52 protein-coding genes, 3 tRNA genes and 1 riboswitch (2 of these 56 only partly in view) are annotated in these 55,267 nt (G+C 61.1%); of the genes, 31 read left to right on the forward strand and 24 right to left on the reverse strand.

What is annotated here, in order from left to right; all coding sequences use genetic code 11:
* The 5 genes from ACQY1P_RS07120 to ACQY1P_RS07140 all read left to right on the forward strand — a co-directional run.
* Positions 1 to 55: the final stretch of a methyl-accepting chemotaxis protein gene (locus ACQY1P_RS07120; protein ID WP_430255845.1), read on the forward strand. The gene continues 1,982 nt to the left of window position 1, outside the view; the window shows 55 of its 2,037 coding nt (coding positions 1,983-2,037); its start codon lies off the left edge, out of view; its stop codon occupies positions 53 to 55.
* 206 nt (positions 56 to 261) lie between these two features.
* On the forward strand, positions 262 to 1,782 hold the full coding sequence (locus ACQY1P_RS07125) for an ATP-binding protein (RefSeq protein WP_430255847.1): 1,521 nt from the start codon (positions 262 to 264) through the stop codon (positions 1,780 to 1,782).
* Positions 1,783 to 1,918: 136 nt separating this feature from the next.
* Positions 1,919 to 1,995: transfer RNA gene (locus tag ACQY1P_RS07130), tRNA-Arg, on the forward strand.
* A gap of 113 nt (positions 1,996 to 2,108) precedes the next feature.
* A complete protein-coding gene (locus ACQY1P_RS07135; RefSeq protein WP_430255849.1) occupies positions 2,109 to 3,638 on the forward strand; it encodes a glycosyltransferase family 39 protein in 1,530 nt (509 codons plus the stop codon).
* Between the two features lie 66 nt (positions 3,639 to 3,704).
* On the forward strand, positions 3,705 to 4,742 hold the full coding sequence (locus tag ACQY1P_RS07140) for a 4-hydroxyproline epimerase (RefSeq protein ID WP_430255851.1): 1,038 nt from the start codon (positions 3,705 to 3,707) through the stop codon (positions 4,740 to 4,742).
* 39 nt (positions 4,743 to 4,781) lie between these two features.
* On the opposite strand, the gene ACQY1P_RS07145 is transcribed toward ACQY1P_RS07140, so the two are convergent.
* On the reverse strand, positions 4,782 to 5,708 hold the full coding sequence (locus tag ACQY1P_RS07145) for a tetratricopeptide repeat protein (protein ID WP_082471820.1): 927 nt from the start codon (positions 5,706 to 5,708) through the stop codon (positions 4,782 to 4,784).
* A gap of 253 nt (positions 5,709 to 5,961) precedes the next feature.
* On the opposite strand from ACQY1P_RS07145, the gene pyrC reads away from it, so the two are divergent.
* From pyrC to ACQY1P_RS07165, 4 genes are all read left to right on the forward strand, one after another.
* A complete protein-coding gene (pyrC, locus tag ACQY1P_RS07150; RefSeq protein ID WP_430255853.1) occupies positions 5,962 to 7,005 on the forward strand; it encodes a dihydroorotase in 1,044 nt (347 codons plus the stop codon).
* A gap of 113 nt (positions 7,006 to 7,118) precedes the next feature.
* On the forward strand, positions 7,119 to 8,294 hold the full coding sequence (locus ACQY1P_RS07155) for a diguanylate cyclase (protein WP_430255855.1): 1,176 nt from the start codon (positions 7,119 to 7,121) through the stop codon (positions 8,292 to 8,294).
* 160 nt (positions 8,295 to 8,454) lie between these two features.
* Positions 8,455 to 9,150, forward strand: coding sequence for an orotate phosphoribosyltransferase (locus tag ACQY1P_RS07160; protein ID WP_062453965.1), 696 nt, complete (start codon positions 8,455 to 8,457; stop codon positions 9,148 to 9,150).
* A gap of 91 nt (positions 9,151 to 9,241) precedes the next feature.
* A complete protein-coding gene (locus ACQY1P_RS07165; protein WP_430255857.1) occupies positions 9,242 to 10,168 on the forward strand; it encodes a carbohydrate kinase family protein in 927 nt (308 codons plus the stop codon).
* Positions 10,169 to 10,231: 63 nt separating this feature from the next.
* On the opposite strand, the gene ACQY1P_RS07170 is transcribed toward ACQY1P_RS07165, so the two are convergent.
* From ACQY1P_RS07170 to ACQY1P_RS07185, 4 genes are all read right to left on the reverse strand, one after another.
* Positions 10,232 to 10,396 carry a DUF3096 domain-containing protein gene (locus ACQY1P_RS07170; RefSeq protein WP_082471821.1) on the reverse strand — a complete coding sequence of 55 codons (165 nt, stop codon included), beginning with the start codon at positions 10,394 to 10,396 and terminating at the stop codon, positions 10,232 to 10,234.
* Between the two features lie 176 nt (positions 10,397 to 10,572).
* Positions 10,573 to 12,189, reverse strand: a complete 1,617-nt coding sequence (pgi, locus tag ACQY1P_RS07175) for a glucose-6-phosphate isomerase (protein ID WP_430255859.1) — start codon at positions 12,187 to 12,189, stop codon at positions 10,573 to 10,575.
* Positions 12,190 to 12,290: 101 nt separating this feature from the next.
* Positions 12,291 to 13,544 (reverse strand): alpha/beta hydrolase, encoded by a 1,254-nt coding sequence (locus ACQY1P_RS07180; RefSeq protein WP_430255861.1) that lies wholly within the window; start codon positions 13,542 to 13,544, stop codon positions 12,291 to 12,293.
* Positions 13,545 to 13,680: 136 nt separating this feature from the next.
* Entirely contained in the window at positions 13,681 to 15,378 is a 1,698-nt protein-coding gene (locus tag ACQY1P_RS07185; RefSeq protein ID WP_062453962.1) for a long-chain-fatty-acid--CoA ligase, read from the reverse strand.
* A 262-nt stretch (positions 15,379 to 15,640) separates the two neighbouring features.
* Between ACQY1P_RS07185 and ACQY1P_RS07190 the strand changes: the two genes are divergently transcribed.
* Positions 15,641 to 16,033, forward strand: a complete 393-nt coding sequence (locus ACQY1P_RS07190; RefSeq protein ID WP_062453961.1) for a PRC-barrel domain-containing protein — start codon at positions 15,641 to 15,643, stop codon at positions 16,031 to 16,033.
* Positions 16,034 to 16,097: 64 nt separating this feature from the next.
* On the opposite strand, the gene ACQY1P_RS07195 is transcribed toward ACQY1P_RS07190, so the two are convergent.
* Both ACQY1P_RS07195 and ACQY1P_RS07200 read right to left on the reverse strand, forming a co-directional pair.
* Positions 16,098 to 16,943, reverse strand: coding sequence for a GNAT family N-acetyltransferase (locus ACQY1P_RS07195; RefSeq protein ID WP_430255863.1), 846 nt, complete (start codon positions 16,941 to 16,943; stop codon positions 16,098 to 16,100).
* Positions 16,944 to 16,972: 29 nt separating this feature from the next.
* The gene (locus ACQY1P_RS07200; RefSeq protein ID WP_249407645.1) at positions 16,973 to 17,923 is read right to left on the reverse strand and encodes a D-2-hydroxyacid dehydrogenase; all 951 of its coding nucleotides are present in this window, start codon (positions 17,921 to 17,923) and stop codon (positions 16,973 to 16,975) included.
* 85 nt (positions 17,924 to 18,008) lie between these two features.
* On the opposite strand from ACQY1P_RS07200, the gene ACQY1P_RS07205 reads away from it, so the two are divergent.
* Together ACQY1P_RS07205 and ACQY1P_RS07210 are read left to right on the forward strand one after the other, a co-directional pair.
* On the forward strand, positions 18,009 to 19,121 hold the full coding sequence (locus ACQY1P_RS07205; protein ID WP_430255865.1) for an NAD(P)/FAD-dependent oxidoreductase: 1,113 nt from the start codon (positions 18,009 to 18,011) through the stop codon (positions 19,119 to 19,121).
* 115 nt (positions 19,122 to 19,236) lie between these two features.
* Positions 19,237 to 19,491, forward strand: coding sequence for a DUF6074 family protein (locus ACQY1P_RS07210; RefSeq protein ID WP_062453958.1), 255 nt, complete (start codon positions 19,237 to 19,239; stop codon positions 19,489 to 19,491).
* A gap of 172 nt (positions 19,492 to 19,663) precedes the next feature.
* Here the strand turns inward: ACQY1P_RS07210 and ACQY1P_RS07215 are convergent, their stop codons facing one another.
* The 5 genes from ACQY1P_RS07215 to ACQY1P_RS07235 all read right to left on the reverse strand — a co-directional run bounded on the left by ACQY1P_RS07215 (position 19,664) and on the right by ACQY1P_RS07235 (position 25,077).
* On the reverse strand, positions 19,664 to 20,581 hold the full coding sequence (locus ACQY1P_RS07215; RefSeq protein ID WP_430255867.1) for an SMP-30/gluconolactonase/LRE family protein: 918 nt from the start codon (positions 20,579 to 20,581) through the stop codon (positions 19,664 to 19,666).
* Between the two features lie 40 nt (positions 20,582 to 20,621).
* A complete protein-coding gene (locus ACQY1P_RS07220; protein ID WP_062453956.1) occupies positions 20,622 to 21,569 on the reverse strand; it encodes an ABC transporter permease in 948 nt (315 codons plus the stop codon).
* Complete coding sequence (locus ACQY1P_RS07225; protein ID WP_062578936.1) at positions 21,566 to 22,507, reverse strand: ABC transporter permease; 942 nt, start codon at positions 22,505 to 22,507, stop codon at positions 21,566 to 21,568. Before ACQY1P_RS07225 ends, ACQY1P_RS07220 begins: the two co-directional genes overlap by 4 nt.
* Positions 22,504 to 23,982, reverse strand: a complete 1,479-nt coding sequence (locus ACQY1P_RS07230; protein WP_113167384.1) for a sugar ABC transporter ATP-binding protein — start codon at positions 23,980 to 23,982, stop codon at positions 22,504 to 22,506. The genes ACQY1P_RS07225 and ACQY1P_RS07230 overlap by 4 nt, the downstream gene beginning before the upstream one ends.
* Positions 23,983 to 24,069: 87 nt before the next feature.
* A complete protein-coding gene (locus ACQY1P_RS07235) occupies positions 24,070 to 25,077 on the reverse strand; it encodes a substrate-binding domain-containing protein (RefSeq protein WP_062453953.1) in 1,008 nt (335 codons plus the stop codon).
* A gap of 239 nt (positions 25,078 to 25,316) precedes the next feature.
* On the opposite strand from ACQY1P_RS07235, the gene ACQY1P_RS07240 reads away from it, so the two are divergent.
* Together ACQY1P_RS07240 and ACQY1P_RS07245 are read left to right on the forward strand one after the other, a co-directional pair.
* A complete protein-coding gene (locus tag ACQY1P_RS07240) occupies positions 25,317 to 26,549 on the forward strand; it encodes a GAF domain-containing sensor histidine kinase (protein ID WP_430241077.1) in 1,233 nt (410 codons plus the stop codon).
* Between the two features lie 2 nt (positions 26,550 to 26,551).
* Positions 26,552 to 27,277: a response regulator transcription factor gene (locus tag ACQY1P_RS07245; RefSeq protein ID WP_062580135.1), complete on the forward strand. Its 726-nt coding sequence runs from the start codon at positions 26,552 to 26,554 to the stop codon at positions 27,275 to 27,277.
* A 32-nt stretch (positions 27,278 to 27,309) separates the two neighbouring features.
* Here the strand turns inward: ACQY1P_RS07245 and ACQY1P_RS07250 are convergent.
* Both ACQY1P_RS07250 and ACQY1P_RS07255 read right to left on the reverse strand, forming a co-directional pair.
* Positions 27,310 to 27,385 (reverse strand) — tRNA-Thr (locus ACQY1P_RS07250).
* A 116-nt stretch (positions 27,386 to 27,501) separates the two neighbouring features.
* Positions 27,502 to 28,458 carry an NAD(P)H-dependent flavin oxidoreductase gene (locus tag ACQY1P_RS07255; RefSeq protein WP_430255869.1) on the reverse strand — a complete coding sequence of 319 codons (957 nt, stop codon included), beginning with the start codon at positions 28,456 to 28,458 and terminating at the stop codon, positions 27,502 to 27,504.
* A gap of 295 nt (positions 28,459 to 28,753) precedes the next feature.
* Here ACQY1P_RS07255 and ACQY1P_RS07260 point away from each other — a divergent pair, with 295 nt between their 5' ends.
* Positions 28,754 to 30,025, forward strand: coding sequence for a hypothetical protein (locus ACQY1P_RS07260; RefSeq protein ID WP_430255871.1), 1,272 nt, complete (start codon positions 28,754 to 28,756; stop codon positions 30,023 to 30,025).
* A gap of 50 nt (positions 30,026 to 30,075) precedes the next feature.
* On the opposite strand, the gene ppk2 is transcribed toward ACQY1P_RS07260, so the two are convergent.
* Positions 30,076 to 30,954 (reverse strand): polyphosphate kinase 2, encoded by an 879-nt coding sequence (gene ppk2 / locus ACQY1P_RS07265; protein ID WP_062453936.1) that lies wholly within the window; start codon positions 30,952 to 30,954, stop codon positions 30,076 to 30,078.
* Positions 30,955 to 31,051: 97 nt separating this feature from the next.
* Between ppk2 and phoR the strand changes: the two genes are divergently transcribed.
* The 7 genes from phoR (at position 31,052) to phoB (ending at position 38,988) form a co-directional block, all read left to right on the forward strand.
* Positions 31,052 to 32,368, forward strand: coding sequence for a phosphate regulon sensor histidine kinase PhoR (phoR, locus tag ACQY1P_RS07270; protein ID WP_082471822.1), 1,317 nt, complete (start codon positions 31,052 to 31,054; stop codon positions 32,366 to 32,368).
* 195 nt (positions 32,369 to 32,563) lie between these two features.
* On the forward strand, positions 32,564 to 33,598 hold the full coding sequence (locus ACQY1P_RS07275; RefSeq protein WP_062453935.1) for a substrate-binding domain-containing protein: 1,035 nt from the start codon (positions 32,564 to 32,566) through the stop codon (positions 33,596 to 33,598).
* A 187-nt stretch (positions 33,599 to 33,785) separates the two neighbouring features.
* Positions 33,786 to 35,270: a phosphate ABC transporter permease subunit PstC gene (pstC, locus tag ACQY1P_RS07280; RefSeq protein ID WP_062453934.1), complete on the forward strand. Its 1,485-nt coding sequence runs from the start codon at positions 33,786 to 33,788 to the stop codon at positions 35,268 to 35,270.
* The gene (pstA, locus tag ACQY1P_RS07285; RefSeq protein WP_113109437.1) at positions 35,267 to 36,583 is read left to right on the forward strand and encodes a phosphate ABC transporter permease PstA; all 1,317 of its coding nucleotides are present in this window, start codon (positions 35,267 to 35,269) and stop codon (positions 36,581 to 36,583) included. Before pstC ends, pstA begins: the two co-directional genes overlap by 4 nt.
* Positions 36,584 to 36,598: 15 nt before the next feature.
* Positions 36,599 to 37,414 carry a phosphate ABC transporter ATP-binding protein PstB gene (pstB, locus tag ACQY1P_RS07290; protein ID WP_430255874.1) on the forward strand — a complete coding sequence of 272 codons (816 nt, stop codon included), beginning with the start codon at positions 36,599 to 36,601 and terminating at the stop codon, positions 37,412 to 37,414.
* A 51-nt stretch (positions 37,415 to 37,465) separates the two neighbouring features.
* Entirely contained in the window at positions 37,466 to 38,179 is a 714-nt protein-coding gene (gene phoU / locus ACQY1P_RS07295; RefSeq protein ID WP_062453931.1) for a phosphate signaling complex protein PhoU, read from the forward strand.
* A 125-nt stretch (positions 38,180 to 38,304) separates the two neighbouring features.
* Entirely contained in the window at positions 38,305 to 38,988 is a 684-nt protein-coding gene (gene phoB / locus ACQY1P_RS07300) for a phosphate regulon transcriptional regulator PhoB (protein WP_062453930.1), read from the forward strand.
* Here phoB and ACQY1P_RS07305 read toward each other — a convergent pair.
* Positions 38,970 to 39,884 carry a DMT family transporter gene (locus ACQY1P_RS07305; RefSeq protein WP_430255876.1) on the reverse strand — a complete coding sequence of 305 codons (915 nt, stop codon included), beginning with the start codon at positions 39,882 to 39,884 and terminating at the stop codon, positions 38,970 to 38,972. The genes phoB and ACQY1P_RS07305 overlap by 19 nt on opposite strands.
* Positions 39,885 to 40,009: 125 nt before the next feature.
* Here ACQY1P_RS07305 and ACQY1P_RS07310 point away from each other — a divergent pair, with 125 nt between their 5' ends.
* Positions 40,010 to 40,798, forward strand: a complete 789-nt coding sequence (locus ACQY1P_RS07310; protein ID WP_430255878.1) for an ArsR/SmtB family transcription factor — start codon at positions 40,010 to 40,012, stop codon at positions 40,796 to 40,798.
* Here the strand turns inward: ACQY1P_RS07310 and ACQY1P_RS07315 are convergent.
* Both ACQY1P_RS07315 and ACQY1P_RS07320 read right to left on the reverse strand, forming a co-directional pair.
* Complete coding sequence (locus ACQY1P_RS07315; RefSeq protein WP_062453928.1) at positions 40,737 to 41,171, reverse strand: PACE efflux transporter; 435 nt, start codon at positions 41,169 to 41,171, stop codon at positions 40,737 to 40,739. The two genes, ACQY1P_RS07310 and ACQY1P_RS07315, sit on opposite strands and share 62 nt — an antisense overlap.
* A gap of 196 nt (positions 41,172 to 41,367) precedes the next feature.
* A complete protein-coding gene (locus ACQY1P_RS07320; protein WP_062453927.1) occupies positions 41,368 to 41,907 on the reverse strand; it encodes a GcrA family cell cycle regulator in 540 nt (179 codons plus the stop codon).
* A gap of 451 nt (positions 41,908 to 42,358) precedes the next feature.
* Here ACQY1P_RS07320 and ACQY1P_RS07325 point away from each other — a divergent pair, with 451 nt between their 5' ends.
* The 3 genes from ACQY1P_RS07325 (at position 42,359) to ACQY1P_RS07335 (ending at position 45,711) form a co-directional block, all read left to right on the forward strand.
* Positions 42,359 to 43,555 carry an aspartate aminotransferase family protein gene (locus ACQY1P_RS07325; RefSeq protein WP_113109440.1) on the forward strand — a complete coding sequence of 399 codons (1,197 nt, stop codon included), beginning with the start codon at positions 42,359 to 42,361 and terminating at the stop codon, positions 43,553 to 43,555.
* A 49-nt stretch (positions 43,556 to 43,604) separates the two neighbouring features.
* Positions 43,605 to 44,522: an ornithine carbamoyltransferase gene (gene argF, locus ACQY1P_RS07330; RefSeq protein ID WP_062453925.1), complete on the forward strand. Its 918-nt coding sequence runs from the start codon at positions 43,605 to 43,607 to the stop codon at positions 44,520 to 44,522.
* Between the two features lie 199 nt (positions 44,523 to 44,721).
* Positions 44,722 to 45,711: an Hsp33 family molecular chaperone gene (locus ACQY1P_RS07335; RefSeq protein ID WP_092663650.1), complete on the forward strand. Its 990-nt coding sequence runs from the start codon at positions 44,722 to 44,724 to the stop codon at positions 45,709 to 45,711.
* A gap of 13 nt (positions 45,712 to 45,724) precedes the next feature.
* On the opposite strand, the gene apaG is transcribed toward ACQY1P_RS07335, so the two are convergent.
* Positions 45,725 to 46,117 (reverse strand): Co2+/Mg2+ efflux protein ApaG, encoded by a 393-nt coding sequence (gene apaG, locus ACQY1P_RS07340; RefSeq protein WP_062453923.1) that lies wholly within the window; start codon positions 46,115 to 46,117, stop codon positions 45,725 to 45,727.
* 166 nt (positions 46,118 to 46,283) lie between these two features.
* Positions 46,284 to 47,474, reverse strand: a complete 1,191-nt coding sequence (locus tag ACQY1P_RS07345) for an O-succinylhomoserine sulfhydrylase (protein WP_062578956.1) — start codon at positions 47,472 to 47,474, stop codon at positions 46,284 to 46,286.
* A gap of 46 nt (positions 47,475 to 47,520) precedes the next feature.
* Positions 47,521 to 47,598, reverse strand: a riboswitch (SAM riboswitch).
* A gap of 73 nt (positions 47,599 to 47,671) precedes the next feature.
* Between ACQY1P_RS07345 and ACQY1P_RS07350 the strand changes: the two genes are divergently transcribed.
* Positions 47,672 to 48,766, forward strand: coding sequence for a 2'-deoxycytidine 5'-triphosphate deaminase (locus ACQY1P_RS07350; protein WP_325264025.1), 1,095 nt, complete (start codon positions 47,672 to 47,674; stop codon positions 48,764 to 48,766).
* A gap of 70 nt (positions 48,767 to 48,836) precedes the next feature.
* Positions 48,837 to 48,910, forward strand: a tRNA-Gly gene (locus ACQY1P_RS07355).
* Positions 48,911 to 48,923: 13 nt separating this feature from the next.
* On the opposite strand, the gene ACQY1P_RS07360 is transcribed toward ACQY1P_RS07355, so the two are convergent.
* The gene (locus ACQY1P_RS07360) at positions 48,924 to 50,846 is read right to left on the reverse strand and encodes a glycosyltransferase family 2 protein (RefSeq protein WP_430255881.1); all 1,923 of its coding nucleotides are present in this window, start codon (positions 50,844 to 50,846) and stop codon (positions 48,924 to 48,926) included.
* A gap of 103 nt (positions 50,847 to 50,949) precedes the next feature.
* Here ACQY1P_RS07360 and ACQY1P_RS07365 point away from each other — a divergent pair, with 103 nt between their 5' ends.
* The gene (locus ACQY1P_RS07365; protein ID WP_430255883.1) at positions 50,950 to 51,804 is read left to right on the forward strand and encodes a transporter substrate-binding domain-containing protein; all 855 of its coding nucleotides are present in this window, start codon (positions 50,950 to 50,952) and stop codon (positions 51,802 to 51,804) included.
* Positions 51,805 to 51,847: 43 nt separating this feature from the next.
* Here the strand turns inward: ACQY1P_RS07365 and ACQY1P_RS07370 are convergent, their stop codons facing one another.
* From ACQY1P_RS07370 to ACQY1P_RS07380, 3 genes are all read right to left on the reverse strand, one after another.
* Positions 51,848 to 52,513: a S24 family peptidase gene (locus ACQY1P_RS07370; protein WP_062453904.1), complete on the reverse strand. Its 666-nt coding sequence runs from the start codon at positions 52,511 to 52,513 to the stop codon at positions 51,848 to 51,850.
* A gap of 211 nt (positions 52,514 to 52,724) precedes the next feature.
* Positions 52,725 to 53,372, reverse strand: a complete 648-nt coding sequence (locus ACQY1P_RS07375; RefSeq protein ID WP_430255885.1) for a response regulator — start codon at positions 53,370 to 53,372, stop codon at positions 52,725 to 52,727.
* A gap of 98 nt (positions 53,373 to 53,470) precedes the next feature.
* Positions 53,471 to 53,875: a hypothetical protein gene (locus ACQY1P_RS07380; protein WP_430255887.1), complete on the reverse strand. Its 405-nt coding sequence runs from the start codon at positions 53,873 to 53,875 to the stop codon at positions 53,471 to 53,473.
* A gap of 92 nt (positions 53,876 to 53,967) precedes the next feature.
* On the opposite strand from ACQY1P_RS07380, the gene ACQY1P_RS07385 reads away from it, so the two are divergent.
* On the forward strand, positions 53,968 to 54,315 hold the full coding sequence (locus tag ACQY1P_RS07385) for a DUF952 domain-containing protein (RefSeq protein ID WP_062453901.1): 348 nt from the start codon (positions 53,968 to 53,970) through the stop codon (positions 54,313 to 54,315).
* A gap of 8 nt (positions 54,316 to 54,323) precedes the next feature.
* Positions 54,324 to 55,267, forward strand: the 5' portion of a protein-coding gene (locus ACQY1P_RS07390; protein ID WP_425503200.1) for a quinone-dependent dihydroorotate dehydrogenase. 148 nt of this gene lie beyond the right edge of the window; 944 of the gene's 1,092 nt are visible here — the first part of the coding sequence; its start codon is at positions 54,324 to 54,326; its stop codon lies off the right edge, out of view.

A 55,267-nucleotide genomic window follows, 5' to 3' on the forward strand; every position in this document is an offset into this window, starting at 1 on the left:
ATCCGCCGCTGCGGCAGCGGCGCCGTCGGCAAGCGCGGACTGGGAAGAGTTCTGAGCCGAACCAACCGTGCAAGCGAACAGGGGCCCAGGTGGTATCGTCCATCCGGGCCCTTTGTTTTTGTCGGTTCTGTCGTGCTTCAATCTAGCCCAGGAAACGCTTTAAGGCCGACTTCCGGTTGGGGGGTGGAAAAAATGCGCCAGAAAGCTAGAATATGCAGATGATTGCAGCCACCACCGAACGGCTGGACAGGCGAGATAACGATGACGAGCCACATGGATGATGCGGCCGAAACTCCAAAGCAGGAGCAATCGGCGCAGACCGGAGCAGCCTCCAGGGCGTCTGCCGAGCAGATGCCGCAGCTTTTCCGTGGGCTCTCCGGTCGTCTTCTCTGGCTGACGATCGTCTTCGTGATGCTGGCCGAAATCCTGATCTTCATGCCGTCTGTTGCCGGCATGCGGATGAATTGGCTGCGTGACCGGCTGGATACTGCCGCTGCGGCCGGAATCGTCATCGACGGACTTCAACCGGCGGAACTGCCCCGCGCCGTGCAGGACGACACGCTTCTTGCCACAGGAACCAAGGTGATTGCGCTGCGCAAGGACGGGACCTCGCGCCTGCTGGCAGCAGTCGATGTGCCGCCGCAGATCGACGAGCAGTATGACCTGACCGATACGCCGCTTCTGGTGACGATGCGCGACGCGCTGGACACGCTGTTTTTGGGCGGCGGACGCGTCATGCGCATCTACGGCCCGATCGGAGAAAGTGACATGATCATCGAACTGGTCATGACCGACGATGCTCTGCGCAAGGATATGCTCAAATACGCGAAGATGATGTTTCTCCTGTCGCTGCTGATTTCGATCATCACGGCAGTTCTTATCTTCCTCGCCATCAACCGCATGATGATCCTGCCGATCCGGCGCCTGACGAAAAGCATGCAGAAATTTTCCGAGCAGCCGGAAGATCCTGCGCGTGTGTTTACTGCCGACCGGTCTCGTGGCGAGCTCGCCGTCGCCGGCCGGCATTTGTCGGCCATGCAGACTGAGCTGCAGCGGACGCTGAAACAACAGCGCAACCTGGCCGATCTCGGTCTCGCCGTCTCCAAGATCAACCACGACATGCGCAACATCCTTGCGTCAGCGCAGCTGATGTCGGACCGCCTGACCGATGTCGAAGATCCGATGGTGCGCAGCTTCGCACCAAAACTGTTGCGCACGATCGACCGCGCAGTCGGCTACACGACCGAAGTGCTGGCTTACGGGCAGGCCTCGGAAGCCGCGCCGAAGCGACGCAGGATTCTTCTCGCCGAACTTTTCCAGGAAGTCCGCGACATCCTGGCCATCGATCCTGATGCCGGCATCGAATTTCACGATCAGATCGCCGTCGATCTCGAGGTCGATTGCGACAGCGAACAGATCTTCCGGGTGATCCACAACCTCTGCCGCAACGCGCTGCAGGCGCTGGTGACGTTCGAGCCGGACGACAAGTCGATTGCGCGCCGCATCACGGTGTCAGCCCACAGGGTCGGCAGCGTCGTCAGCATCATGATTGACGACACCGGACCCGGCATGCCCCGCAAGGCCCGCGAGAACCTGTTCTCGGCCTTCCGCGGTTCGGCCCGGTCCGGCGGCACCGGTCTTGGCTTGGTGATCGCACGCGAGCTTGTCCTTGCCCATGGCGGCACGATTGCGCTGGTGGAAAAGCCGACCGAGGGTACTCAGTTCCGCATCGAAATTCCCGACCGTCCCGTATCGCTGGACGACTACCGCGCCCGCGCCTGATCGCAAAATCACGCAAATTCAGGGGCTTGCGAACTATTTGACATGAAAATGACAGTCGCTGACCGAAAATCGCTTGCAATCCTTTGCCGCAGCATTTAGAGGATCGCCACGCAAGCAAAATACACTGCTTGCAGACGCACCCGTAGCTCAGCTGGATAGAGCACCAGACTACGAATCTGGGGGTCAGGAGTTCGAATCTCTTCGGGTGCGCCATTCTCTTCTTCCCAAAAATGTTCTCTCAACTCTCGGTCCGCCGGCAATCATTTTTGTTGATTTGTCGATAGGGGATATGCGACCTGCTGTTCCGTCAATTCGGAGCGAGAACCATGCAGAAGGCAAACATGCTGTCATCGAGAGACGGTGGCTCCGGCGCTAGTGGGGGCATCTCCGGCTTTCTTTCCGGCGGTGTGAAGCCGGTCGCGGTGTTGTTCGGCATCTACTTCATGCTCAGCATCGCCATTCGCGTGTCGCTTCCCAATTCGTTGACGCTCGACGAGGCTGAGCAGTCGCTCAACTCGCAGTTCTGGCTGCTCGGCTACGGACCGCAGCCGCCTTTCTACAACTGGGTACAGAACCTGTTCGTTGGCGCGCTGGACATCTCGCTGCTGTCGCTGGCGCTGCCCCGGTTCGGAATGCTGTTCCTGGTCTATCTGTTCATGGGCCTTGCCGCGCGGGAACTGCAGGTCAGCCGCAGCTTTGCCGGCCTTGCTATGCTCAGCCTGACGCTGCTGCCGCAGGTTTCCTTCATGCCGCAGCAGGATCTTACCCACACGATCGCGCTCCTGATGGCGACCTCCCTGTTTTTCTACGGTCTTTGCCGCACGCTGGTGCGTCCTGACTGGCAGGGATATGCGATCATCGGCATTGCGATCGGGATCGGTACGATCTCGAAGTACAATTTCGTCATCCTTCCTGCCGCGACCATCGTGGCGGTTGCCCTCGATCGGGACTGGCGCGCGCGTCTTCTTGATCCGCGCATGCTGCTTGCCGCCGTCATCTGCATTGCCATCGTCCTGCCGCACGCGGTCTGGCTTCTCGGCAATCTCGATCTCGCAACGCGTGGCACGCTCGGCAAAATGGTTGAGTCGGATGCGCCGCAGGGTATTTTCCGCGTCACCAAGGCGCTCGGATCGCTCCTCGTCGCCTGCCTCGCCTTTGGCGCACTGGCTGTCGTCGTGCTGGCACTTGCATTCAAGTCGTCGGTCAAGCGGGCGGTCAGGGCAGGCGATCGCTGGACCACGCTGTTTGGCCGCATCATGCTGTTCTCGCTGGTTGGCGTGGTTGCGGTCGTCCTCGTGGCTGGAACGACACGGATCACCGAGCGCTGGCTCGACCCTTATCTGCTGGCATTGCCGCTATATCTGCTGCTGAAATTCGATCGCGCCGGGGCCGACCTTGGTTTGGGTTTCAAACGGCTGGTCCCCGTGTTTCTGGTGATCATGGTGGTCGTGCTGGTACCTGGGCCGGCAAAGGTTCTCACGGCAGGCCTGCTTGGACCTCCGGGCCGTATCAATATGCCGTTTGCTGACCTGGCAAAGCAGATCCGGACCGAGGATCGCCCGGCAACCATCCTGGCACTCGGGATGCATCTTTCCGGCAATATCCGCATGCAGTTTCCCGATGTACCGGTGTTCGACATCGACAGTGCATCGGGCAAGCGCGCGATGCGGGATCTCGCGCCGCCGGTCCTCGTGATCGAGGCGGATGGAGACGGTGCCGTTGTCGAGCCGAAACTCGATGCGGCAATGCTGGAAAGCGCGACCGGTCTTTCCGCCACCGATTTCCGGACAAGGCTCGTTCCGTATCATCGCGCGCCGGACCGAAACATGGGCTTCCGGTACCTCTGGCTTCGCTGAGGCCGGTTTCAAAGAGATCAGGCCGGTGAGATCCGGCAACAGGTTCAAGCGCGTCAGGGGCGAAACATGAGATGGAAACGTACGATCCAGTTGCTGGATGTTCATGCCGAAGGTGAGATCGGACGGGTCGCAATCGGTGGCGTCCCCAAGATCCCGGGCGATACGGTCGCAGCCCAGCTTGCCTGGTTGAATTCCGATCCCAAGGGCCACGAACTGCGCCGCTTCCTCTGCCTGGAACCGCGTGGCGCCCCGATCGGTTCCGTCAACCTGCTGCTGCCGGCGAAGCATCCAGATGCGGATGCAGCCTTTGTGATTCTCCAGCCGGATCAGGCGCATGCCAGTTCTGGGTCCAACTCCATCTGCGCCGCCACCGCGCTTCTGGAAGCTGGTATCGTTGAGATGAAGGAGCCCGAGACGGTTGTGACGCTGGAAACGGCTGCGGGCCTCGTCAGGGCCGTTGCTACCTGTCGGGACGGGCGATGCGAGAAGGTGAAGCTCACCATGGTTCCGTCCTTCGTGCATCAGCTTGATGTGACGATCAGCACGCCGCAATGGGGAGATGTCACGCTCGACCTATCATACGGCGGCATCTTCTATGCATTGGTTGATGTCGACCAGATCGGCCTGAAGATCGAGAAGGGCAATGCCGCGGAACTGGTCAAGGCCGGCATGATCCTGAAGGATCTGGTCAACCGGCAGGTCGAGGTCGTACACCCTGAAATTCCCGAAATTTCCGGCGTTGCTTATGTGATGTTTCGCGATACGGAAGCGGATGGCACGGTCAGAACCTGCACGACGATGTGGCCGGGCCGGGCAGACAGGTCGCCCTGCGGCACCGGCAACTCGGCCAATCTCGCAACGCTTCACGCGCGCGGCAGGGCAAAGGTCGGAGACAGCTTCATCTCGCGCTCCATCATCGGCACTCAGTTCGAAGTGGGATTGGCTGCCGAAACGACAGTTGCCGGCAAACCTGCGATCATTCCGACGATAGCGGGACGCGGTTTTACATTTGGTCTGCACCAGATCGCGCTTGATCCGTTCGACCCACTGGCCGATGGTTTCGCGATGACGGATGTCTGGGGTCCGTCAGCCGGAGATATCTAAGCGGAGGCCGTCGGCGAGCCTTGCGTCGTCTCGACGGTCTTAGATATCTCTGCCGTTCTTGGCAGGAGTTTCAATGTCACCCTGCTTCAGAACCAGCGTGTTCATACCCTCGTTCATGTCCTGCTTCGGCTGAGCTGGGATCATGCCGAGTTCCTGGAATTCCATGACCTTCTGTGCGCCGAACAGGTCGCCCTTCTCGGCAGCCTTGCGATAGAGGTCGACCGCCTTCTGCGCGTCGGCCGTAATGCCCTCGCCGCTTTCGTACATCAGGCCGAGGTTGATCATCGCATCGGTATTGCCGCGCTGTGCAGCCAGATCGTACCAGGCGATCGCCGTCTGATCGTCGGCCGGCAACATCGTGCCTTCGTCATAAATCGCGCCGATGTTGAACGCAGCGGTATCGTCGCCTTCAGCAGCTGCCTTTTCAAACCAGGTGAGCGCCTTGGTGACGTCGACCTGAGTTCCCAGGCCATCGCGATACGCGACGCCAAGATTGTAGGCTGCGAGCCGGTTACCGCCGTTTGCGGCTTCGGTATAGAGACGGAATTCCTGCTGCTCGTCACCCAGGCGGCCCATCAGCATGCCGAAGTTAACCTTGGCTGCAGGGTAGTTTGCTTCGGCAGCTACATTATAAGCCGTCATCGCCTGATCGGCCTGTTCGGAATTGTTGAGCGCGCGGCCCAGCTGATAGGCGAAACGCGGGTTGCCGGTCGCCTCGTAAGCGGTGCGGCACGCATCAACGGCCTTCACGTCGATGTTTGCGATATCGACCGGAGCAAATGAACCATTGCGCTGCTCGTCGAACGGGCTGCCGGCAAGCTGGTCGCACTCGGTCTGAAGCGCTACAGTCACGAGGAGGTTGGAACGCTCCTGGGCACTCAGGGAAACCGTCAATGCACAGAAAGCTGCGGCAGCGCCTGCTGCAATTGCCAATCCCCTGTTGACTTTCGAATTAAGGGATTTCATCTTCTCGCTCCGGCTGGTAGAACTGTTCGATTGGTGGACGAACGCCGGAAATGCGGACTGGTTCCTGCCGATCTTAAGCTTTCATTGATAAATGGTATCCAGCCTGTGCACATTTGCGTGTAATCGGGGCGTGTAGTGATGGGGTTCCACACTATCGTCCGCGTCAGTTTGTTGTCGCGGTGATTGTTTTGAGCGGAATGTTGATGCTAAGGGGGATGAACTCTTCCAGCGCCAACAACCGCCCAGAGGCCCCATGAATACCATCAGTATCCGCCGCCCCGACGACTGGCATCTGCATTTGCGCGACGGCGCGGTTCTCGAAGGGGTGATCGGCGATACCAGCCGGCATTTCGCGCGCGCGATCATCATGCCCAATCTGGTCCCGCCGGTGGTCACGACCGCAGACGCAAGAGCGTACCGCGAACGGATCATGGCGGCGCTGCCTGTTGGAGACCGGTTCGAACCGCTGATGACGCTGTACCTGACGGAACAGACCGATCCCAATGATCTCGAAGACGGCAAGAACAGCGGTCTGATCACCGCGGTCAAACTCTACCCCGCCGGTGCCACCACCAACTCGCATGGCGGCGTGCGCGATTTCGACAAGGCGATGCCGGCGCTCGAGCGCATGGCAAAGATCGGCCTGCCGCTTTGCGTACACGGCGAGGTCACGACGCCGGACGTCGATATCTTCGACCGCGAAGCCGTCTTCATCGAGACCGTTCTCGATCCGCTGCGCAAGCGCCTGCCGGAACTGAAGGTGACGATGGAGCATGTGACCACGGCCGACGGCATCGACTATATCAAGTCGGCCGAATCCAATCTGGCCGGAACGATCACCACCCATCACCTGATCATCAACCGCAACGCGCTTCTCGTCGGCGGTATCCGCCCGCATTATTACTGCCTGCCGGTCGCCAAGCGCGAAAACCATCGCCTGGCACTGAGAGCCGCGGCGACTTCCGGCGATGCCCGCTTCTTCCTCGGCACCGATTCGGCGCCGCATGTGGATCCGCTGAAGGAATGCGGTTGCGGTTGCGCCGGCATCTATACCTCGCTCAACACCATGAGCTGCCTTGCCCATGTGTTCGAACAGGATAACGCGCTCGACAAGCTCGAAGCCTTCACCTCGCTGAACGGCCCTGCTTGGTATGGCCTGGCGCCCAACGAAGAAAGCATCTCGATGGTTCGCCAGGCTGATCCGGTTGCTTTCCCGGACAAACGGGACACGGGGGCTGGCCTCATCACCGTGTTTGATCCGATGTTTCCGCTGCACTGGGAAGTCGTTGAAACCTAAGCGGCATTTGGCAGGAAATTTAAGCTTGACGGTTGCTTGGTAATAATTTGGAGACAAACGGGAGATAGTTTTCCGCCCGTTACCTGACTTCGATCACCGAAGAGTTTGCCGGCATGACGCTAGACTATAAATCTCTTCTGCTTGCACTCGGCGTTTCTGCCGCGTGCCTGATGGTGACCTTGTTCGGCACCTGGTTTTCAAGGCGGACCGATTCTTTCCTGCTGACGCTGGTCATCGCATTGAGCATGACGGTAACCGGCATCTTCGCCTATGGCTTCTACACGGCCGAAGCCGGTACCCTGACCGCATCCGTCGCATACGTGTTCATGATCTCCGGCCTCAGCGTTATCTACGGTGCCTCCGTCCAGTTCCGCACCGGTGCAAAGCCCTGGCGGCTTGCCGCACTTTTGGCGCTTGCGGCGATCGCCCCGGGGCTGCCGCTGATGATCGGCGGTCTCGACGGGCTGGGCTTCATCCTGATGAACATTGCAGCAGCGCTGCTTCTTGGCGGTACGGCATGGCAATACTGGCTGGCGCGCAACGAAGCGCCCGGTCCGCTGACCGGCATGGCCATCCTTTATGCGATGAGCGGATTTTCCTTCGTTCTTTGTGCATCCGTCCTCATAGCCAACCAGCAGTGGGTGCTGGGTCACGCCCCGAACAACTGGGCCGAGACGCTCAATATCGGCATCTGCATCGCCGGCATGACAGGCATCGGCGCGCTCTCGCTGGCGCTTCACCAGTGGCGCATGGCAGCGCTCCATCGGCGCGAGGCAATGACCGATGCGCTGACCGGACTGATGAACCGCCGCGCCATGTTCGAGCGCAACGGCGGTCGGATTCTGGGCACCTCCACCGCGGTCATCGTGTTCGACATCGACCGTTTCAAGACAATCAACGACCAGTACGGTCATGCGGTCGGCGATGAAGTGCTGAAGATCTTTGCCGAGGATCTGCTGGTGGAAACGCCGGGCCCCAACACCGCGCGACTGGGCGGCGAGGAATTCGCCGTCCTTCTCGACAATGTTCTGCCGGGGCGCGCCGAGCGGATCGCCAACGATATCCGCAATCGTTTCGGTGCCCGTGACATCACGGTCGGGGTTGACCGCGTGCGCTGCACGGTCAGCGCCGGAATCGCGGTGGGTTCCCAATCGGGCGTGCTTTTCGAAACTGTGCTCAGTCTCGCCGATGCGGCACTTTACGAAGCAAAGCGGGCCGGGCGTGACCGCGTCCAGGTCTCAGGCTACCTGCGGTCAGTGTCGTCGGGCGAAAATCGCACAAGCGCCTGAAAACGCCTGAATTCAGTAAATCGTACCCGCCTTGCGCTGGCGCGGTCTCCCGCTTGCTGATATTGCGGCGCGTGGTTTCTAGATGCAGTTCCGACGAGAATGTCATGCGGCCTTTCCGCAGGGACTTGCGACACGATGAATCGAGCAAAGGAGCGGGCGCATGATTCAGACCACATTTCCGGACCGTAGCGTTATGGCCGAACTCATGGCCAAGATGCTGTGGGAAATCGGTGCGGTGCATTTCAATGCCGAAAAGCACTACAAGTTTGCCTCAGGCATGATGAGCCCGGTCTATATCGATTGCCGCAAGCTGCTGTCCTACCCGCGCATCCGCTCCACCATCATGGATTTCGCCGTGTCGACGCTTCTGCGTGACGCCGGCTTTGAAAAGTTCGATTGCATCGCAGGCGGCGAGACAGCCGGTATTCCATTCGCAGCCCTCCTGGCAGATCGCCTGGCGCTGCCGATGATCTATGTGCGCAAGCAGCCCAAGGGCCATGGCCGCAACGCCCAGATCGAGGGTAACCTGCCCGAAGGTTCACGCGTCCTCGTGATCGAGGATCTGACCACGGCCGGCGGTTCGATGTTCAAGTTCATCGATGCCATCCGCGCTGCCGGCGGCGTCGTCGATCATGGCATGGCCCTGTTCTACTACGGTATCTTTGACGAGGGCGCGCTGCGGTTTGCCGATGGCAAGGTGCAGTTCCACCACATCGCCACATGGCGCAACGTGCTTTCGGTCGCCCGCGACCAGAAGCTGTTCGACGAGAACACGCTGTCGGAAGTCGAGGCATTTCTGGATGCCCCGCTGGCATGGTCGGCCCGCAACGGCGGCATCAGCGAACTGCCGCGCTAAGCATTCGCGGAACGCGAGCTTTTGCTCTGGTCAACGGACAAAAGCTCGCTTATTCCTGTCGAAAACAGGCAAATTCCTTGGGAGGAAATCCATGATCCTGTGCTGCGGCGAAGCTCTTATCGACATGCTTCCGCGTGAAACGACGCTCGGCGAAAAGGGCTTTGCGCCCTATGCCGGTGGTGCGATTTTCAATACGGCCATCGCGCTCGGGCGCCTCGGCGTGGACACAGGCTTCTTCACGGGCCTTGCCGACGACATGATGGGCGATGTCCTGCGCGACACGCTGCGCGGCAGCAATGTCGATTTCAGCTACTGCGCCATCACCGCCCGCCCGTCCACCATCGCCTTCGTGAAGCTGGTGGATGGCCACGCCACCTACGCCTTCTATGACGAGGGGACGGCCGGCCGCATGATCACCGAGGCCGACCTGCCGGCGATCGGCGACGATTGCGAAGCCCTGCATTTCGGCGCGATCAGCCTCATCCCGGAACCGTGCGGCTCGACCTACGAAGCGCTGATGGCCCGCGAACAGGGCAAGCGCGTCATCTCTCTCGATCCGAACATCCGTCCCGGCTTTATCAAGGACAAGGCCTCGCATCTCGCCCGTATCAACCGCATGGCGGCGATGTCTGATATCGTCAAGTTCTCCGACGAGGACCTCGCCTGGTTCGGATTGGAAGGCGATGAGGACACGCTTGCCCGCCACTGGCTGCATCACGGCGCAAAGCTCGTCGTTGTAACCCGCGGCGCCGATGGTGCAGTCGGCTACACCGCCAATCACAAGGTGACCGTGCCGAGCGAGAAGGTGACGGTGGTCGATACGGTCGGTGCCGGTGATACGTTCGACGCCGGTGTGCTGGCATCCTTGAAAATGCAGAACCTCCTTACCAAGCCGCAGATCGCAAGCCTGTCGGAGGATCAGATCGCGGCCCTTCTGGCACTCGGCGCCAAGGCTGCGGCAGTCACCGTCTCGCGGGCAGGGGCAAACCCGCCGTTTGCCCAAGAGATCGGGCTCTGACAAGGACCGTGTCGCCTGCGGGCTGTCCTCGTTGAAGAACGAGGCAGCGGCGGGACTTCAGGCTTAATTTGGCATCGGGATGTTTTGCATCACATTGGGCCAGAGGCCAGTAACGCCGATGAAGATCAGATAGAGCGCGACCACGTAATTCAGAATGCGCGGCATCAGAAGGATGACAATCCCCGCGATGAGCGCGACGAGCGGCTGTATGAAGACGATCGATTGCATTGTCTTGGCTCCTGGTCAGACTTTGGGCGTTTCGCCTGCAACGGCAAAAATGTCCGCGCCTTCACAAACTCGGTGAGGAGCTATTGGTTGCTCGGATCGCCAATCACGACGAGTCCGGCATGCGCTTCCGTGGTATCAAGGATGAGCCGGGCGAACCCGGCTCATCCTAAGGCGTCTCAGCCAATCAATGCCTTCACGAGACCTTGCGTCGAGCCGTCCTGGTCGTCAGCGGCGGCCTTGCCCTGCACGACGGGCAAAAGACCTGTCGCCAGTTCCTTACCAAGCTCCACGCCCCACTGGTCGAAGGAATTGATGCGGAACAGCACGCCTTCGACAAAGACCCGGTGCTCGTAGAGCGCAATCAGCCGGCCGAGCGCAAACGGCGTCAGCTTCTCGTACACGAAGGTGATCGACGGGCGGTTGCCGGTGAACACCCGATGCGGCGCGATGTGGCTGGCCTTCGCGTCGTCCATGCCGGCCTTTGCCAGCTGCGCCTTGGCCTCATCCAGTGTCCGGCCTTTCATCAGGGCCGCCGACTGCGCCAGGCAATTGGCGATCAGCAGATCGTGCTGATGGCGAAGCTCCGGCTCGAAGCCTGTCTTTGCGATCATGAACTCGGTCGGGATGACGCTCGTGCCCTGGTGGATCAGCTGGTAGAAGGCGTGCTGGCCGTTGGTGCCGGGCTCGCCCCAGACGACCGGGCCGGAATTGCCCTCAACCGGCGTGCCGTCGATCGTCACGCCCTTGCCGTTTGATTCCATGTCGAGCTGCTGCAGATAGGCCGGAAAGCGCAGGAGCCGCTGGTCATAAGGCAGGATCGCGCGGGTCGGGTAATCCAGCACGTTGCGGTGATAAAAGCCGATCAGGCCAAGCAGCATCGGCAGGTTCTGCGCAGTCGGCGCCGTGCGGAAATGGGTATCCATCGCATGGGCGCCATCGAGAAACTTGCCGAAGTTTTCAGGACCGACGGCAAGCATCAGCGGCAGGCCGATCGCCGACCAGATCGAATAGCGCCCGCCGACCCAGTCCCAGAAGCCGAACACCCGGTCCTGGTCGATGCCGAAGGCGGCAACCTTGTCGAGCGCCGTCGAGACCGCGCAGAAATGATGCTTTACCGCATCGTCGCCTAGCTTGTCGGCGATGAACTTGCGGGCCGTGGCGGCATTGGTCATCGTCTCGATCGTCGTGAAGGTTTTCGAGGCGACGATAAACAGCGTCGTTTCGGCGTCGAGATGCTTCAGCGTGTCGGCAATGTGGGCGCCATCGACATTGGAAACGAAATGCGCGCGCGGGCCATCATGGAAAGGCGCGAGCGCCAGTGTTGCCATGACCGGGCCGAGATCGGAGCCGCCGATGCCGATATTGACGACGTCGGTGATCGCCTTGCCCGTTGCGCCCTTCAGGCTGCCGGAGCGAATGCCATCTGCGAATTTGCCCATTGCCGCAAGCACGGCGTTGACGTCAGGCATCACGTCCTTGCCATCGACCATAACAGGCGTGTTGGAACGGTTGCGCAGGGCGGTGTGAAGAACGGCCCGGTCTTCCGTGAAGTTGATGGCAACGCCCGAAAACATCTCATCGCGCTTTTTCGCAACACCGGCAGCTTCCGCCAGCGTCTCGAACAGGGCAAGGATCTCTCCGTTCACCGCAGTCTTGGAATAATCCATGATGAGGTCATCGAAGCTGACGCTGAATTTCCCGAACCGGCCGGGATCAGCAGCGAATGCCGCGCGGATATCCGTGGCATTTGTCTTCTCGGCAGTGGATTTCAGCTCGTTGACGATGGTCTGCATGGACGTTCCTCGCATTCGGATGGATGCGTGGGAACCTATTCGCTTTCGCGTTCAAATCAAGCGCTGCGCGCGATGTTCGCTGCGTGCCTGGACTTCTGGCCTTACGGAACGATGGCACTTTCGGCCGTGTTGCCGATGGCGCGGCCGAAGCGATCTACCTGTTCGGCGTAGTTGCGCCGCGTGCGCGGGTCGAAGATCGAGATCGGTGTTGAGACGGCAACGCTTGCAGCACTGCCGACCGTCTGTGCCGTGCCGAGCGCCACAGCACCCAGGCGCTCACCAAGTCCGACATCGCTGTCGGTCACTTCCTGGCCGGCGATCAGCCGGTTGCCGATCAGCTTCACGACATCCGGGCTTGAGGCGAACTTGCCGTGGTTGAGCGGATCGTTCCCCTTCAGCGCCGTCAGATCGAGCACGGTAATACCGGCCTTCTCGAATTCGGTACGATAGGGTTCGACGGTCGGATCCACCTGCCCGAGCCGATCGATATTGCCCGAAATTCGTCGCGACAGATTGAGCGCACGGTCATCGCGCGAAACGAACAACGTGAATTTCGGATGCTTGGGACCAAGCGCCGAGAACTGGTTGGTGAACACGTCGACATCGAGATCCGGCGAGGCAAGGATGACGTTGGTGATCTTCGGTGCCACGCGACCGTCGCGGATCGCCATCTGGCGCAGCGCCTCGACTGTCAGCCATGAGCCCATCGAATGCGCCATGATCGTCACTTCGCTGACTTGGGAATCCTTGGAAAGCCGGCTCAGCATGTCTTCCAGTGCGTCGCGGGAATAGTTGGTGCTTTCCTTGTCGTAGTTATAGGCAAAGATGCTGCCGCGCGACGGCCATGTGAAGAGGACCGGTGCCACATCGGTGCCGCTGTCGTGGACGATCTGGGCGAACCGGTAGACGGCGTCGTCGTAGCGGTTGTTGAACCCGTGCACGAACACCATTACCCGTCGGCTTTTCGGCAGGTTGCCGCGCAGCCACTCATTGGCACGCTGCGGCGAGAGCGGCGTGACCGAAAGCGTCGCAAATTCCTTGGTCGGATCCGCCACGATCTTTTTCGGCCACTGGACCTCGCCGATCTTGCGGACGGAATCGGGTGGTATCGAGACGCTGATTTCGGTCACGCTCGGGGTCTTGTCGCGCTCTCCGGAAAACAGCACGCCCGGCGTCTCGGAGGGTCGGCGGGTGGTGGCGACGAGAACGTCTACCTTGGATATGCCCTTGGTTTCCGCAGCCCCTGCCGCGGCTGGAACGAGCACGCCTTCAGGCCGCCCGGCGCAGCCCGAAAGGGCGGCTGCCAAGAGCGCAGCAATGACGATGCAACGAAAGGGTCCAGCGCTTCTATCCAAGCGAACTCCACATGCCAAAAAGTTAATTATCCTCAACGGCTAACGGAGCAGGCGTCCAAGGTCCACCTCAAACGGGTGATCTCTCCTCGGACGGGGGGCAGTTGGGCAGCGCTTGTCGCAGCAGCGCAACGAATGGCTATTGCCGAAGCTCGCGCCGCAGAATTTTTCCGACATTCGTTTTCGGCAGCGCGTCGCGGAACTCGATAAAGCGAGGGCGCTTGTAGTTTGTCAGGTTGGCAATGCAGTGCGCCTTGATATTGGCCTCGGTCAGTTCCGGATCCCGGCGCACGACGAACACCTTGACCGCCTCGCCGGAATGTTCGTCCTTGACGCCAACTGCTGCGCATTCCAGCACGCCCGGATGGCTCGCCACGACTTCCTCAACCTCGTTCGGATAGACGTTGAAGCCGGAGACAAGTATCATGTCCTTCTTGCGATCGACGATCTTGATATAGCCGGCAGCGTCCATGTAGCCCATGTCGCCGGTGCGGAAGAATCCGTCCGGGGTCATCGCCTTCTCCGTCTCGTCCGGCCGGTTCCAGTATCCGGCCATCACCTGCGGGCCGTGGATGCAGATTTCGCCGACGCCGCCGAGTTCGACCTCCAGCCCGTCGTCGTCGCGGATCGAGATATCGGTAGACGAGATCGGCAAGCCAATCATGCCGGTGAATCCCTGGACATCCATCCGGTTGGCGGTGGCGACCGGCGACGTCTCGGACAGGCCGTAGCCTTCGGTAATCGGGCAACCGGTCATCTCAAGCCAGCGCTCGGCGACCGGCCGCTGCACCGACATGCCACCGCCGAACACAAGCAGCAGCGCCGAAAAGTCCAGCTTCTGGAAATCGGCATTGTTCATCAGCGCATTAAACAGCGTGTTGAGCCCGGGGAAGACGTGGATCTTGTATTTCTGCAGATCCTTGACGAAGGCCGGGATATCGCGCGGATTGGCAATCAGGATATTGTGGCTGCCGGTCGCAACCCCCATCAGCGAATTCACCGTCAGCGCGAAAATGTGGTAGAGGGGTAGCGCGCATAGGAACTGCAATTGCGGCGGACGCGGCTTTGTCAGGAAGGCGGTGTCCAGCCACAGGCCCATCTGCGATGCGTTGGAAAGAAGATTGGCGTGCGTCAGGATCGCGCCCTTGGAAACACCCGTCGTGCCGCCGGTATATTGCAGGAACGCGACATCCTGTGGTCCCACATCCTGCGGCGTCAGGGTTTTGCCCGATCCGTCGGAGAGAACCTGCTTGAAGCTTGTCGCCGAGGGTAACGACCAGTTCGGAACGAGCTTCTTCACCTTTCGCACGACGAGATTGACGATATGGCCCTTGAGGCCCAGCATGTCGCCCATCGTTGCTACGACCACATGCTTCACATCGGTGCCAGCAAGCGACTGTTCTACCGTATGGGCGAAGTTTTCCAGTACGAAGAGCGCCTTGGCACCCGAATCCTCCAGCTGGTATTGCAGTTCGCGCGGTGTGTAGAGCGGGTTGACGTTGACGACCGTATAGCCTGCCCGAAGGATGCCGTAGACAACGACAGGGTTCTGCAGGATGTTCGGCAGCATCACCGCCACCCGGTCTCCCTTTTGCAAGCCCGTCGATTGCAGCCAAGCGCCGATCTTGCGGCTCTCGGCTTCAAGCTCGCGAAAGGTGATGGCCTTACCCATGCTCGAAAAGGCCGGGCGATCGGCATAACGGGCGCAGCTATTTTCGAAGAGAGCGCCGAGCGAAGCATGTGCCAGGGGTGGGATTTCGGGGGGAACGCCGGGCGGGTAGCTGGCAAGCCAGATCTTTTCCCTCGCTGTGGCGGGCTGCTTGGACAATTCGCTCATCTGCGTCTCCTCCCATATCGATCTGCGCGCATCAGGCGCAGCTGGCTGGCGGCTTCCTCCTCCGCCGGCCATCGTCGATGATTATGCCATGCGTCAGCCCCAACAGACCAGCGCAACCTATCGTGAATTGCTATCTAACTTTGACGTAAGCGTCAACGTGCCGAGACTTGATACTCGACAAGCTTTTGGCCGCAAAGTGCGGAACCTCCACGGCCGCAAGCCGTTTTTCAACCATAACGACACGACAAAAAGGAGTTGCGTTATGATGCATCATGAACCGCGTGCGGGGCAGGACCCCTATGTCAAGGATACCGTTTCGCTGATTGCCAGCGACAAGGTCGAAGGCACCGCAGTTTACGGCGCCGATGGCAAGCGGATCGGCTCGATTGCGCGAATTCTGCTGGAGAAAAAGGGTGGCCGCGTTGCCTACGCCGTCCTGAGCTTCGGTGGCTTCCTTGGCATTGGCGACGATTACTATCCGCTGCCGTGGGAAAAGCTTCACTACGACGAGGAGCTGGACGGTTACCGGATCGACCTTACCAAGGACCAGATCTCCGGCGCGCCGCGCTACAAGGATATCGACGACGACAGCTTCTACAGCGCCAAGGACAAGTCGGTCTACGACTACTACGGCGTCCCGCCATACTGGATGTAGTCGCTCAATAAGCTACTTTTGATCGAAAGGCCTCGCCGCGTGCGAGGCCTTTTTGCGTTTCCGCTCAATCCAGCCTCAGCACCATCTCGGACTGCGTCAGCCGGCTGCGTCGCCATCCGATGCGGCGCATGAAGGGATCAAGCAACCCAGCTGCAATATTCTCCGCCGTATATAGCCTGCGACCGGGATAGCGCGCCGCGAGGCTGTCGGCCAAGGCGCGGCCAAGACCCTTGCGCCTTTCCGCCGGATCGACCGCGAAACCATAGATCCGCACGTCATCCTTCGTATCATCAAGCAAAGCGACAGCCTTCGTCCCGATCGAAAAACTTCTCAGCGGTGACCCGGGATGGTGAAAACAGTCCGGATCGGTCTGCCACGTCGGGTTTGCATCCGCAAACCGGGACAGCATCGCGGCCGCTTCCATATATTCGCATTCGGCCGCGGGCGGAACCTCCGGCACCGGTCGTGTCCGGCTGCGGCTGAAGCCGACCTGATTGCGGGACATCTCGAAGCCGAGTGACAGATAAAGGTCACGAGCGCGGATATTGGAATCGATCACTTCGAGGATAAGGACGTCATCGCCCCGTGCCCTTGCAGCGGCAATCGCATCCGTCATGACGCGGGTCCCGAGGCCCTGACCGCGGATCGTCGGGCCGATGCCGAGCGCACTGACGCGCGACCGTCGCCCCCGTCGCGCAATCAGCAGGGTCCCGGCGGGCTTGTCACCGTCGAAAAACACTTCGCTTGCTTCAGGGTCGACATCTTCACGCGCCATGCGCAAAGCGAACGCCTCAGGCGAAATCGTGAATTTCACCACGTAGCCGCGAAAGCCTTCGGTGAAGGCGGCGGCTGCATCCTCCATCGTTGTTTCCGCAAGGCTGCGACGCGTGACGGCTTCCGTTCGCTGCATTGATCAAGACCTCCACCCACCGACACTGTCTACAGAACGTTGGAGGGTGCGCCTTTCTCGAAATTCTCCACATGGTCGATGACCTGTGCCCAGAGCGATTGCATCGCCTCGTCGCTTGCCCAGGCGACATGCGGCGTGACGATCACGTTCGGCCGGTCGAGAACGGCAAGCAGCGGATTGTCCGGTGCCGGAGGCTCCTTCGTCAGCACGTCGAAGCCCGCCCCGCCGATCAAGCCCTCGTTCAGTGCCGTCACCAGGTCGGCCTCGTTCACCAGCCCGCCGCGCGCCGTGTTGATGACCAGCGGCTTGCGCTTCATCCGCCGGAATTCCGCGATGCCGATCATATCGCGGGTCTCGGGCGTCAGCGGCATATGAAACGTGATGATATCGGCGCGCTCGAGCACCTCGTTGAACGCCGTATAGCCCGGCGCAACCTCCGTCGATCCCTTGCGAGCGGCAAAGAGCGGGGTCATGCCCAGCGCTTCGCCGATCCGTGCCACGGATTTGCCCAGCGTCCCGCCGCCGAAAATGCCGAGCGTCGAGCCGGCAAGATCCTTGATCGGATGGTTGAAGAAACAGAACTGGTTCGCCCTCTGCCATTCGCCATCGATCACGTCCTGCCGGAAGCCGATGATCGAGCGGCGCACCGCAAAGATCAGCGCGAATGTATGCTCCGGAACCGTGTTGACCGCATAACCGCGCACGTTCGAAACGACGATGTCGCGCTCCTTTGCCGCTGCCAGATCGATCACGTCATAACCTGTGGCGGCGACCGCAATCATCTTCAGCCGCGATGCCTGCGCGATCGAGGCGGCACGCACCGGCGCCTTGTTGGTGATGACGATATCGGCATCGGCAATGCGCGCTGCGACCTTATCTTCCGGCGTCTTACCGTATTCGATCCACTCATGCGCAAACCCCGGCCTTGTGATCGTTACCGAAGGGCCGATCGTGTCGCGATCCAGGAATACGATCTTCAGCACTGGCTTTCCTCCTCTGGCCTCACCGGATTTCTCGTATAACATCCGTCATGCCGCGTGGAAGGCGGAAACTGCGAGAGTGGGCATGGCGGAAATACTGGAGCTCGATTGCGTCGTCATCGGCGGCGGTGTGGTGGGGCTGGCGATCGCGCGTCGCCTTGCGCTCTCCAGCCGCGAGGTGATCGTGCTGGAGGCCGAATCACTGACCGGCAGCATTACCTCCGCCCGCAACAGCGAAGTCATCCATGCCGGACTCTATTACGCGACAGGAAGCCTCAAGGCGTCACTTTCAGTCGCCGGCAAACACAGTCTCTACCAATACTGCGAGGAGCGCGGCATTCCCCACCGGCGCTGCGGCAAGCTCGTCGTTGCTTCCAACGAGACAGAGGTCGCCTATCTCGACAAGCTGCTGAAGCAGGCGTGGGCGAATGGCGTCGAGGATTGCCGGCTGGTCGACGGCGCGGAACTGGCGGCCATGGAGCCTGATATCCGTGGCTTCAAGGCGCTGCTTTCACCCTCGACCGGCATTATCGACAGCCACCGTCTGATGGAAGCCTATATCGCCGATATCGAGAACAACGGCGGCAGCATCGTCCTCAACTCGCCGGTTCTCAGCGGCACCTTGCGGGGCGATTCGGTACGCCTGTCGGTCGGTGGAGCCGATCCTGTCGATGTCGACGCAAAGCTGGTCGTCAATGCGGCGGGCCTCGGCGCGTGGGGCATTTCCGCCGGTCTCGAAGGTCTCAACCCCACGACCATCCCCGAACGCCATTATGCCAAGGGATCCTATTTCTCCCTTTCGGCCCGCGCGCCGGCGCAACGGCTGATCTATCCGGTGCCGGAACCCGGCGGGCTCGGCGTGCATCTGACGCTGGACATGGCCGGTCAGGCACGGTTCGGCCCTGACGTCGAATGGGTGGAGAGGGTCGACTATGACGTCGATCCCGATCGATCGCAGAAGTTCTATTCCGCCATCCGCCGTTACTGGCCGGGCCTTGCCGATGGCACGCTTGTTCCCGCCTATTCCGGCATCCGCCCCAAGGTCGTCGGTCCCAAGGGAGGCGGCGGGGGAGATTTCATCATTCAGGGACCGACGCAAACGGGCCACCCGGGGTATGCGGCGCTCTACGGAATAGAGTCGCCCGGGCTGACATCGTCGATGGCAATCGCCGAATATCTAGAAAAACTAATATATTAACGATTTCGCGAGGTTTGGGAACGCACCTCTGCGAGCCTCGTTCAGCTTTTGTGAAGGAGTAAAGCTCATTGTTTCGCTCAGTACGGGCGATTCGCCCGGTATTTACGGAGTTGAAATGACGCTCTTACAGTTCCCGGCCGATCGACGCACTGGTGATGTCAGACGATGTGCTGAAACCCTGAGTGATCTTCATGGCCACGCCGCCAACCAGTTCTGGAGAACGGAAATGGCGGAATTTGCACGGTCCATGCGCCAGCGCGGCGCTGACGACCAGGAAATCTCAAGGCAGGCCGCACTGTTCATGCATGCCGTCCAGATGGAACTGCAGATGATGTTTGCAGAACAGGACGCGGACGTATCGGCTGGCTGATTTTTCGTGGAGCGCGTGACTGGTATCGCGTGACGCGTGAATGACGGGAGGACCGCCTACGGCGGGTAGCCAATCCTCCCGAATGACGCTCCTTGGCGGTGAGCGACGGGTTGTTGAATAATAACCGAAGCTTGCCTCACCATGGATTGCGTTTTGCTAATTTTACACTTGCTCAGCTAACGCCGGCGCCCGTTGTTGCAAGGAAGATCGCATAGAGCGATTTCGTTGCCGTGATGAACAACTGGTTGCGCCGCGGGCCGCCGAACGTGAGGTTCGCCGCCGTCTGCGGCAGCAGGATTTTCCCCAAAAGCTTGCCGTCGGGACCGAAGCAATGAACGCCGTCTCCGGCGCTCGTCCAGACATTGCCTGCTACATCGACGCGGAACCCGTCCGCCAGACCGTTGTCGATATCGCAGAATACCCGGCTGTTTTTAAGCTGCCTGCCGTCCACGACATCGAAGGCGCGGATATGACGTGGCGCGGACGGGTCGTGGCTGGAGGATGAGTCGGCCACATAGAGGATCTTTTCGTCCGGCGAGAAGGCAATCCCGTTGGGCTGGCCGAAATCAGTCACCACGGCGTCGATCTCGCCGGTTTCCAGATCCAGCCGATAGACGTTGCGGGTCGCCTGTTCAGGCTCAGCCCGAAAACCCTCGTAATCGGATTTGATGCCATAGGTCGGGTCCGTGAACCAGACGCTGCCATCCGAGCGCACCACCACGTCGTTGGGCGAATTCAGCCGCTTGCCCTCATAGCTTTCGGCAAGCACGGTGATCGAGCCGTCGATCTCGGTGCGGGTGACGCGGCGGCCACCGTGCTCGCAGGAGACAAGCCGCCCCTGCCGGTCGCGGGTATTGCCGTTGGTGAAATTGGAGGGGGTGCGAAACACCGAAACGCCGCCATCTTTCACCCAGCGCAGCATCCGCTGGTTGGGAATGTCGCTCCAGATCAGGCATTGCAGATCGGAAAACCACACAGGCCCCTCCGCCCAGCGGCAGTCGGAATAGAGCTCCTCCAGGCCTGAACTCGGAACGATCAGGTGCCGGAAGCGGTCGTCGTGGATTTCGTAAGGTGAAGATGTCTGCGACATGGCATTGCGTCCGGTTGAAACTGTCTGAAGTGTTTGAAGATTATCGGCCAGATTGCCGACCGCCGGCGAGAAGAATGACGGCGATGATGATCGTACCGGTGAGGATCAGGCGCACACCGGCGCCGAAGCCATAAGTGTTGAGCATCGACACGACCAGGAACATGAACAGCGAGGCGCCCCAGATGCCCGGTATGTTCGAATTTCCACCGGCCACCGCCGTGCCGCCGATGACCACGACGGCAATCGACATCAGCAGGTATTCCGAGCCCATGTTGAGCGCAGCACCGCCGGAGAAGCTCGCCAGCAGATAACCGCAGACGGACGCGAGAACCGCGCACAGCATATAGGTGACAAGCCGCGTGCCATCGACGGGAATGCCGGTCATGCGGGCCGCGAACGTGCTCTGGCCGATCGCCGAGATCCAGCGGCCGTAGATCGACTTCTCAAGTAGCACCCAGGCGACGGCCGACAGGATCAACGCCACGAGCGCCACGTTGGGAATGCCGAACAGACCGGATGTGGCAAATTCCGCCAGCGTTTCCGGCGGCTTGATGCGTAGGCCGCGATTGCTCCAGATCGCCACCGACTGGACGATGAAACTCATCGACAGCGTCGCGATGATCGGCGGAATGCGCAAGAGCTTGATCAGGATGTAGTTGCCCAGCCCGACGACGAGGCCGATGCCAACAGAGGCAAGAAGACCGACGACGATCATGCCGTCCTGCACATCCATCAGCTTCAGGGCAAGCGTGCCTGACAGCGTCATCGTCGCCGGCACGGACAGATCGATATTGCCCGGCCCGAGCGTGATGACGAACATCTGGCCTATGCCGACGATGACGGAAAAGGCCGCAAAGGTCAGCGCTGCCTGCGACAGGCCGAACGAGCTGGCCCCGCCGGTAAAGAGAACAGTGATGATCCAGACGATGGCGGTCGCTGCAAACGACCAGATCCACGGCTTGGCGACGAGAAGACGTTGGATGGTCATTGGCTCTTCTCCCGCTTTTCGAGACGGTTGAGGGCGAGGCGAAGGGCAAGCACGACGATCAGGATCGCCCCTTGCGCGCCGATCTGCCAGTCCGGCGAGATCCGCATGAAGGACAGGAAAGACCCGGCAAGCGTCAGCGTCAGCGCTCCGATGACGGCGCCGATCGGCGACACCTTGCCGCCGACGAACTCGCCGCCACCAAGAATGACGCCGGCGATCGACAACAGCGTGTAGCGCAGCGCGATATTGGCATCGGCAGAGGTGGTGAGCCCCACCAGCGCAATGCCGGCAAGCACCGCAAACAGCCCGGCCAGCGCGTAGGTTCCGGCACGGATGCCGATCACCGACCAGCCGGCCCGCTCGACCGAACGGTCGTTGCCGCCGACGCCGCGCATCAGAACCCCGAACGATGAGCGCATCACGATATAATGGGTGACGGCCGCAATCAGGATGCTGGCAACGATCGCCATCGGCACGAGCGGCGGCTTGGCGGTCATGATCCATCGCGCAAAACCCGGTGCCGTACCGCCAGGCGAGGGGAGGATCAGCACCGCAAGCCCGCCCCAGACAAAACTCATCCCGAGCGTGACGACAATCGACGGCAGTTCGCGCAGATGGATGACGACGCCGATGACGGCATAGGTCGCGATCGCTCCGAGCAGGATCAGGATGCCGAGTGCCGGCGAGGTCTGCAAAAGCGTCGCAGCGACACAGGCGCAGAAGCTCACAAACGTGCCCATCGACAGGTCGAGGTCGTTGACGGACATGATCAGCATCTGGGCGATCGTCGCGAGCGCAATCGGCACCGCCAGATTGAACAGCAGGTTGAGGCCGTTATAGCTCATGGCGCGCGGCTGCATATAGAAGACGGCCGCCAGCAGCAGCACCAGCGATGCGGCGGGAATGATCAGGCGAATGGTGCCGGACGAGATCTTCATGCCGCTTCTCCCTGCGAAAACGAGGCAGAAAGCACGCTCTTCTCGCTGATCTCCTCTCCGACAAGTTCGGCGACGATCGCGCCCTCGCGAAACACATAGACCCGGTCGCAGAGCCGGATTTCGTCCATCTCGGTCGAGTACCAGATGAATGTCCGGCCGTTGGCGGCCTCCGAGCGCAGAATTTCATAAACTTCCTGCTTGGTGCCGATATCGACGCCGCGCATCGGATCGTCCATCAGCACGATATCTGCGGTGGTCGCGAGTGCCCGCGCAAACAGAACCTTCTGCTGGTTGCCGCCGGAAAGCGACAGGATGCGGTTGCCCATGTCGGGCGTGCGAATCTCGATCCGCTTCTTCCAGCCTTCGCCGAGCGCAGTCTCGCGGTCGCCATCGATCATCCGCTTCGATGACAGCTGGTCGAGCGAAGCGATCGACAGGTTCTTGAGAATGCTCCAGAGCGGAAACGTGCCGTTCAGGCTGCGGTCACCGGCGACGAAGGCGATGTCGCGCTTTTTCGTCGGAAACCAGTTGCTGTTGCGCGCCAGATAGAGATCGAGCAGCGCCTGCGTCTGGCCATGGCCGCCGAGACCGGCAAGCCCGATCATCTCGCCGCGATAGGCTTCGAAGGGCAAAGCATTTCCCTGTCCATGCCCGCGCCCACGCCGCGCCGGCATCGAAAGCACCGGAGCGCCCGACTTCGCAACCGCGGGGCGGGAAAGCTCCTGTTCGCGCACCACATTGCCCATCGCCTCGACAAGGCTGCGGTTATTGAATTTTGAAGCGGCGCGATCTGCCACCACGCGGCCATCCTTCATCACGACGATGCGGTCGGAGGTGGTGAGGATTTCGCCGAGAATATGTGAGATCAGCAGCACCGACCCGCCGGCGGCAACGAACTTGCGGATATAGGCCATCAGCTGTGCGGCAAGTCCGGCATCGAGAGATGACGTCGGCTCATCCAGAATGACCAGCTTCGGCGGCGCCGAGATGCCGGCAAAGCTGATGGCGATCTCCACCATCTGCCGTTCGGCGATCGAGAGGTCGTCGACCGTGCTGTCGCAATCGATGGCATGGCCGGGAAAGATGTCCTGCAGCTGGGTTTCGACCAGCGCAAGCGCCCGGCCGCGCCAGTTCCATCCTTTCAGCTCCGCATGCATGATGCGGGCGTTTTCACCGACCGTCAGGTTTGGGCAGAGCGACAGTTCCTGGAATACGCAGCGCACGCCGTTGGCACGCGCAGCCGAAATGCCCCGCACATCGTTGCCGCTGTAGCGGAGCGAGCCTTCATGGGGAGATAAGCCGCCATTGATGACATTGACGATGGTGGATTTGCCGGCACCGTTATGGCCGACCAGCCCGACGCATTCGCCCGCGTGGATCACGAGGTCGGCGCCATCAAGCGCCTTCACGGCTCCGAAAGTCACACGGACGCCGCGCGCGGCCACAACCTCTTGTCGGTTCAAGGTTTCGCTCATGCAGATCGCAGTCTGTTTTTTGAATGGGAAATCATGCCGGGTCGCGAGAGGTCGAAGCCCTCGCGGCCCGGCACGCGGGAGGCGACGCTACTTGGCGTCGATCACCTTTTTGGCGTCTGCCAGCGAATATTCGACATTCGCCACGCCACCCTTCTGGGTGGTCTTCAGGCTTTCTTCGAGGCCCGCCTGGTCGATGCTGAGGAACGGCACGACGAGGTCTTTCTTGACCTCCTTGCCGTCGAGGATCTGCTGGGCCACCCAGAAGGCAAGCGTCGAGACGCCAGGCGCGATCGAGACCGACATGGTCTCGTAACCGTCCTTGTCCTTCTGCTGCTTCCACCAAACGAGTTCGTCTTCGCGGTTACCCATCACGATCGTCGGCGTCGGGCGCTTGGCGGCTGCAAATGCCTGTGCCGCACCATACCCGTCGCCGCCCTGTGTCACCACGCCAACTACGTCCGGAAGGCTCGGCAGGATGCCGGCAACCGCACGCTGGGCCACGTCCTGCGCCCAGTCGCCGTTGACAGAGCCGACCACCTTGAACTGGGTGTGCTTGGCAACGCCTGCCTGGATGCCTGCATGGATCTGGTCGTCCACGGAAACGCCGGCAAGGCCGCGGATTTCGAGAAGATTGCCGCCCTTCGGCAGCTTCTTCGCGAGATAGTCGACCTGGCTCTCGCCCATCTTCTTGAAGTCAACCGCGATGCGCCATGCGCAGGGTTCAGTCACGATACCGTCGAAGGACACGACGGTGATGCCGGCGTCGCAGGCTTCCTTGACGGCGCCGTTGAGTGCGGTCGGCGACGCGGCATTGATGACGATCGCATCATAACCCTGCAGGATCATGTTCTGGATCTGGGCGGCCTGTTCGGTCGCCTGGTTTTCGGCCGTGGTAAACGGATCAGCAGCTGCGACCACGCCATTGGAAACGGCTTCCTTGGTGATTTTGTCCCAGCTCGTCAGCATCGCCTGTCGCCAGGAATTGCCGGCATAATTGTTGGAAAGCGCGATCTTCTTGGATGAGGTATCGGCAAGCGCCGGACCACACAGGCACGCGACGGCAACGGATGCCGCAAGCATCGTTCTGATATTCATGATTTCCTCCCAAAAGCTCCCTCTATATCCCCGTGCCGCTCCTCAACGGTTGTCCGGAGATAATGATTGCCCTGAGCCCCTTTTGCTCAGTAAATCGAGAATGGAGGAGTTTTCTAATGTTGTACAGGCGCATCCAAGCACGCTTTCTGCGGGCTTTCGCGCAAAGTCTGCGGGTTCCCGCAGGACGCAACCGAAAAGCTGGCGCTTAATGTCGCCAAGGCCTGGGAGGAGGCCTGATCATGCTCAATCCGGCGCGCAACTCGCTGTTCGACCGCTATCTCGGTATCTCGAGATTGCTGGCCGGCCAGCTCGATTTCGATGCGATCATCAAGGCCGTGGGCGAGGAGATCAGCCATATCATCCCGCACGACCATCTCGATGTCTGCATCAAGATGCTGGATGGCAAATACCACATCGCCTATGAGAGCGGCCTCGACACCGCCTGGAGCAAGGAGCCGCCCGCACTTCTGACCGGCAGCCCCATCCGCACGCTGCTGGCCGGCGAGGTGGACTATCTTCTCTCGGGCAATGCCCTGACCGATCCGCGCTTCCATTTCGACGGCGCCTTTGCGAGCCCCATCATCGAGCTGTCGCTCAAAAGCCGTCTCCATGTTCCGCTCAAAGCCCAAGGCGACGTGATCGGCGCGCTCAGCTGTTCCAGCCGGCAATACGACTGCTACACGATGGAGGATGTCGAGAACGCCCGCGCGGTGGCCGACCTGCTCGCCCCCTATTTCTTCGCGCTACGGGCTGCCGAACAGGCCAAGCGCTCGGCCGTGATCCAGACCGAAGCCAGCGCCCGCGAGGAGGGCTTGCGGCTGGGCGCCCTCAAACTCACCGAGGCTCTGGAGGCAGAGCGCCAGCGCATCGGCATGGATCTGCATGACCAGACGCTCGCCGACCTCACCCGGCTGACGCGCCGCATGGAGAAGCTGACCGGGGTTGCGAGCGTGCCGGGCGATGCGCTGGAGCCGCTCTGCCGCGCCATGCAGCAATGCATGCACGATCTCCGCGAGATCATCGAGGAAGCCAAGCCCACCGTGCTGCAACTGTTCGGCGTCGCCGAGGCGATCGAGAACCATCTGGAGCGGTCGGTGCGCGAAAGCGGCCAGACGATCGCCTGGGAGATGACCGACGAGACCGGCGGCACGCTTCGCGATCTCGATCCGACGGTCGCAATCGCCCTGTTCCGGATCGTCCAGGAAGCGGTCAACAACGCTATCCGCCATGGCCAGGCAGACCGGATCGACGTGGCGCTGACGCAGGCGGGCAGGGCCCTTTCGATCGAGGTCAAGGACGACGGCAGCGGCATCGGCGCGCCTGAAAACCGCGCCGGTCACGGCATCGACAACATGAAGACCCGCGCGCGGCTGATCTCCGCAAGGTTCGAGATCACCAGCGCCAAAGATCGCGGCACGCTCGTGCGGCTGACCCTTCCGATACAACCGAAGACGGGAGCGGAGATAGGATGATGATGGATGTCCTGATCATCGAGGACGACGCGCTTCACCGCTCCTATCTCCACGAGGCGGTGCGTGCGGCCCTTCCCGAGTGCCGTAGCGTTGTGGAGGCCGAAAACGGCCTCATCGGCGAGGCGCAGGCGCGCTCTTCCCGCATCGAGCATGTCGTGATGGACCTGCAGATGAGCGAGCGGAACGGCATCGAAGCGGCGCGCACCATCTGGCGCGAACGTCCCGATACGAAAATCCTGTTCTGGTCGAACTATTCCGACGAGGCCTATGTGCGGGGCGTCTCGCGCATCGTGCCCGAGGGCGCGACCTACGGCTATGTCCTCAAATCCGCATCCGAAGACCGGTTGAAGCTGGCGCTGCGCAGCGTCTTCATGGAATCCCAATGCGTGATTGACCGCGAAGTGCGCGGCATCCAGCAGAAAAGCCTCGGCAATTCGCTCGGCCTCAGCGATGTCGAATACGAAATCCTCATCGACGTCGCGCTCGGCCTCACCGACAAGGCGATCGCCCACCGCAAGCACCTGTCGCTCCGCAGCGTCCAGAACCGTCTGCAGCAGCTCTACGAAAAACTCGATGTCTACGAATCATGCGGCCGCAACCACGAAGGCAGCGAAGGCTGGTTCAACCTCCGCATGCGCGCCGTCGCGGTCGCCCTCCAGCGCAAGGTCCTCAACACCAGCGCACTTGAACGCGCCGAACGCGATTTGCAGGCATCGGGGCGGATGTGAGGGGGTGGTGAGATGAGAGGTATTGGGAAAAATGGTGCCGCTTAGAGGACTCGAACCTCTGACCCCATCATTACGAATGATGTGCTCTACCACCTGAGCTAAAGCGGCCTACGCAGCGCAAGGTGTTGCCTTCTGCGAGTGAAGGCGCTGATACAGGCAATGGGGCGTGATTTCAAGCCGGTTTTCGATTGGCGTGAAATTTTATCGATGCGCTCCTTGGACTATCAGAGGGCGAGCCTTGTGCGCGCGTCTGCATATTCGCGCTCCAAGCGGCCGACCAGATCCGCGACTGAGGTCACTGATTTAACGGCGCCGACGCCCTGGCCGGCGCCCCAGATGTCCTTCCAGGCCTTCGGGCCGCTTACAGCCGCGTCGAAATCCATCTTGGTCGGATCGGCGCTTGGAAGCGCATCCGGATCGAGCCCCATCGCCGTCACTGAGCCCTTCAGATAGTTGCCGTGGATGCCGGTGAAATAGTTGGAATAGACGATATCGGAAGCGGAGGATTCAACGATCATCTGCTTGTAGCCGTCGACGGCGCGTGCCTCATGCGTGGCGATGAAGGGTGAGCCGATATAGGCCATGTCGGCCCCCATCGCCTGCGCCGCCAAGATGCCGCCGCCGGTGGCGATCGAGCCGGCGAGCAGGAGCGGGCCGTCGAACCACTCGCGGATCTCCTGACTAAGCGCGAAGGGAGACAGCGTCCCCGCATGACCGCCGGCACCGGTTGCGACAGCAATCAGCCCATCGGCACCCTTGCGGATCGCGGACTTCGCATGCCGGTTGTTGATGACGTCATGCAGCACGATGCCGCCATAGGAATGGACCGCTGCATTCACTTCCGGCACCGCGCCGAGCGAGGAGATGACGATCGGCACCTTGTATTTCACGCACATCGTCAGATCGTGTTCCAGCCGCCTGTTGGACGTATGAACGATCTGGTTGACGGCGAACGGTGCGGCGGGCCTGTCGGGACTGGCCGCATTATAGGTGGCAAGATCCTCGGTCATCATGGCAAGCCATTCGTCCAGCTGGCTTTCCGGTCGAGCATTGAGGGCAGGGAAGGCGCCGATAACGCCGGCCTTGCACTGCGCCAAGGTCAGTGCCGGATGCGAGATGATGAACAGCGGCGACGCCACGACGGGAATTCGCAGTCCTTGTCTCAGCACGTCCGGAAGCATCGGCAATCTCCTTTTGGTTTACGTTTACGCACACGTAATATCGGTTTTAGCAGATGCACTCGGCTCGGGAAAGATGGCTCCGTCTGGCGAAGGTATGCGTGCCATGCGCACTGGCGGCTCGATAAGCGTCTGTTTCCGCGGCATTCTCACGCCTAACCATATCTTCTCCCCAATCTTGGCGAAGGAAGGCCATTGACCACCGGCTTGCAGTTCGGCGACGGAGAGGTTACCGAAAATTAACGCCGTCTTTTCAGCAAGGCCGGCAGTCGGGTATGCACAACCGGAAGGATCCGCAGTGAGCGGTTTGGAAACAGCCATCAGGAATGCCCTTGATCGTTCCGATCGGACCGATGGCGACACGCGGGCACGGATTTATCAGTCGGCGCGACAGGCGCTGGAAGCAGGTCTGCAGCGCCAGGGCGTGACCGACAAGCTGATTGTCATGCAGCAGCAAAAGCGGCTGGAAGAAAAGATCCGCGAGATCGAGACGGAGGAAGTGGACCGGCTGGCCGGTCCCGCTATCGAGCCTGACGAGATCACTCACCCTGTCATCGACCCGGTTGTCGCACCTGCCGCCACGGCCAGAGCCGCAGCTCCAGATGTCGCAGCCCCGATCGTTACGGATGAAAGGGTAGCCGCCCCCGATCCGGATACCGGTCTCGGCGGCGCAACACGCGCACCATCCCCGGCAAATGACCAGAGGCAGCCCAACGATGTCCAGTCGGCCGGGGATCTCGGAAGTCTCGGCGCCGCGCGCCCGGATTTCCGTCCGGCCTCATCCGAAGTGCCGCAGATGGACGGACTGACCTCGGTCGAGCCGGACCGCGTGCAACGTGGCCAACCGCCTGTTGCCAAGCCCGAGCGCGGCAGGAAGCGGCGCGGATCTCTCGACGCCGAGACGAACCCTGCAGCCAAGCCGCGCAAGAGCCGTCGTCAGCGGCTGATCTCCTGGCTGCTGAAATGGATCATCTCGCTTGCAGTCGTCGGCGTCGCTTGCTGGTATTTTTATAATTCGGGTCTGGTCCAGTCGGTGATGGACGAGGCCCTGCAGGCCGCCAACCGGGCGTCGCAATCGCAGGCGGGTCCCAATGCGCGCTTTGATCCTCGCGGCGGCTTTTCCGATGAATGGGCGCAGGTCTTCGAACCGAAGCAGATCGATACGCTGCAGGTCGGTCGCGAGGCAAAGGCAGAGGCTGCAACCGGTTCGGAAGGTCCAGCCGTTCGGCTCCTGTCGGCAACCCCGCAAACCGGCGGTGATATCGCCGTCACGGTTCCGGCGGATGTATTGCAGCGTCTGGCAGGCGGGCCGGCCACCATCGCAGTCACCGTCCAGGCTGGCGGCAACCAAGGTGTCCAGATGTCGATACGCTGCGATTTCGGCAGCCTTGGGGGCTGCGCAAGACATCGGTTCACGGCAACCCAGGAGCGACTGGAAGCCCTGTTCAAGGTCAGCTTCGACCGGGCGATCGCGCCAAACGCGCCGGGTCGCATCCTGATCAATACCGGCCTCGACGGTGCCGACAGACCGGTCCTGCTCTACTCCGTCCGCATTTTGCCCGCAGGCTGAACCCCGAACGCCGGACGACAACGTCGTCCGGCTCGCTCACCTGTCTGTCTCTATTTCAGGAACTTGCTGCCAAAGCCGAGGATCTTGTCGTCGATCTCGCCGATCGCATCCCTGTCTTTCCCCTCGTAATCGAGGGACCCAAGAATGTGGCGGATGACGTTCAGATGCGCACGCCGCTTGTCGTTTGCCAGCACCACCGTCCATGGCGCAAGCTTGCTGTGTGTTCGCTCCAGCATCTGGTCGCGCTTTGCGGTGTAGTCAGGCCATTTGTTCAGTGCCGCGATGTCCATCGGCGAAAGCTTCCAGATCTTCAACGGATCGTGGCGCCGGTCGTGAAACCGCTTCAGCTGCATTTCCTGGCCGATATCCAGCCAGAACTTGAACAGATGGATATCGTCGTCGACGATCATCTCTTCGAACTGCGGCACGTCCTTCATAAAGGCTTCGTATTGGCCCGGCTTGCAGAAGCCCATGACAGGCTCGACCACGGCGCGATTGTACCAGGAGCGGTCGAACAGCACGATCTCGCCCGACGTCGGGAAATGCGACACGTAACGCTGGAAATACCATTGGCCCGCTTCGGTGGGCGAAGGCTTGCTCAACGCCACCACGCGTGCAGATCGCGGATTGATATAGGAGCGGATGGACATGATCGTACCGCCCTTGCCGGCAGCATCCCGCCCCTCGAACAGCGCAATCATCCGCTTGCCGGTATCCTGCAGCCAGTACTGCACCTTCACGAGCTCGATCTGCAGCTTCTCCAGCTGCTTGGCGTATTTCTCCTTGTCCAACTTGTGGTCATAGGGAAAGCCGCCGGATTCCAGCGCGTGATCATGCACCCAGCCGGGCAGTTTCGGATCGTCAATGTCGAAATGCCTCAGCTTGCCATCGATTTCCAGTTCCGCTGACCGGCTGCTTGTCTCTGCCATGATTGCTGTCCTTTTTCCTTCGGCGGCCGAAACGGCTGCGACTGCTTCAACGGTTTGCAGGGCTTGAGGTTTCCCTCAGGACCGATGCATATCTGTCATGCAAGCGTTATATGACCGCAAGTTCGACCAAACAAAAAGGGGTTCGCGCGTGGAAGCGTTGCCGAAGGAAGAGCGCGGGTTTGCGCAAGAGCTGGCACTTCGCTTCCGGCGCGAGTGGCTGCTGCTTCTGCTGCTCTCGACGATCGCGGTGATCGCTTTTGTTGCCGGCGCGAACGATCTTCTGGTCTTCGCGCTCTGGCTTCCCCTCGTCGTCGCCGTACTGTCCCGGCCCTTGCCGGAGATACCTGTCGTACCGGTTGAAATGCCTGTTCCGGAGCCACCCGTCTTCGACCCGCTGCCGCTGATCTCGGCAACTCTCGGCACGCTGGACATGCCGGTCGTGGTGCTGGGTGGAGACATCACCGTTCTCTACCGCAACAAGGCGGCGGAGCGGGCCTTTGGCGATCTGCCGATCGGCACCCATCTGACGGCGCGGCTGCGGTCGCCCGGTATTCTCGACATGCTGCGCGAAACCATCGCGACCGGACAACCCAACCAGATCGAACATTCCGAGCGACTTCCGTCCGAACGGGTCTTCATCCTGCGCGTGGCGCCGATCGATATCGCCGACCTGGCACCTGGCATGGGAAACTATTACCTCTTGTCGTTCCGCGATGTCTCCGAACTGCGAAGCATCGACCGGATGCGATCCGATTTCGTCGCCAATGCAAGCCATGAGCTGAGAACGCCGCTTGCCTCGCTCAGAGGCTTCATCGAGACAATCCAGGGCCCGGCTCGCGGCGATCCGAAGGCGCAGGAACGCTTTCTCGGCATCATGCTCGACCAGGCGACCAGGATGAGCCGACTGGTGGACGACCTTCTCTCGCTGTCGCGGCTGGAACTGAAGTCGCATATTGCTCCGGACCAGACCGTGGACCTGAAGCCGCTGATCATCCATGTCAGCGACGCGCTCTTGCCTTTGGCTGAGGAACTGGGCGTCGAAATCCGCCTGCATCTTCCCGAAGGCAGGGTCGATGTGCTGGGCGATCGAGACGAACTGATCGAAGTGATCGAGAACCTCATCGAGAATGCCTGCAAGTATGGCCAGGAGGGCAAGTTCGTCGATGTCTTCCTGAAAGGCGGCGGCAGGCTGCCGGTCGAAGTCAATGTCATCGACAAGGGTCCGGGCATTCCCGCTGAGCACGTTCCCCGCCTGACCGAGCGTTTCTACCGCGTCAGCGTCGCCGACAGCCGCTCCAAGAAGGGCACCGGATTGGGGCTTGCCATCGTCAAGCACATCCTCACCAGGCACCGCGCCCGCCTGCTTGTGAAGTCGGAACTCGGCAAGGGGACCGAGTTTACCGTCCGTTTCTGACATAAAACCAACCCAGTTTTCCCGGTCTCTTCCAGAACGTCAATATTTTCAACAGCTTGAATTGTCACAAATGTTTCACCGAAGTGACATAAAAGCTAAGGCCAAGGGCGGCTATGACCAGCGGGCCGAGAGCCGGCAAATGTCTAAGAGGCCGGCATGACAAGATTTCTGGAAACCCATACCGGGAGAACTTCGATGAACATGTTCAAACTTTCCGCAGCAGCCCTCGTGGCCTCTGTTGCCTTTGCCGGCGTTGCATCCGCACGCGACCAGGTTCAGGTTGCCGGCTCCTCCACCGTTCTTCCCTATGCGAAGATCGTTGCCGAGACCTTTGCCGAGACCAACCCGAACTTCAAGGCACCGGTTGTTGAGTCCGGCGGCACGGGCGGCGGTCTGAAGGCATTCTGCTCCGGCGTCGGCGAAGGCACGATCGACGTTGCCAATGCTTCGCGCAAGATCAACAAGAGCGAAGCCGAAGCCTGCAAGGCTGCCGGCGTCACGGACGTTCAGGAAATCCGCATCGGTTACGACGGCATCGTATTCGCTGCCGACTCGTCGAACGGCGACATGAAGATCACCCCGAAGGATCTCTACAAGGCATTGGCTGCTGAAGTCGTCGTTGACGGCAAGCTCGTTGCCAACCCTTACAAGAACTGGTCGGAAGTCAATGCGACCCTGCCGAAGGGCCCGATCGCAGCTTACATCCCAGGCTCCAAGCACGGCACCCGCGAAGTCTTCGAAGAGAAGATCATGGCTGAAGGCTGCAAGGAAGCCGGCGCGACTGACGTCATCAAGGCTGCCATCACCGATGCCAAGCAGGCTGCTGCCAAGTGCGTTGCAGTTCGCAAGGACGGCGCAGCTGTCGACATCGACGGCGATTACACCGAAACGCTGGCCCGCATCTCGGCCAACAAGACCGGCCTCGGCGTTTTCGGCCTGGCCTTCTATGAAAACAACATGGACAAGCTGAAGGTCGCGACCGTTTCGGATGTCGTTGCTTCCACCGAAACCATTGCTTCGGGCAAGTACCCGGTGTCGCGCCCTCTGTTCTTCTACGTCAAGAAGGCTCACCTCGGCGTTATCCCAGGCCTCAAGGAATATGTTGAGTTCTTCATCTCCGACGAAATGATCGGCCCTGACAGCCCGCTCGCCGAATACGGCCTGGTTGCTGCTCCGGACGATCAGCGCGAACAGGTCCGCAAGGACTTCGAAGCCGGCAAGACCATGTAATCAAAATTCCGGCGCCGCTTCTTGCGGCGCCGGTCTTCTTTCGTGCCAGGCGGCGACTTGTCCGTCGTGCGACAGAAGCAAAGCTTGGCGTCAGTCGCTGCGTTTTGGATGGCGAAACATATTGATTCCGATGGTGGGATTTGTGCGGTAATGGGTGCCGTCGATGGCGGTAGGCCGGGGGATTTTAATGAGCACACCATTGATTTTATTGATTCTGGCGATAATTGCGATCGCTTGTTACGTTGTCGGAACCAGGCACGCCCTGGCAATCGCCGGCGGCCGTTCCTCAAAGCTTCATTCACGTCCGGGCTACTACGGCACCTTCGTCGCACTCTGCGCCGTTCTGCCGTCGGTTCTCATCCTGGCCGCGTGGCTGGTCGTCAGCCCCCTCTATATCAACTCCACTGTCCTCGATGGCTTTCCTGAAGACGTAAAGGCGCGTTCGCCGGCCGAACAGGGTCTCTCCTTCGGCATGGTAAGCTCGCTTGCGCGCGGCATGAACGTACTGAGCCTGGACGAGATCGAGCGCATCGGCGGAAATCCCGTCGAACTGCGCGCAGCGCTTGGCGCTAAGGGCGTCCCGCTTGCCGGCGACCCCGAACCATACATGGTCGAGTCCGCTGGCGATCTCAACGTCATGACCAAGATCAGCAACTGGGTTATGACCGCGGTAGTCCTTCTGGCAGCCCTGATCGGCGCCGGCTTTTCCTACACGCGCATCGCGCCGCGGTTTCGGGCTCGCAACCGTGTCGAGAAGGTGATCCTCGCCAGCCTCGTCGTCGCATCCTCGATCGCGATCCTGACGACGGTCGGCATCGTCGCCTCGATGCTGACGGAAGCGACCCATTTCTTCACCAGCATCCCGCCGTGGGAATTCTTCTTCGGCACCGTGTGGGATCCGCGCTTTGCGGCCGCCGGCGCCACGGACTCGGCTGGTCAGTTCGGCCTTATCCCGCTGCTTCTCGGCACACTCTATATCGGCTTCGTCGCCATGCTCGTTGCCGTCCCGAGCGGTCTGTTTTCCGCGATCTACATGTCGGAATACGCCTCCCGCGGTGTCCGCTCCGTGGCAAAGCCTCTGCTCGAAGTTCTCGCCGGCATTCCCACCATCGTCTACGGCTTCTTTGCCCTGACGACGGTCGGCCCATTCCTGCGCGACCTGTCTTCGCAGCTGAACGGCCTTGTCACAGGCGATTACGCCAACTTCATCCAGGCACAGAGCGTTCTCACTGCCGGCTTCGTCATGGGCATCATGCTGATCCCTTACGTCTCGTCGCTGTCGGACGACATCATCACCGCCGTGCCGGGAACGCTTCGTGACGGCTCGCTCGGTCTCGGCGCCACCCAGTCCGAAACCATCAAGAAGGTCGTCCTGCCGGCAGCCCTGCCGGGCATCGTCGGCGCCCTCCTGATGACCGCCTCGCGCGCCATCGGCGAAACCATGATCGTGGTGCTCGCCGCCGGTGTCGCCGCCCGCATGCAGCTCAACCCGTTCGAGCCGATGACGACGGTGACCGTCAAGATCGTCAGCCAGCTGACGGGCGACCTTGAATTCACCTCGCCGCAGACGCTCGTCGCCTTCGCACTCGGCATCACGCTGTTTGCGATCACGCTTTGCCTCAACATCTACGCGCTCTACATCGTGCGCAAATACCGGGAGCAGTACGAATGACCGACGTGGTTTCCTCCACCGCCGGCGTCTTGGCCAAGCCTGCCCGTCGCGATATCGGTATCAAACGCCGCTACGCCGCCGAGCGCCGCTTTCGTGCCTATGGCATCGCTGCTCTCTCGTTCGGCATCCTGTTCCTGATGCTCCTTCTGTGGTCGGTCGTCTCGAAGGGCTATACCGCCTTTCAGCAGACGATGATCACCATCCCTGTCGAGTTCTCGCAGCAGATCATCGACAAGGATAATGTGCGGGCTACGGATCCGGCCAAGCTGATGACGGCCAACTACCCGATCGTCGCCCGCAATGCGCTGGCGAAGGTTCTGGGCGTCGCCGAAAACGATCGCCAGGGTCTGCGTGCCGTCAACCAGATGATTTCGGACGGCGTTCGTGGCCAGCTGCGCGATATGGTCGTTTCCGATCCTGAGATCATCGGCACGACCCAGACGGTTTCGCTCCTGGCGGCCGGCGATATCGACAGCGCCGTGAAAGGCCAGATCAATCTCGACGTGGCGGAAACCAGCCGCAAGGTGTCCGACCAGCAGGTCGGATGGATGAAGCAGCTGACCGACAGCGGTGCGCTCGCCAAGGAATTCAACACCGGCATTTTCTTCAACGGCGCGTCCAGCCGTCCGGAAGCAGCCGGCGTCGGCGTCGCTCTGATCGGCTCCTTCTACATGATGCTGATCGTGCTCGTCCTGTCTCTGCCGATCGGCGTCGCAGCCTCGATCTATCTTGAGGAGTTTGCCCCGAAGAACCGGTTCACCGACCTGATCGAGGTCAACATCAACAATCTCGCAGCGGTCCCGTCGATCGTCTACGGTCTCCTCGGTCTCGCGGTCTTCATCAACTTCATGGGCCTACCGCGCTCGGCCTCGCTGGTCGGCGGCCTGGTTCTGACGCTGATGACGCTTCCGACCATCATCATCGCCACCCGCGCGGCGCTGAAAGCAGTGCCACCGTCGATCCGCGCCGCAGCGCTTGGGCTCGGTGCCTCGAAGATGCAGACCATCTTCCACCACGTCCTGCCGCTTGCCATGCCCGGTATCCTGACCGGTACGATCATTGGCCTGGCGCACGCGCTCGGCGAAACCGCGCCGCTTCTCTTGATCGGCATGGTCGCCTTCGTGGCAAACTATCCGACCACGCCGATGGATCCGTCGACGGCACTGCCGGTACAGATCTACATGTGGGCCAACGAGGCGGAACGCGCCTTCGTTGAACGAACCTCGGGAGCGATCATGATCCTGCTCCTGTTCCTGATCTTGATGAATGTTGGCGCAATTCTCTTGCGACGCCGCTTCGAACGGCGTTGGTAGAGGAAGGGGGAAGCAATGAACATGATGTCAGAAGCTGCAGTTGAGAAGGCGCTGGTCAAGAAAATGAACGACGTTGCATATAAGATGATCGGCAAGGATGTCTCCGTTTATTACGGTGACAAGCGCGCTCTTTATGACGTGAACCTGAATGTCCGCCAAAATACCGTCACTGCTTTGATCGGTCCGTCTGGCTGCGGCAAGTCCACCTTCCTGCGCACGATGAACCGCATGAACGACACGATCGAGGGTTGCCGCGTCACCGGCAAGATCACGCTCGACGGCGACGATATCTACGACAAGGAAATCGACGTCGTGGAGCTGCGCGCCCGGGTCGGCATGGTGTTTCAGAAGCCGAACCCGTTCCCGAAGTCGATCTACGAGAACATTGCCTACGGTCCCCGCATCCACGGCCTTGCCCGCGGCAAGACGGAAATGGACGCGATTGTCGAGGCAAGCCTGCAGCGCGCCGGCCTCTGGGCAGAAGTCAAGGATCGCCTGCATGAAGGCGGTACCGGCCTTTCCGGCGGTCAGCAGCAGCGCCTTTGCATCGCCCGTGCGATCGCCGTTTCGCCTGAAGTCATTCTGATGGACGAGCCGTGCTCGGCACTCGACCCCATCGCCACGGCCAAGGTCGAGGAACTGATCCACGAACTGCGCGCCAACTACACGATCGTGATCGTCACCCACTCGATGCAGCAGGCAGCCCGCGTTTCACAGCGCACGGCAATGTTCCATCTCGGCCATCTGGTCGAGGAAAACGATACCGACAAGATGTTCACCAATCCGGATGACCAGCGCACCCAGGATTACATCATGGGCCGCTTCGGCTGATGCGGGCGCAGAGCCCGTCAGCCGCAACTGCAGACATCAAGGATCAGACACATGGTTTCGACCCATATTCTCTCGGCCTATGACGAGGAACTGAAATACCTGAACCGCCGGATCTCCGAAATGGGCGGCCTGGCGGAGCAGATGTGCGGTGATGCCGTGCGTGCGCTCGTCAACTCCGACTCCGCACTGGCCCAGAAGGTCATCTCGGACGACGTCATTCTCGACCATGCCGAGCGCGATATCCAGGACAAGGCGATCGTCACCATCGCCAAGCGTCAGCCGATGGCGGCCGACCTTCGCGAGATCATCGGCACGCTGCGCATCGCAGCAGACCTGGAACGCGTCGGCGACCTTGGTAAGAACACCGCCAAGCGCGTGCTCGCCGTGCAGGGAACAGGCGTCCCGCGCAAGCTCGCCCGTGGTTTGGAGCATCTTTCCGAACTGGCGCTGGTGCAGCTCAAGGACGTTCTTGATGTCTTCGCCAACCGCTCTGCGGAAAAAGCCGAGATCATCCGCCAGCGCGATGAAGAGATTGACGCGATGTACACCTCGCTGTTCCGCGAACTCCTCACCTACATGATGGAGGATCCGCGCAACATCACCACGTGCACCCATCTCCTGTTCTGCGCCAAGAACATCGAGCGCATCGGCGACCACGCGACCAATATCGCCGAGACCATCTACTACATCGCGACCGGCGCACAGCCGGAGGGCGAACGTCCGAAAGACGATACGTCCAACATGCTCGGCTCCGCCGGGACATGATGCAGCTCGCCCGAAATCGCCCGCCGGTTTCGGGACGATAACTGCCAAAACCAATGACCTGAAGCAGCGCGAGCGGATCTGGCGGATCTAAGTGCAGTTCGGGACGAGTGACGGAGCAAGTCGGAATGCAGCCGAAGATCGCAGTCGTGGAAGACGAAGAGGCCCTCAGCGTCCTCCTTCGGTATAACCTGGAGGCCGAGGGTTACGAGGTCGATACCGTGCTTCGCGGTGACGAAGCGGAAATCAGGCTTCAGGAGCGCGTTCCGGATCTTCTCATTCTCGACTGGATGCTGCCGGGCGTTTCAGGCATCGAACTCTGCCGTCGCCTGCGTATGCGGCCGGAGACGGAACGCCTGCCGATCATCATGCTGACGGCGCGCGGCGAAGAAAGCGAGCGCGTTCGCGGGCTTGCCACCGGCGCAGACGACTATGTGGTCAAGCCGTTTTCGACACCGGAGCTGATGGCCCGCGTCAAGGCGATGCTGCGCCGTGCCCGACCGGAGGTGCTTTCGAGCGTCCTCAAATGCGGCGATATCGAACTCGATCGCGAAACCCATCGCGTTCACCGCAAGAGCCGCGAAGTTCGCCTCGGGCCGACAGAGTTTAGACTTCTGGAATTCCTGATGGCCTCGCCCAGCCGCGTCTTTTCGCGCTCGCAGCTGCTCGACGGCGTCTGGGGCCATGACATCTATGTCGACGAGCGTACCGTCGACGTGCATGTAGGGCGCCTCCGGAAGGCGCTCAACTTTTCCAACATGCAGGACGTCATCCGCACGGTCCGCGGTGCCGGCTACTCGATGGAAGCCTGAGCACCGCGTCTCCTAGCCGGCAGCGTCATGGCAATCACGCCGGTCACGACGCAGGCGAGACCGAGCCAGGCTGTCGAGGCAAGTGTTTCGCCGAGAAACACGACGCCGATGCCAACGCCGATCGGCACCCGCAGATAGGCCTGCGCCGTCGTGCCGACGGAGCCCAGCGTCTGGACCAGCCGGAAATAGATGACGAAGGCCAGCGCCGTCGAAAATACCGCCAGCGCCAACAGGGCGAGCATGGAATCGGCGCTGGGCGTCAGCGTCCAGGGCCGATCGACCACGAGGCTCACGGGAATGAGGATGGCCGCCCCTGCAATCAGCGATCCCGCGGCGGGCATCATCGGGTCCAATCCTTTAAAATTCTTGCCGAAGATGGCAGCCGCCGCATAGCAGATCGTCGCCGCCACGATGGCGAGTTGCGCCCAGAGGTTCTCGCCCGAGCCGGCAAGCGCCTCCATGCCGACGATCAGGCATATGCCGACAATGCCTGCGGCAACTCCAAACAGCTTGGCCGCAGAGACGCTTTCATGGCGGGTGATCAGCGCCGTCAACAGAAAGGCGAAGATCGGCGTCGTTGAACTCAAGATGGTGGCAAGGCCCGCATCGGTCGTCTGTTCGGCCCAGGCGATGAGGGTGAAGGGGACCGCGCTGTTGAGGCAGGCCTGAACCGTGAAAAGCTTCCAGGTCTGCCGGTCGGTCGGCAGCTTCAATCCGCGAAGGCGTAGTGCCGCAGCGAGAATGAGCCCGGCGACCAGTGTTCTGACGGCAATAAAGGTGACAGGCGAAATCGTCTCCACACCGACTTTGATCAGCGTGTAGGACGCGCCCCAAAGCGTCGCGAGCGTGAGGAGCAGCAACAGATCCGTTGCCATGCTTGTTTTGGTGTCCGCCATTCCAGTTCCTATCCCCATCCATGCAATCTCCGCCCGCTCTTAGCGGAGAGAGGAAAAGAAATGCTTCGGCGACGGCCGAACCGTTGATCGCTGACGGCAAAGTTTTCCGGTGCTAGAACTGGATCATGTCCAATATGGTTTCAGGAAATACGATTGCGGAAGTTGCAAGCCTGATCGGCGATGTCGCGCGCGCCAACATGCTGTCCGCGCTGATGGGCGGCCAGGCGCTGACGGCGGGCGAACTGGCACGCCATGCCGGCGTCACCGCGCAGACAACCAGCGGCCATCTCGGCAAACTGGCCAAGGCGCATCTGATCGCAGTCGAGAAGCAGGGCAGGCACCGCTACTACCGGCTTGCCTCTCCGGAAGTCGCGCACGTGATCCACGCGTTGATGGCAGTCGCCGCGGATGGGCCGAAGCGCCATCATCCTGTCGGCCCGAAAGACGAGGCGTTACGGCTTGCCCGCACCTGTTACGATCACATGGCAGGCCGCCTCGCCATCGCGCTCGCCGACTCCCTGACCGGCAACGGCTATCTGCTGCTCGGCGATGGAGCAGGCCTGATCACCGACGAGGGCAGACGGTTCTTTTGTGATTTCGGGATCGATCTCGACCAGCTGACCCGCTCGAAACGCCCTCTGTGCCGGACATGCCTCGATTGGAGCGAGCGGCGGCCGCATCTGGCGGGACAGCTGGGCGGAGCGCTGCTGTCCCGCGCACTCGCCGTCGGCTGGATCGGTCGCCGGGAGGAAACCCGGGCCCTGCGGATCACGCGCGCCGGAGAGATCGGGTTTGCCGAGACATTCAGGCTTCCATCGGACTGGCGTATCGCACCGTCCGAAACTCTGATGGTCAGGCGGCTTCCTGGGTCTTCCATTCCGGCAGCGGGAACAGCTTGTCGTAGCCAAGATTGAAGAGATAGGCATAGACCACGTAGAACAGCGCGATCGCGATATCCATTGTCAGCGCATGGAGAAGGGTAATCTGCAGATACCACGCGATAAACGGCATCAGCACGACCAGCAGACCGATTTCGAACAGCACCGCATGAGCAATGCGCAAGGCAGGCGTCTTTAGCGTCGTACCCCGTCGCGCCTGCAGAAAGCGGTCGAAACCCAGATTGTAGAGGTAGTTCCAGCCGGTCGCGACCGTCGCAGACACGACGCCGACAATGCCCATATGTTCGGCCGGCATGTCGAAGACGAAAGCGCCGAGCGGCACCATCATCAGAAGCCCGATGATTTCAAAGCTGATGGCGTGGCGAATACGGTCTCTTATCGAGCGCATGATCTTCCCCTTTAGGTGAGGTTCATGCCGGGTCGTCCCGGCGTTATGCCCATTCAGGGGGAGGTCGTCCTCTCTCGAGGCCGAAATAGGAGCCCAGGGAGTGCGAGGCAAGTTTTTTCAGCGCAAGTCAGCCATGCCGAAAACGCAAAAGGCGGGCCAGAGCCCGCCTTCGATCTTGTTTCCGCAGCCGCCTGACTTAGGACGCGCGAGCAGCCGGACGACGGCGCTCGTGCACCGGCTGGTAGGCAAGCTTCGCGTGATATTTGCAATAGGGCGACGCATCCTGCGCATCGCAACCGCAGAAATGAAAGTCGTCCGTCAGCGGATCGCCAACCGGCCACTTGCATGTGCGCTCGGTGAGATCCGTCAGCGACAGACGGCGCGAGATCGGCACAACGACGCTGCCGGAAGCGGTGTATTTCACCGGTTCGGCGACGTTGACGTCCTGATCTTCCTTGAGTGCGTTTGCACCCACCGTCCGTGCTGCGGGACGGGCTGTGTCGCGTCCGGCAAAGCTCGGCGCGCGCGGAGCTGCGGGCGCTGGGCGCTTGGATGCCGGGCGATTGGCCGACGCCGAACCGCCTGCTTTGGCGCGACCCGGAAGGTTGAGACGGTGCACTTTGCCGATCACGGCATTGCGGCTTACGCCTCCAAGTTGGGCTGCAATCTGGCTGGCGCTGAGACCTTCCGACCATAGTTTTTTAAGTCGCTCGACGCGCTCATCAGTCCAGTTCATGCCGTTCTCCGCCTTTGAACGTTGCTGGCAGACAGAATCCGTTCACCTCTGCGGCGAAATAAATCCGCCGCACCCACGCAATCTATGCTTCGAGGTGACTAGTTCCGCCGCATGCGTTCTAGTAATTGAGGATTAACCTAGTGTGTGGCTGACTCCGTGGCAAGAGTCGCTCGAATCGCCGCGAATCGATTTCGCGGTTTTCCCCAACTTGCTGCCCTCAAGAGTCATTTTTGTCACAGACCGAAATGCCGCAATACAGCATCAGGTTGCATCGCGGCATATGCCCCGGAAGCCCTATAAAACACCAAGTTTTGTTGACATGGAGGCACTTAGCCATGATAGTGCCCGCGCCGCCCGGTGGGCGGCATTTTTGATTTTTCAGGCCGCATTCCCGGTCTCCGGAGAGGTCTGGAGAGGGGGGTCGGAACCTACCCAGAGGAGTGATGTCGCCATGGCTGAAGCCGCACTTTACGACACGTTTGCCCGGGCACCTTTGCGCTTTGATCGAGGCGAGGGCGTATGGCTTGTGACGGAAGGTGGCGAGCGATATCTGGATTTCGGGGCAGGCGTTGCCGTCACCTCCTGCGGTCATTCCAATCCGCATCTGGTAAACGCGCTGAAGTCGCAGGCCGACAAGGTCTGGCACCTTTCCAACCTCTACGAGATCCCGGAGCAGGAGCGTCTGGCCCGCCGTCTGGTGGATGCCACGTTCGCCGACAAGGTGTTCTTTACCAATTCCGGCGCCGAAGCGCTTGAGACCGCCATCAAGACGGCGCGTCGCTATCATTTCTCCAAGGGGCATCCGGAGAAATTCCACATCATCACCTTCGAAGGTGCCTTCCACGGCCGGACCATCGCGACGATCGCCGCCGGTGGTCAGGAAAAATACATGGAAGGCTTCGGCCCGAAGGCGCCAGGGTTCGATCAGGTGCCGTTCGGTGATCTCGACGCCCTCAATGCTGCGATAAACGATAACACCGGCGCGCTGCTGATCGAGCCGATCCAGGGCGAGGGCGGCGTGCGCGTCGTGGACAAGGAATTCCTGCGCGAGCTGCGTCGCATCTGCGACGACCGGGGTCTGCTGCTGATCCTCGACGAAGTGCAGAGCGGGGTTGGCCGCACCGGCCGGTTCTTCGCCCACGAACTGACAGGCATCACGCCTGATATCATGGCTGTTGCCAAGGGCATCGGCGGCGGCTTCCCGTTCGGCGCCTGCCTTGCGACCGCAGAGGCTGCTTCCGGCATGAAGCCCGGCATCCACGGCACGACCTATGGCGGCAATCCGCTTGGCATGGCCTGCGGCAACGCAGTGCTCGACGTCGTGCTCGCCGATGGCTTCCTTGAAAACGTCCGCGATGTCGCGCTCGTGTTCCGCCAGGGACTGGCAAGCCTGAAGGATCGCTTCCCGGATGTGATCGAAGATATCAGAGGCGAAGGCCTGATGCTCGGCATCAAGGCAAGGGTGCCAGCTGGCGATCTGGTCGTTGCAATGCGCGATGAGAAAATGCTGTCGGTGCCTGCGGGCGATAACGTCGTGCGCCTTCTGCCGCCGTTGACGATCACGGCGGAGGAAGCCCGCGAGGGGCTCGCACGGATCGAACGGGCAGCGGAAAAGCTGACCGAGGCAGAACTCAAGAAAACAGCCTGAGCGCGATGAGGGGTGCCGGTGACGGTTCCCCTCGATAGGGGACGATAGCATGGCATCACCAAAGCATTTCCTGGATCTTTCGGCGGTTTCGCCGGAGGATCTTCGCACCATTCTCGACGACGCGAAAAGCCGCAAGCAGGCCTTCAAGGCCGGCAAGGGCGACCAGCCGCTCGCCGGCAAGATGTTGGCGATGATTTTCGAAAAGCCGTCCACCCGCACCCGCGTCTCCTTCGATGTCGGCATGCGCCAGCTCGGCGGCGAGACGCTCTTCCTGTCCGGCACGGAAATGCAGCTCGGCCGCGCCGAGACGATCGGCGATACGGCACGTGTCCTGTCGCGCTATGTCGATGCGATCATGATCCGCACCACCGATCACAACCGCATGCGGGAAATGGCCGAGCACGCCACCGTGCCTGTTATCAACGCGCTGACCGACGATACCCATCCCTGCCAGATCATGGCCGACCTGATGACCTTCGAGGAGCATCGCGGTCCTGTCAAAGGCAAGACCATCGCCTGGACGGGTGACGGCAACAACGTGCTGCACTCGCTCGTCGAAGGCTCGGCGCGGTTCGGCTACAAAATGAACATGGCCGTGCCAATGGGCTCCGAGCCGCATGACAAGTTCCTCAACTGGGCCCGCAACAATGGCGGCGAGATCATGCTCTGCCACGACGCCGAACGGGCGGTCACCGGCGCTGATGTCGTCGTCACCGATACGTGGGTGTCGATGAACCAGGAGCACAAGGCGCGTGGCCACAACATCTTCCAGCCCTATCAGGTCAACAAGGCGCTGATGGATCAGGCAAACAAGGACGCGCTCTTCATGCACTGCCTGCCGGCGCATCGCGGCGAGGAAGTCACCGACGAGGTCATCGACGGACCACAGTCGGTGGTGTTCGACGAGGCGGAAAACCGTCTTCACGCGCAGAAGTCGATCCTTGCCTGGTGCTTCGGCATCGTCTGAGGATCGAAAGCGCTTCCGACTTGAATTCGATGAGAGCCGCCACCATCTGACGGCTTTCAAAGCGCGCCGCCGAACGAGTGCGGCGCTTCAACACGATATCGTCAACGTTCTCAAATCCCCGGCCGGCGGTTCCGCTGCGGCTGGCGCTTGTGTAAAAGCGTTCGAGGAACTGAGAGCGCCGGCGCGAAGGAGTTAACTCATGGCGGAAGCGACTGTTGAACTGAACGAACTCGATTTTGCCGGCGACGACCGCGTCGTGCCCTTCCAGGTGGATGGCCTCGATGTGCGCGGCCGTGCGGTCCAGCTCGGGCCACTCCTCAACGCGATCCTCGGACGGCACGATTATCCGGCACCTGTCGCACGGCTGCTGGCGGAAGCCGTCGTGCTCACTGCACTGCTGGGCACTTCGCTGAAATTCGAAGGCAAGTTCACCATGCAGACCAAGGGTGACGGCCCGGTCGACCTGCTTGTTGCCGATTTCTCCACGCCGGATGCATTGCGCGCCTATGCCCGCTACGACGAGGATGCACTGGCCGAAGCCGTCGAGAACGGCAAGATCTCGCCTGCCGAACTGCTCGGCCATGGCTTTCTTGCGCTGACGATCGATCAGGGCCGCGGCATGCAGCCCTATCAGGGCATCGTTCCGATGGACGGCTCGTCGCTTGAAGAAATGGCCGGCGTCTACTTCCGCCAGTCCGAACAGATCCCGACCAGGGTTCGCCTCGCCGTCGCCGAACTCATCGACCGCGACGAGGACGGCAACCCGCGCCACAACTGGCGCGCTGGCGGACTTGTCGCCCAGTTCCTTCCACAGGCGCCTGAGCGCATGCGCCAGCCCGACCTGCATGGCGGCGACGGTGACGAACGCGATGCCGTCGAAGTCGAGGACGATGCCTGGTTAGAGGCGAGCACGCTGGTCGGCACCATCGATACGGACGAGCTGACCGATCCGCAGGTGGCGATCGAACGGCTGCTGTTCCGGCTGTTCCACGAGCGCGGCGTGCGGGTCTATGATCCGCAGACGGTGTTCGACCGCTGCAGCTGCTCGCGCGACAAGATCAAGGGCGTGCTGGACGGCTTCTCTGCGGAAGAAATCCACGCGAGTGTGGAAGATGGAGAAATCGCGGTAACCTGCGAGTTCTGCTCGACCACCTACAAGTTCGTGACGGAAGAATTCGAAAGCGCCTGATCCGCTTTGCGGGTCAGTTCAGAACGCGCACGACGCCTGGTGAATCCAGCGAGAAGGCGGGAATGTCGACTTTGAAAGTCTCGCCTTCGTCCGTCTTCATATCGTAGGTGCCGAACATGACGCCGGATGGCGTGTCGAGCGGGCACCCGGACGAATATTCATAGCTGTCGCCCGGCTCCAGTCGCGGCTGGTCGCCAACGACGCCTGGTCCGTCGACCTCGTCGACGATCCCGTTTTCGTCCGTGATGTTCCAGTAGCGGTGCACGAGCGTGACGCTGATCGAGGACTTGTTCTCGATGACGATCCGGTATCCCCAGACATAACGACTGTCCTCGGGGCTCGACTGCTCCTCGAGATAATAGGGCTCGACGGCGACGTCTATGTCTCTGGTGCGGGCGCGGTACATTGGCACCTCAAGATTGCTCATCGTGCCGATATCGTACAGTGGGGGAGAAAGGTCAAGAATTCTCGCGGCTTGCATCTGAGGCAATGTCGCGTTCTTGATGATAGGGATAACTGATATGGTAAACCCGGAGCGTTCCGGGTCTACCCATCGTTCGGCGTAAAGTCGATCAGATCTGCTTCAGCGCCTGCGCGAAATCTTCCAGCAGGTCGTCCGCATCCTCGATGCCGGCCGAAAAGCGCACGGTGCCGGGCGAAATTCCCAGTTCCGTACGGGCTTCGTCGCTGAGGTTTTTGTGCGTCGTCGTTGCCGGATGCGTGATGATGGAGCGGGTGTCGCCGAGATTGTTGGAGATGGTGACCACCTCCATGGCATTCTGCAGCTTGAAGGCCGCTTCCTTGCCGCCCTTCAGCTCGAAACAGACCAGCGTCGATCCGCCCGTCATCTGCTTGGCGATGATATCGGCCTGCGGATGGTCTTTGCGACCGGGATAGATCACTTTCGCGACCTTGGACTGCTCGGCCAGGAAATCGGCGATCTTTGCCGCATTCGACGTCTGCTGGGCAACGCGGATCGGCAGCGTTTCCAGCCCCTTGATTAGGGTCCATGCCGTGAACGGCGACATTGCCGGACCGGTATGGCGATAATAGTCCTGCAGGTGCTCCAGAACCCATTCGCGGTCCGAAAGGATGACGCCGGCAAGGCTGCGGCCCTGGCCGTCGATATGCTTGGTGGCGGAATAGACGACCACATGGGCGCCGAGTTCCAGCGGCCGCTGGAAGAGCGGCGTTGCGAACACGTTGTCGACCACCAGGCGGGCGCCGACCTGATTGGCAAGCTTGGCAACGCCCGCGATGTCGATCACTTCCAGCGTCGGGTTGGTCGGGCTCTCCAGAAAGAACACCTTGGTGTTCGGCTTGATGGCCGCTTCCCAGTTGGCAAGGTCGCGACCGTCCACCAGCGTGCACTCGATGCCGTAGCGCGGTGCGAGCGTCTCGACCACCCAGCGGCAGGAACCGAACAGGGCCCGGGCGGCCACGATATGGTCGCCGGCGCGAAGCTGGCACATGAGCGCTGCCGTGATGGCGGCCATGCCGGAGGCGGTGGCGCGGGCTTCTTCTGCACCTTCCAGCGCACACATGCGCTTTTCGAACATGTCGTTGGTGGGGCTGCCGTAGCGGGCATAGATATAACCGTCGGCCTCGCCCTTGAAACGGGCTTCGGCTGCTTCTGAACTGTCGTAGGCGAAGCCCTGCGTCAGGTAGATGGCTTCAGACATTTCGCCATATTGCGAGCGAAGCGTGCCGCCATGGACGAGCGTGGTGGCCGGGCGCCAGTTCTTGTTCGGGGATTTGCTCATGTGTTCATCACCTTCGTGATACAAAAAAACCGGCCGCAATCGCAGACCGGTTTTCAACCCGGTCTTTTTAGCCATTTGGTAACGTGGCTGCAAGCCGACCGGCCAAATCACCACGGGATAAAGCTGCCTTACGCCTCGCTTCCGCTTGCGTCAATGGTCCGCATTTGGTTTTGTCGCCCCCAAAATCTGAAAGAGACATGATGGCTCGCGAAACGGGAATTCTGGCGGACCGCGCCATTGCGGCGCTCTTCGAACAAGGACGGCTGAAGTCCGAGAGGGCGCTTGATCAGGACCAGATCCAGCCGGCGAGCCTTGATCTGCGCTTGGGCCAGAAGGCGTTTCGCGTGCGCGCCTCGTTCATGCCGGGGCCATTGAGCCTCGTGTCCGACAAGCTTGAGCGCCTCAGCCTGCACGTCATCGATCTCTCCCAAAGCGCCGTCCTCGAAACCGGTTGCGTCTATATCGTGCCGCTGATGGAAAGCCTCGATCTGCCGGCCGAGATGTCGGCTTCGGCCAATCCGAAAAGCTCCACCGGCCGCCTCGATATCTTCACCCGCGTCATCACCGACCGGGCCCAGGAATTCGACAAGATCCCTTCAGGCTATCGCGGTCCGCTCTATCTCGAAATTTCCCCGCGCACCTTCCCGATCGTCGTGCGCCAGGGCTCGCGCCTGTCGCAGATCCGCTTCCGCGTCGGCAACGCCCTTCTGCAGGAGCCGGAGCTTTTGGCATTGCATGAGGCGGAAACTCTGGTCGCCGCCGCGCAGCCGAACATTTCGGGCGGCGGCATAGCCCTGTCCATCGACCTTGCCGGCGACAAGGATGGCCTGATCGGCTATCGCGGCAAGCACCACACCGCCGTCGTCGATGTCGACAAGAAGGCCCAGCACGATCTGTTCGATTTCTGGGAGCCGATCCACAGCCGTGGCCGCAACGAACTGATCCTCGATCCGGATGAATTCTACATCCTCGTCTCGCGCGAGGCCGTCCATGTGCCGCCGCTCTATGCGGCCGAAATGACGCCGTTCGACCCGCTGGTCGGCGAATTCCGCGTCCATTACGCCGGCTTCTTCGACCCCGGCTTCGGCCACGAGGCCGCCGGCGGCCGCGGCAGCCGCGCCGTCCTCGAGGTGCGCAGCCACGAGGTCCCGTTCATCCTCGAAGACGGCCAGATCGTCGGTCGCCTCGTCTACGAACACATGCTGGAAGAACCCCAGGGCCTCTACGGCTCCGGCCTCGGCTCGAACTATCAGGCGCAGGGCCTCAAACTCTCCAAGCATTTCCGCAGCTAGGACATCCCCGGACGCTTCCACCCCGGCGACCTTGACAGACAAGGCCCATTGTTGGAAACCTTCCCCCGACGCGGGTGTAGCTCAATGGTAGAGCAGCAGCTTCCCAAGCTGAATACGAGGGTTCGATTCCCTTCACCCGCTCCAATCCCCCACCCGATCAGCTCTCCTTCCGGCGCGGCATGTGGGGTGTCTTGCTCCAGTGGAACGGCTTTGTCCTGAGTTCCCACAGCGCCTTCCAGGCGGCGAAGGATGTCATCATCCAGTAGAGCGGCACCGCAACCCAGCGACGGCCGACGAGGCGCTTTTCGTGGTTGGTCATCGATCCGATGCCGAGGCCGAGGAAGATGAGATAGCTGCCGAGAATGTTGGTGAAGTCGATCGCGAACAGGCCGACGACCTCGACCGGCAGCGTGTCGATCGGCGCCCGCAGCATTGCTGAGAAGCCGACGCCGAGAAAGACGAGGATCAGCGGATGCAGCAGCGATGACAAAAGCATGCCGCCCACCAGCAATTGGATCACGCAGAAAGGCTTGATGCCGATTTCGCCGATCAGCCGCGCCGGGTCGCGCATCAGCACCAGCCAGGTTTGCAGCCAGCCCTTGAACCAGCGGCTTCTCTGCGACGTCCACACCTTGATCGATAAGGGCGCGTCCTCCAGAGTCTGGTGCCGCATCACGTCGGCGGTAAAGCCGAGCCGGTAGAGCCGCATGCCAAGATCGGCGTCTTCCGTCACGTTGTACGGATCCCATCCGCCGGCTGCGATCAGCGCGCTGGTGCGGAAATGGTTGGACGTGCCGCCGAGTGGAAGCGGCATGTTCATTCTCCCGAGCATCGGCAAAAGGCCGCGAAACAGCGCTGCATATTCGAGCGAAAACAACGCGCTCAACCAGCTTTCCCGGGCGTTGGTGATGATCAGTGGTGCCTGCAGGCAGGCGAGTTCGGATGGTGCCGCGCGAAACCGCCGGTACGCCTCGCGGAGTTGTAGCGGGTGCGGCCTGTCCTCGGCGTCGTAGATTGCCGTGAATTCGCCGCGCGCACCTTTCAGCGCATAGGTGAGAGCCTTTGGCTTCGTCCGCGGACCATAGGCCGGTACTTCGACGATCTCGAACTGGGGGCCAGGCTCAAGCGCCTTCAAGGCTTCGATCGTCTGCCGGTCGTCGATTTCGCATACGAACTTGATGTCGAGCAGAGATGCGGGCCAGTCCAGCCGCTTGAGGCTTGCGACCAACTGCTCGGCCATGTCCTCTTCGCGGTAGAGTGCGACCAGAACAGTGTAGCGCGGCAGCGGCCCGAACGGTGGAGCGACTGGCACGCGTTCAGGCGCCACCAAAGTTTGCCGGATCATCGCCGAAAGTCGCAGACAGAGCGTCGAAAAATAGGTGAGTGACAGGACGATATGCAGCGCAAGCAGCGTATCGATCGGTGCAATCAGCAGGAGACAGGCAAGGGTCGTCAGAAACGACCCACCGTAAAAGCCCTGGTGGCCTGCGAGCACAACGCGGGCCGACAGCAGGGGTCTCTGCTCGAACAGGGTATTCGTGGTCTCGCGGATGCGGCGCGCTGCATCGGCTTTCCAGACGGATTCGCGAATGGCGCTCGGCGTGGTGATGACGAGATCGCGGCCCACAAGCGGCAGGGTCGCAAGCGTTGCCGCAATCTGCGAAAGTCGCGCCGCCTCCGGCACGATGGCGATTTCCTGCGCCTTGTTGCGATGGGCGATCCTCACCATGGTCGGGCGTGTCAGCTGGGCGTCGGTCGAGGGCAGGATAACGACAAGCGCGGGATCGAGCGACGAGACGAAGGGAAGTCGCAGCAGACGGGCGATGGCACCGTAATAGGCGTCTTCCCTCACGTCGCCGCTTGCCAGAAGCTCGGCCTCGACCGTCGTCCCGTTTTGCCTGGAGAGGCCAGCCAGCTTGGCGATCAACGGTTTCGAGAAACCGAGGGCCGCAAGCGCTGTCAGCTCGACCTGGATGCCAGGACGAAAGTCGAGCAATTGCCCGGACTCGGTCTCGTCGGTCGGCGGCGCCCCCGTTTCGTCGTGATAGGTCGGCTGCGAAGCATGTTCCTCTGAGCGCATGTTGCTGCTACACCGTCCGCAGACGAACCCCTATTGCCCCACACGGATCATAAAGATGCGATACCTGATTACATCCCTAAAAAGCAGTGGTGTTTTCAAGTTTATGCAGCTCTTGGTGGTGGTGATACACGGACTTCTGTCCGCAACGCAGGCACTTGCGGCCTCCACCGCTCCGCCTTCTACCCCGGCGACCCAGCTTCCGCTGATGTTTGACGCACGAGAACGCGTGGAGCGTCAGGATCTGTCGACAATCCTGCGCGTACGCATCCTGACGACAGTCGATTTCCCCCCTTTCAATTTCGCAGATCAATCGGGCCGGCTGTCAGGCTTCAACATCGATCTCGCCCGCGAGATTTGCACGGTCCTGAAGATCGAGGCAAAGTGCCAGATTCAGGCCATGCCCTTCGCGGATCTCGAAAAGACCCTGGAAGACGGGGGCGGGGAGGCCGTGATGGCAGCGGTCGCTGCAACTCCGTCGCTGCGGCAGCGCTTTCTTTTTTCCAGGCCCTATCTCGGTATCCCGGCAAGGTTTGCCCGCAACAACGCGGCGACACTGGCTGCGACCACGGTATCGGACCTCAGCGATCGTCCGGTCGGTGTCGTCGCGGGAACGGCGCATGAGGCGATGCTAAGAGCGTTCTTCCCGAAGCTCACGCAAAAGTCGTTCGACAGTTACGAGGACATGCTGGAAGCTCTGAAGGAGAGACAAGTGGATGCCGTCTTTGCCGATGGCCTTCGCCTGCCGTTCTGGGTCGCAAGCGAGGCATCGGAGACCTGTTGCAGCCTGTTCGACGGCCCCTACCTGTCGCAGAAATTTCTAGGCGAGGGCCTGACCATCATGGTCCGCAGAAACGATCCGACCCTTGGCGCCGCCTTTGATCAGGCGCTGGCCGAATTGTCGCGCAACGGCCGCCTGCAGGAACTCTACCTGCGCTATTTCCCGAACGGCCTCTATTGAGACCAAGGAATTTTTTCTCAAGATACGTTGAATGCAACGCGGCTTACTGGCTCGCCCAGATGATCCGTGCCATCCATTCCACATCGGCCGTGTCGAAGGAACGGTTCGCGTGTTCGGGGTTGAGCGACAGAAGCTCGATCAGGCGCGCACTCTGGCGCGCCAGAACTTTCGCCATCACTTCGCCCTCGCGGGTTTTCAACACCACGCGGTCGCCACGCCGAACCTGTGCGCCGGGCTCGACGATCAGCACGTCGCCGTCCCGATAGAGCGGCATCATGGAATCGCCCTGGACCTCGAGCGCGTAGACACCGGCTTTTCGAGCAGGATCGACGGGAAACTCCACCACATCCCAGCCCTGTCCGGCAGGAAAACCGCCATCGTCGAAAAAGCCGCCGGAGCCGGCCTGGGCAAAGCCGAGCAGCGGGATCGTGCCGTTCTGGGAGGGAAAATTGCCGTCGGGAAGTTGCGACCTGCCCATCGCATGCGGCAGATAGCTCATGAACTGATCGACCGTTGCGCCGGTCGCTTCCAGAACTTTGGCAATCGATTCCGTCGAGGGCCATCGCAGTCGTCCGTCGGGGCCAAGCCGTTTCGACTTGTTGAACGAGGTCGGATCCAGTCCTGCGCGTCGGGCAAGCCCAGACGGCGACAGCTGATGACGCTCAGCCAGCGTGTCGATCGCGATCCATATCGTCTCATGTGACAGCATCGTCGTCCCTGCCCCCGGCGCAAGAGGAAACAGCCGTTGCCGCCTTCCGCCTGCCATTGCCGATCAGTCCCGTTGGATGCAAGCGTCAAGGATACCGGCCCTCAAGGCGCCGCCGCCCGGAGATGGGCGATCTCCGCTTGCTCGTCGCAGAATTTAGCCCAGCAGGGGGATTTCGTAAAGCAGAAAAGGAATAAAATCCTTTGCTGCTATCCTACGCCACCATGGCCATGTTGAGCCGGCCGAGCTTGATGACGGCTTGGGTGCGACTATCGACGTTCAGCTTCAAAAGAATAGCCGAGACATGCGCCTTGATGGTCGCCTCAGAGACGCCCAGCTCGTAGGCGATCTGCTTGTTGAGCAGGCCTTCGCCAAGCATCGACAGAACCCGGTGCTGCTGGGGCGTCAGCGTCCGCAGACGGTCGAGAATGTCTGATCTTGCGGCGTCTTCCTCGCTCTGCGATGTCTCGCCTTTCGGCACCCAGATATCGCCTTCCAGCACGGCCTGTATTCCGGCCCTGATATCGTCAAGCCCGCAGGATTTGGAAATGAAGCCGGAAGCGCCCAGATCGAGCGCCCGCCTGATCGTGCTGCGATCGTCCGTGGCTGAAACGATGATCACCGGTAGCGCCGGAAGGGCCGACCTGAGCGACGTCAGGCCCGCAAATCCGCTCACGCCCGGCATGGCAAGGTCGAGCAGCATGAGATCGGTTTCGGGATTGTCTTGCGCCGCTGTTCTCGCCGCATCGAAGTCGCCCGCTTCGATGATGACAATTTCGTCGGCAACGCCTTGTATCGCCTGTTTCAGCGCACCGCGGAAAAGCGGATGGTCGTCGGCGATGATGATGTTGAGTGTCTGCATGTCCACGCCCCCTCCCAAAGGCATAGTCGTGCTTTCCCTGTAATACCTAATGTGTAGCGCCGAGTGTGGCGCGACACAAGTCTGCAAAATAGCATGACTCAGGTCCTGTCCGGTTGCGGCTCGCCGCCAAATTCCCGTACCATCGACATGACGCCGCGCATGAACCGCTCGATGATCGAGAGCGACCGGTCGACAGCATCGTCATCAAGAAAGGTCTTGGGGCGATCGGCAAGACGCTGTTCCAGCGCGGTTACGCGTTTTTCGAGCAGATCCAGTTCCTTTTCATAGGCGGCCCGCTCGTCCGGTGCCATGCGGCAGACCAGTTCTCCGTCGGTGTCGTTGCACAGCGACATCGCGCCGGTTTGCGTATCCAGCCGAACGATCCCCTGTTCGGTCCGCTCCAGCTGGAACCGCCGGTCGTCTTGCGCTTGAGCCGGCAGCGAAAGCACCTGCGTCGAGAGCGCAACGGTTACAAAGACTCGTGTCGCAGTGATCCTTTTCATGATCCTTCCTCCTCATTGCACCATGGACAATCAACGCCCTTTGCGGCAAACGGTGCCGATCATAGATCAGAGCCGGACTATGGGAGTTCGTGATGCCCGATATCGTCTACAAGATCGTACCCGATTCACTTTGGCGCAAGGCCAAGGAGACTGGTCGCTTCGAAGGTGCGGAAATCGACCTGCGCGACGGCTACATCCATTTCTCCACCGGGTCCCAGGCGCGCGAAACGGCCAAGCGGCATTTCGCCGGCCTGACGGGCCTGATGCTGGTCGCCGTCAACACGCTGGTTCTGGGCGATGCCCTGAAATTCGAACCCTCGCGCGGCGGCGATCTTTTCCCCCACCTATATGGCTTCCTGCCGTTTTCAGCCGTGCTCTGGGAAATGCCGCTTTTGATCGGCGTTGACGGCCAGCATGCCTTTCCGGAGAAAATGCCATGATCGGAACAGTGATGCGGCCGTTTTCGGCGCTGGCGTCGCGCAGTCTGTTCGTCTTCGATCCGGAAAAAGCTCACGGCCTGTCGGTCGCGGCGCTGAAAAGCGGTGTCGTGCCGGCCTGCAGCCTCAAGGCCGATCCGCGGCTCGCCCAGACAATCGCCGGCATCCGCTTCGAAAACCCGATCGGGCTTGCCGCCGGCTATGACAAGAATGCCGAAGTGCCGGATGCGGTCCTGAAGCTCGGCTTCGGCTTCACCGAAATCGGAACCGTCACGCCGAAGCCGCAGGCCGGCAACGACAAGCCGCGCATTTTCCGGCTGGTCGAGGATCGCGGCATCATCAACCGGCTCGGCTTCAACAACGAGGGCCACGAGGCGGCGTTCCAGCGACTTTCGGCCCGTAGAGGCGCAAGCGGCATCGTGGGCGTCAATATCGGTGCCAACAAGGATGCGCAGGACCGTATCGCCGATTACGTCGCCGGTATCCGCAAATTCTACGGCCTTGCCACCTATTTCACAGCCAATATCTCGTCGCCCAACACGCCCGGCCTGCGCGACCTGCAGGCGCGCGACAGTCTGAAGGCACTGCTCGAGGCAATCCTGTCCGTGCGTGACGAAGAGGCGACCCGCCATGGCCGTTCCGTGCCGATCTTCCTGAAAATCGCGCCGGATCTGACCGAAGAGGGAATGGACGACGTCGCGGCAGAAGCTACGTCCCATGCTCTGGATGGTCTGATCGTCTCCAACACGACACTGGCACGTGACGGTCTGCGCAACCAGACCCAGGCGAAAGAAGCGGGCGGCCTTTCCGGCGCGCCGCTGTTTTCACGCTCCACGACCGTGCTTGCCAAGATGCGCCAGCGGGTCGGCAAGGATCTGCCGATCATCGGCGTCGGCGGTGTGGGAAGTGCGGCGCAAGCGCTCGAAAAGATCCGCGCCGGAGCCGATCTCGTTCA

The sequence above is a fragment of the Neorhizobium sp. DAR64872/K0K18 genome (assembly GCF_050500175.1).
Lineage (GTDB): Bacteria > Pseudomonadota > Alphaproteobacteria > Rhizobiales > Rhizobiaceae > Neorhizobium > Neorhizobium soli.

Bases quoted from the DNA above. Each gene is read 5' to 3' on its own strand.
- ACQY1P_RS07125 (WP_430255847.1), top strand. From the start codon at position 262: ATGACGAGCCACATGGATGATGCGGCCGAAACTCCAAAGCAGGAGCAA.
- ACQY1P_RS07135 (WP_430255849.1), top strand. From the start codon at position 2,109: ATGCAGAAGGCAAACATGCTGTCATCGAGAGACGGTGGCTCCGGCGCT.
- ACQY1P_RS07140 (WP_430255851.1), top strand. From the start codon at position 3,705: ATGAGATGGAAACGTACGATCCAGTTGCTGGATGTTCATGCCGAAGGT.
- ACQY1P_RS07145 (WP_082471820.1), bottom strand. From the start codon at position 5,708: ATGAAATCCCTTAATTCGAAAGTCAACAGGGGATTGGCAATTGCAGCA.
- pyrC (WP_430255853.1), top strand. From the start codon at position 5,962: ATGAATACCATCAGTATCCGCCGCCCCGACGACTGGCATCTGCATTTG.
- ACQY1P_RS07155 (WP_430255855.1), top strand. From the start codon at position 7,119: ATGACGCTAGACTATAAATCTCTTCTGCTTGCACTCGGCGTTTCTGCC.
- ACQY1P_RS07160 (WP_062453965.1), top strand. From the start codon at position 8,455: ATGATTCAGACCACATTTCCGGACCGTAGCGTTATGGCCGAACTCATG.
- ACQY1P_RS07165 (WP_430255857.1), top strand. From the start codon at position 9,242: ATGATCCTGTGCTGCGGCGAAGCTCTTATCGACATGCTTCCGCGTGAA.
- ACQY1P_RS07170 (WP_082471821.1), bottom strand. From the start codon at position 10,396: ATGCAATCGATCGTCTTCATACAGCCGCTCGTCGCGCTCATCGCGGGG.
- pgi (WP_430255859.1), bottom strand. From the start codon at position 12,189: ATGCAGACCATCGTCAACGAGCTGAAATCCACTGCCGAGAAGACAAAT.
- ACQY1P_RS07185 (WP_062453962.1), bottom strand. From the start codon at position 15,378: ATGAGCGAATTGTCCAAGCAGCCCGCCACAGCGAGGGAAAAGATCTGG.
- ACQY1P_RS07190 (WP_062453961.1), top strand. From the start codon at position 15,641: ATGATGCATCATGAACCGCGTGCGGGGCAGGACCCCTATGTCAAGGAT.
- ACQY1P_RS07195 (WP_430255863.1), bottom strand. From the start codon at position 16,943: ATGCAGCGAACGGAAGCCGTCACGCGTCGCAGCCTTGCGGAAACAACG.
- ACQY1P_RS07205 (WP_430255865.1), top strand. From the start codon at position 18,009: ATGGCGGAAATACTGGAGCTCGATTGCGTCGTCATCGGCGGCGGTGTG.
- ACQY1P_RS07210 (WP_062453958.1), top strand. From the start codon at position 19,237: ATGACGCTCTTACAGTTCCCGGCCGATCGACGCACTGGTGATGTCAGA.
- ACQY1P_RS07215 (WP_430255867.1), bottom strand. From the start codon at position 20,581: ATGTCGCAGACATCTTCACCTTACGAAATCCACGACGACCGCTTCCGG.
- ACQY1P_RS07220 (WP_062453956.1), bottom strand. From the start codon at position 21,569: ATGACCATCCAACGTCTTCTCGTCGCCAAGCCGTGGATCTGGTCGTTT.
- ACQY1P_RS07225 (WP_062578936.1), bottom strand. From the start codon at position 22,507: ATGAAGATCTCGTCCGGCACCATTCGCCTGATCATTCCCGCCGCATCG.
- ACQY1P_RS07230 (WP_113167384.1), bottom strand. From the start codon at position 23,982: ATGAGCGAAACCTTGAACCGACAAGAGGTTGTGGCCGCGCGCGGCGTC.
- ACQY1P_RS07235 (WP_062453953.1), bottom strand. From the start codon at position 25,077: ATGAATATCAGAACGATGCTTGCGGCATCCGTTGCCGTCGCGTGCCTG.
- ACQY1P_RS07240 (WP_430241077.1), top strand. From the start codon at position 25,317: ATGCTCAATCCGGCGCGCAACTCGCTGTTCGACCGCTATCTCGGTATC.
- ACQY1P_RS07245 (WP_062580135.1), top strand. From the start codon at position 26,552: ATGGATGTCCTGATCATCGAGGACGACGCGCTTCACCGCTCCTATCTC.
- ACQY1P_RS07255 (WP_430255869.1), bottom strand. From the start codon at position 28,458: ATGCTTCCGGACGTGCTGAGACAAGGACTGCGAATTCCCGTCGTGGCG.
- ppk2 (WP_062453936.1), bottom strand. From the start codon at position 30,954: ATGGCAGAGACAAGCAGCCGGTCAGCGGAACTGGAAATCGATGGCAAG.
- phoR (WP_082471822.1), top strand. From the start codon at position 31,052: ATGCAAGCGTTATATGACCGCAAGTTCGACCAAACAAAAAGGGGTTCG.
- ACQY1P_RS07275 (WP_062453935.1), top strand. From the start codon at position 32,564: ATGAACATGTTCAAACTTTCCGCAGCAGCCCTCGTGGCCTCTGTTGCC.
- pstC (WP_062453934.1), top strand. From the start codon at position 33,786: ATGAGCACACCATTGATTTTATTGATTCTGGCGATAATTGCGATCGCT.
- pstA (WP_113109437.1), top strand. From the start codon at position 35,267: ATGACCGACGTGGTTTCCTCCACCGCCGGCGTCTTGGCCAAGCCTGCC.
- pstB (WP_430255874.1), top strand. From the start codon at position 36,599: ATGAACATGATGTCAGAAGCTGCAGTTGAGAAGGCGCTGGTCAAGAAA.
- phoU (WP_062453931.1), top strand. From the start codon at position 37,466: ATGGTTTCGACCCATATTCTCTCGGCCTATGACGAGGAACTGAAATAC.
- phoB (WP_062453930.1), top strand. From the start codon at position 38,305: ATGCAGCCGAAGATCGCAGTCGTGGAAGACGAAGAGGCCCTCAGCGTC.
- ACQY1P_RS07305 (WP_430255876.1), bottom strand. From the start codon at position 39,884: ATGGCGGACACCAAAACAAGCATGGCAACGGATCTGTTGCTGCTCCTC.
- ACQY1P_RS07310 (WP_430255878.1), top strand. From the start codon at position 40,010: ATGTCCAATATGGTTTCAGGAAATACGATTGCGGAAGTTGCAAGCCTG.
- ACQY1P_RS07315 (WP_062453928.1), bottom strand. From the start codon at position 41,171: ATGCGCTCGATAAGAGACCGTATTCGCCACGCCATCAGCTTTGAAATC.
- ACQY1P_RS07320 (WP_062453927.1), bottom strand. From the start codon at position 41,907: ATGAACTGGACTGATGAGCGCGTCGAGCGACTTAAAAAACTATGGTCG.
- ACQY1P_RS07325 (WP_113109440.1), top strand. From the start codon at position 42,359: ATGGCTGAAGCCGCACTTTACGACACGTTTGCCCGGGCACCTTTGCGC.
- argF (WP_062453925.1), top strand. From the start codon at position 43,605: ATGGCATCACCAAAGCATTTCCTGGATCTTTCGGCGGTTTCGCCGGAG.
- ACQY1P_RS07335 (WP_092663650.1), top strand. From the start codon at position 44,722: ATGGCGGAAGCGACTGTTGAACTGAACGAACTCGATTTTGCCGGCGAC.
- apaG (WP_062453923.1), bottom strand. From the start codon at position 46,117: ATGTACCGCGCCCGCACCAGAGACATAGACGTCGCCGTCGAGCCCTAT.
- ACQY1P_RS07345 (WP_062578956.1), bottom strand. From the start codon at position 47,474: ATGAGCAAATCCCCGAACAAGAACTGGCGCCCGGCCACCACGCTCGTC.
- ACQY1P_RS07350 (WP_325264025.1), top strand. From the start codon at position 47,672: ATGATGGCTCGCGAAACGGGAATTCTGGCGGACCGCGCCATTGCGGCG.
- ACQY1P_RS07360 (WP_430255881.1), bottom strand. From the start codon at position 50,846: ATGCGCTCAGAGGAACATGCTTCGCAGCCGACCTATCACGACGAAACG.
- ACQY1P_RS07365 (WP_430255883.1), top strand. From the start codon at position 50,950: ATGCAGCTCTTGGTGGTGGTGATACACGGACTTCTGTCCGCAACGCAG.
- ACQY1P_RS07370 (WP_062453904.1), bottom strand. From the start codon at position 52,513: ATGCTGTCACATGAGACGATATGGATCGCGATCGACACGCTGGCTGAG.
- ACQY1P_RS07375 (WP_430255885.1), bottom strand. From the start codon at position 53,372: ATGCAGACACTCAACATCATCATCGCCGACGACCATCCGCTTTTCCGC.
- ACQY1P_RS07380 (WP_430255887.1), bottom strand. From the start codon at position 53,875: ATGAAAAGGATCACTGCGACACGAGTCTTTGTAACCGTTGCGCTCTCG.
- ACQY1P_RS07385 (WP_062453901.1), top strand. From the start codon at position 53,968: ATGCCCGATATCGTCTACAAGATCGTACCCGATTCACTTTGGCGCAAG.